Here is a 57,671-nt window from a genome sequence, read left to right on the forward strand (position 1 = left end):
TACCTTAACGCAAGTGAAGATGAGACGATATCGCTTACTTTAAACTCCAAAGAAGCCGTCCAAGGGATGGGAAAGGGTTCTTTGGAGGGAAGCGTGCTGTGCGCTGTCCCACTCTTCACTCGCATTCATGGCGATGTATTTGCGGTGATGGTCAGTGTTTCCTCGCTTGAGATGGAGCCGGAACAGTCACTTATGCTGACAGAAACTCATGCGTTATTGTTTCGTTCCTGCTTCTATCGGAAGTTGGAATACGTATTTGCCGATGATCTGGAGAAAGTCCACAACCAAGCTGAGCGTGAGGTGCACAGGCGTTCCATCATGTTTCAGTATGTAAAGCGGATGCATGTGCAGATTAATGTGGACAATGTGCTGGTGGAGGCTATCGACAGTGTTCTGGCACTGTATCCCAAGGCCAAAGTTGAATTGTTTATGTCTCAGGACCATGAGAGCGGACATCCGCTGGTGCGTCCCCTGCTGCTTCATCATTGGCAGAGAGAGGTTTATGTCCGCACATTTATGGAGGGTACCCTCACGATTGATGAACATAAGGAACCCGATTCGATCGTGGAAATCGGGATTCCCATGGGAGGCAAGCAGGGCGTTTATGGCGTGCTCCATGTGGAAGTGGACAAGTCTGAGCTGCCCGATATGGATCTGGAATTGCTCTCTATGATGGCCGATGCTGCGGGCACCGCGTTTGAGAATGCCAAATTGTACGAGCAGTCCAATCTGATGATTCATGAGCTCCGTATGATTAATGAACTGACACAGCGGTTGAACAAAAGCTTGCATTTGGCGGAGATATTTCAATTTGCCAACCATGAGCTGCTAAAGATTCTTGAGGCCGATTACTGCTGCATTTTGATTTATAACGAGGAGCTTGGCGGTCTTGAAGTGGTATCCTGCAACGCCGAATGGCTTGCCAAGGAGGTCTTTGAGAAGGATTATGGTTTGGGCGGCCTAGTCTACCATTCGAAGGAACCGCTCATCCTGTCAGACTATAACGAAGAACGTCCGGCGGAATCCCGGCTAATGGAGAGCACTCATTCCAGCTCGATGATTGCTACTCCGCTTACCGTAAACGGTGAGGTGCGGGGGGTTGTCCTTCTCACCCATGCGAAGCGGCATTATTTTTCGTATGACAGCTATCGGTTGCTTCAAGCTTTGACAAGCCATATTGGTCTGGCTATCGGCAATGCCTTCCTGCATGCGGAAGTGAGAAGAATGGCGAACCGGGATATGCTGACTGAACTGTATGCGAGACATTATCTTGATGAAATGATCCATGAATGTCAGACTCGTGATTTTTGCGGTTCTCTCATTGTTGTGGATATCGATGCATTCAAGCAGGTTAATGATACGTTCGGTCACCAGCGGGGGGACAAAATTCTGAAGCAGGTCAGCAGTATCGTGAAGACAACGATTCGCCATAGCGATATTCCGGCCCGCTGGGGAGGCGAGGAGCTTGCCGTGTATTTGCCGGGACTCGGCATTCAGCAGGCGATGCAGGTCGCCGAACGGATTCGCATTAGGGTTTCGGAAGAGACCGACCCGCGCGTAACGGTGTCCTGCGGAATTTCCGAATGGAACTGGACCAATGACAAGATCAGCGTGGAGTCCCTCTTTTATCGAGCGGATATGGCTCTTTACGAAGCGAAGAATGGCGGCCGCAACCGGATTGTCGTGGAGAGGGCCGAGGCTGAAATCGGATTAGATTAAATACCCTGCAGCTATTTAGTGGCTGCAGGGTTTTTTCTGTCATCTGCATAATGTCATGGACCGCGGATAGCCTAAGAGAAAGATCAATGAGGGGCTGATGATTATGAGAATAAGAAGATCACGGAGCGTCATCGGGATGGTTTTGTTTGTCTTTTGCTTAACCGGATGTGCCTGGCAAGATCAATTGTCTGCCGAAGAGTCGTTTAACCGCGCCCTGTCGGGGCTGTCTGGCGTTGATAATTTCTCTTTTCGGGGAGAAGCGGCGATTCGGAGCGGAGAAAACGGACCGTTTCAGCAAAGTTTGGCATTTGAAGGCAATCTGCAGCATCATACGGATCTGACACTATCCTCAAGGAATAAGGGCACAACCATACGTAATGATAAGGATAAGGTATATGCCGATTCGGTATATCAAGCGGATGGACTTACCGTGTCCCTGAAGCGCAAGGAGGGCAAGTGGAGCACACTCTCATCAGGACATGTCGAGGAAATGTGGATAACCCGCTTGAATCCGCTGGAATTACTAGAATATATAGGAAATTCAGAGAAGACGGTGACTCAGGAACTGGGGGCGGCAAGAGGAACCAAGGTGCTGCGCATCGAACTGTCACCCGAGGCGGCAGCCCAAATGGTATATGGATCGCTGGATGAGCAGATGAAGACGCTGGCGGAACGGATCGAACGCAAAGGGGATCCGCTGTACAGTGAAGATCCGAAGGTACGCAAACGACTGAAGGCCGTGTGGGAGCGGGACTATAATGAAATGAAGAGCATGTTGAGCAAGGCGGACACGGTTTCGGTTTCTCATGTAACGATTAACCAAAAAAAACAGCTTCCTACCAAACTGACTATGGAACGAACGTTGTTTTTTGTTGATGAACAAGGCAAAACCCGCACGGAAACGTTGCTGTCCGATGTTACATTTACTGGTTATTGAAGGGATTGCCATGAAAATTTTTTTAACGATGAACGCTGACTTAAGGCTGTTCGCATGCTACAATAATGAATAAATTTACCGCTGTTCAATTCATAACGTAGGGAACAGTCATCATAAGGAGGATATGACATATGCGTGATCCCAGAATTCAAAAATTGGCTCAAAATCTCGTGAACTATTCGGTAGATATGCAGCCGGGCGAAAATGTGCTCATCGAAATGATTGGATCGGAGCGCGATCTGCTGAATGCCATCATTGAGGAGGTTTCGAATCAAGGTGGCCGCCCGTTCGTGCAATTGACAGATCGCACGGTTCAACGTGCCATGCTGAAGAACGCAAATAAGGAGCAGCTTGAGCTGTGGGCTGAGCTGGATCTTGAGCGCATGAAGAAAATGGATTGTTACATCGGTATCCGCGCAGGCGAGAACGTCAACGATATGGCTGACGTGCCTGAGGAAAACATGAAGCTGTATAATGCACTTTATTCGCACCCCGTACATAGCGAAGAGCGCGTCAAGCGTACGAAGTGGGTGGTTCTCCGCTATCCGAACGCCAGCATGGCGCAGCTTGCCAACACCAGCACCGAGGCGTTTGAGGATTTCTACTTCGATGTGTGCAATCTGGATTACTCCAAAATGGACAGCGCCCAGGATCCTTTGGCCGAGCTGATGAGAAAGACCGACAAGGTTCGCATCGTAGGACCGGGAACGGATCTCAGCTTCTCGATCAAAAACATCGGTGCGGAGAAATGCTCCGGTCAGAAGAACATTCCGGATGGCGAGGTATATACAGCGCCTGTTCGTGATTCAGTTAACGGCACAATCTCTTACAATACACCGACTCTCTACAATGGCGTAACCTTCGAGAATATTAAATTCCGCTTTGAAAACGGAAAAATTGTTGAAGCAACCGGCAGCGACACCAAACGTTTGAACGAGATTTTGGATGCGGATGAAGGTGCAAGATATATCGGCGAATTTGCCATCGGCTTCAACCCATACATTTTGACACCGATGAAAGATATTCTGTTTGATGAGAAAATTGCCGGAAGCCTGCATTTTACGCCAGGTCAAGCATATGATGTAACAGACAACGGCAATCGTTCCTCGATTCACTGGGATCTCGTTTTGATCCAGCGTCCGGAGTACGGCGGCGGGGAAATCTACTTTGATGATCGCTTGATTCGCAAGGATGGTATATTTGTTATTCCAGAACTAGCAGCGTTAAATCCGGAAAATCTTAAATAGATTGGAAAAAATGTTGCATAAGAAAACGGATTCAATGTATCATGAAGGTGCAGTGATGAGCTTTATTCAGATCCTAAAGTTACGGAGGGATTCGTATGTCCAATAACAATCAATCTATCGTAGAAATTTCGCAAACCGCTAGCCAGTTCTCATCCTCCATCGTTTTGCAGGCAGAGAACAAGTACATTGATGTTAAGAGCATCTTGGGTCTGTTCACAACGCTTGTCAACAGCCAAAGCTATGAACTGCATGTTCATGGACCTGATGCTGATGCAGCTAAAAAAGCAATGATTGACGTATTCACCAAGCATGGTTTGAATGTATCCGTCGTGGCTGAATAACAGTCGCCCAAAACACCCCTCCATAGAATGGAAGGGTGTTTTTTCGTAGAGAAAGGGTCTATTTTGTTCAGGTCCTTGTATTGAGAAACGATTTCGACTAATATTAAAGATAGTAACTGTGCTGTGATTTTTGACATAGGGGGGAAGATCATGACTTCATCTGATTTACAGGAACAGCTGAATTTAAAAGCGATCAGTCTTCTTCATGAAGATGCAGATAAAATCCTAAAGCTTATTGAAGTACAGATGGAGAATCTGGCGACCCGTTATTGCCCTCTCTATGAGGAAGTGCTGGATACCCAAATGTACGGTTTTTCAAAAGAGGTTGATTTCGCGGTGCGGGCCGGGCTTCTTCCGGAAAGTACGGGAAAGCAGCTGATCAGCAAGCTTGAACGCAATCTGGCGGTCCTGTACGAAGCCATGAATCAATCCAAATAGCCTGTATTCGTACAGGCGCATACATAGAGAAACGCATGTCGCACTCAGGCGGCATGCGTTTTTTTCTTGTGAATTATCGCACACGATGTAGGCAGCTGTGAGGGCTTACCCTTCCTTACATTACATTTAGACGAGGAAGAACGAGACGCCTAGTATGACGTACACGGCGAGCAGCAGAAGGCCTTCATACCAGTTGGAGGCACCGTCTTGCGTAATGGATCTGGCAATGAATACGGCGACACCGATAGCAACCAGCTCCAGCGTGGTAAACACAAGATCCATCGTATCCCCAAGGAAGAAGCTGATGAACACGAGCACGGGAGCAACAAACAGGGCAATCTGCAGGCTGCTGCCAACGGCAATTTCAACGGCTGCGCCGATTTTGTTCTTCATGGCGAGCATAATGGCTGCACTGTGCTCGGCTGCGTTACCGATAATCGCTACAAGGAATGCCCCGATAAACAGCTCGCTAAGGCCATACTCGTGGCTGATAGGCTCAAGCACCCCCACAAGCCATTCACTGACAAACGCAACCATCACCGTAGCGACAACGAGGTACAGTATTGAGCGTTTCTTGGACCAGACGGGACCGTGCTCGTGCGGCAGCGCATCCTGATCGTTATCGTCGCTGACATCCGCCAAATAGTTCTTGTGGGTGATCATCGAGAACCCCAGCCATGCGATGTAGGCTACGATCAGAATTCCCGCCACAATGAGGCTGAGCGTCTTGGTCTCACTCTCCGTAATGGAGTGGGTATTCAGAAAGACAGCAGGGATAAACAGGGCGATAATCGCCAGCGTCATCAGGGATCCGTTCAGACCTGCCAGCGTCACGTTGTATTTTTGGATTTTAAATTTGAGGCCCCCGGCAAACAGGCTGAGTCCGAGGACGAGCAGCAGGTTGCCGATAATGGAGCCGGTGATGCTTGCTTTCACCATATCGTACAAGCCTTCCTTGATCAGCAGGATGGCAATGATCAGCTCCGCCGCGTTACCGAAGGTAGCGTTCAGGAATCCCCCGAGCCGTTGACCGGCGTAATGCGCAACGCTTTCGGTTGCTTTGCCAAGGAAACCGGCGACAAAAATAACTGAGATGGCAGACAGAATGAATTGGAGTGTGAAGTTCCAATTCGCAAAATGCCCCAGCGCACTAAGCAAAAAAGTGAAGATGAGCAGCGCGGGGTTTAGCCATTTTTTCATAACCGACACCTACCTTATGGTTTATGTATTGATGAGTTCTTGCGAGCGGAAACGACGATTCTCGTATCGCTTTTTACAATATACCCAAATTTTTCGGAAAATTATCCTTCTTTTCAGAAAGGAGCATTTGCTTTTTAGGCCCGTTACCATTTACAATAACGGATAATGAGGTGAAGGAGGAAATGGCATGACGGAACAACTTCAACTGGATAACGGTTTGATTCGAATATCGGATGATGTCGTCTCGAAAATTGCCGGATTAGCTGCCTTGGAAACCCCAGGTATTGCAGCAATGTCCGGTGGATTGTCCGAGGGCTGGGCTAAGCGACTGAGCGGCAAAAATGTGCAAAAGGGTGTTACCGTAGAAGTAGGTCAGCTGGAAGCGGCGATTGACCTGCGGATTATCGTGCTTTATGAGACACCCATACATGAAGTGTGCCGCATGCTTCAACAGAATGTCCGCGAAGCTGTCGAGAGCATGACAGGACTTCGTGTGGTTGAGGTCAATGTGAAGGTCGAAGGCGTAGCTTTTAAAGACGATGAAATCGACGATATTCAGCTTCGAGCTAAATAAGACGTACCATAGGGGATCCGTTCCCCGCTGATGATGAAAAAACGAGAAAAAAGACTACCCGATTTCCCGGTAGTCTTTTTTAATTACGGATTTAACCTGCTCCTCTTTCATCGGACGGTTGCTGTCCCTGGATATGCTAAGCACGATTCCCATGCTCAGCATCATAACCAGCAGCGAGGATCCGCCATAACTGATGAATGGGAGGGTAACGCCCGTTATCGGGATGGTATTGGTAACCCCACCGATATTGATGAAGGCCTGTATGGCGATTAGTCCCATGATGCCGACGCCGGTCAAGGTTCCGAACGGATCCGAGCAGCGAAGCGACACAATGATCCCTCGCAGGATAAAGTATAAGTAGAGCAGGAGGAATATCGCAGTTCCGATAAAACCGAATTCTTCACCGATGACCGAAAAGATAAAGTCATTGTAAGGATTCGGCAGGTAATGCAGCTTCTGCACACTCTCCCCGTAACCGGCTCCAGTGACACCGCCTTGGCCGATGGCGATCAGCGATTGCACCAAATTGTAGCCCGTGTCCGACTCATCGTGGAACGGGTCCATGAAAGCCTCGATCCGGCCCATCTTGTAGTTCTTGGAAGCCTGCTCCTGATCTCCGCTGGAGTTAAAGAGTGCACCGACGCCCAGAGTGAGTACCAGGCCAAGCGCGACAAGCGAGATACATCCCAGGATATGCTTGAGGCTGGCGCCGCCAGCATAGATCAGCAGCCCGCTCGTAGCCACGAGGATGAAGCAGGAACCTAAATCCGGCTGAAGCATGATAAGTCCCGCTACGACCCCTACAATAATGAGTACGGGGAAGAAACCGCCCTTCCATTGACGGATTCGTTCCCCTTTTTTGGTAATCAGCGCTGCCAGATAGACAATGGTCGCAATTTTGGCCAGTTCGGTCGGCTGGATGCCGAATTTCCCCAGGTTAAACCAGCTTGTGGCTCCGTTGGTTGCGGAACCGATGATCACCACAAGAATCAGCAGCATCAAGGTTAGAAAAAACACCGGTATGAATAGCTGCTTGTATTTCTTATAGTTGATGTTCATGGCAACAAACATAACCAACGTGCCGAGGACGGCAAACGCGACTTGCCGCTTCGTAAAATGCAGCGGATCGTTATTGAATTTTTCATTGAAAACGGCCAAGCTGGAGCTGGAACTGAACACCATGATCAGTCCGAATCCCACTAACAGCAAGGTAAGGATCAGCAGTTGAAAATCAGGCGTCCCTCTCTTCGGCTGAGGTTTGGTCGTATTCATAATGTTCGACCTTACGCTTCCAGAAGAGCTTTGAGCTCTTGAAGCTTCTTGGTAGCCACATTCATAACGGGCTGTGGAGCCATGGATTCATACTCAAGTCCGTGTGGGAACGTGGCTCTACCCAGGTATACCGCTTCGATTTTGAGGATGGCGTCCGGTTTTTCGAGCTTGCCTTCAACAGCGCGGGTGTTAATGCGCAGGAAGTATTCAGCCTGATTTTTTTTATCTTCGATTTTCAAGTCATATGTAGCGCGGTAGTATTCCCACTGCCAACGAATGAAGCCTACTTTCTCGGCACATTCATCAAGGTAAGCTAAATCGCTGTGCAATCCGTCCAAGCCTGTATTTTCGAAAATCATGTGGTTGTAACCCCCTTAATAGTCCTTGCAAAGTTCTTTAATATGATAGTATGTTTCAGGAACTTGTGCAAGCCTGTACCGCCCGTCACGCTTCAATTGAGACCTTTTATCCAGATGAGAATTTGATAACGACAGGCATTCTTCTTTTCTGCTAAAATAAAAGGAAGTGAAAACGCTGTGAAATGTACGCTTTCCATCCTGGTGGTTATATATTCATAGGACTTCAATTAAGCGAAGGGTGGATATGGCCGATGAATCGCGTCGTTTACCGCACGGATTATTATGTAGTGGAAGAGAACGGGCAGAAGGAAATTGTCGTGATCGACCGGATTCCGGAATCGGCAGCGGTTGTGGCCGTTCATCAAGGTTGTCTGCTCTTGGTATGCCAGCACCGGGAAGCGGTTGATAAGATCACCTGGGAGCTTCCCGGCGGAACGGTGAAACCGGGTGAGGAACGGAAGCTTGCCGTGAAGCGGGAGCTTGAGGAAGAGGCGGGCGTGCTGTGCAAGGACCTGTCCTACATGGGCAGTGCTTATCCGATGGCTTCTCTGGCCAACCGGAACATTCATTTTTATTTCACCGACGATTTGAAGGTGTCCGGCAGCCAAGAGTCGAATCAAGATGAGGACGAAGATGTTAGAGCTGTGTGGGTCCCGCTCAGGGATGTATACCGCAAGATCAAGGAAGGCGGCCGAATGGATGCCATGGTTGGGCACGGACTGCTGCTGAGCAAGCTTTACGGATTTCTTGCGATCGATTGAGCCGCATATAGCGGGGGAGGATGATGGAACTTGACGAAGGAAGCATTTTGGGAACAATGGTATCCACGGATGGTGGAGTGGCGTCGTCATTTACATATGCACCCGGAACTTTCGTTCCAGGAGAAGGAAACTTCGACATTTATAGCAACCCGGCTGCAGGAGCTTGGCCTTGCGGTCAAGACAGGTGTGGGCGGGCATGGCGTTATAGGAATTATAAAAGGAGATACACCTGGCAAGACCGTTGTGCTGCGTTCTGATATGGATGCGCTGCCGATTGAAGATGGCAAGAGCTGCGAGTACAAATCCCGGGTGCAAGGCGTGATGCACGCTTGCGGGCATGATGGGCATACCTCCATGCTGCTGGGGGCCGCTGCTTATTACAGCACGTATCCGGAAGAAATCCGGGGCGAAATTCGTTTTATGTTCCAGCCGGCGGAGGAAGTCTGTCCCGGCGGTGCGGTAGAGATGATCAAGGATGGAGCACTTGACGGAGCCGACGTTGTCTATGGTCTCCACTTATGGACGCCGTTTCCGGTAGGGACCGCAGCGAGCGCGCCGGGTCCGCTGATGGCTGCGGCGGATGAGTTTTTCATTGATATTACAGGGCGCGGGGGACATGGCGGTATGCCGCATGTGACAGCCGATGCCCTGGTAGCGGGGGCAGCGCTTGTTATGCAGCTCCAAACCATTGTAAGCCGCACGGTAGATCCACTGCAGCCTGCCGTGGTTACGGTAGGAACGATGCAGGCCGGAACGGCGCAAAACGTAATTGCTTCCTCTTGCCGGATCACGGGAACGGTGCGCACCTTTGACGAACCTACCCGGACATTGATCCGGGAGCGGATCGAACATATGACCCGGACGGTTTCGGAAACCTACGGCACGAAGGCAGCGGTCCGGTATCTCGTCGGTTATCCACCCTTGGTGAATGATGAGACCGAAACCGCGCGGTTCTTCCGTACGGCACCGAAAGTATTCGAAGCGGATCAGGTCAAGGTCTCGCCCAAACTGATGCCAGCGGAGGATTTTGCCTATTACTTGATGGAAATTCCAGGCTGCTTCATTTTTGTTGGAGCCGGTAACCCGGACAAGGGGGCAATCTATCCGCATCATCACCCGATGTTCGACTTTGATGAAGATGCTATGCGTTATGGGGCGAAGCTGCTGGTCGAGATGGTGTCGAGTTATCAGAACAGGGACTAGACTTTAAGAAAATCGCAATCATCGCGCATGAACGCTCGTCAATTGGAAATCCTATTGATCATAGGGGAAGTTCAGATCCATGGATATGGATGTGGGCTTCTTTTTTTTAACCTCCGCTATATGCGGTCTGTCTTCTGAGAAAGTACGTTGATAGACGATTTTCTAACCTGCCATGAAAAATAGAGAGCCAAATGTTACGAGGAGGGATTAGGATGCATAACAAGCCATGCATCGTCCAGCGGGATCGGACCATCTTGCTTGAGACCGCTCATGCGGAGGCTGAGGGCGCACGCGAACAACTGGCCCAGTATGCGGAATTGATCAAAAGTCCTACGTCTTTTCATACATATCGCCTGTCCCCGTTATCCTTATGGAATGCCGCTGCCGGAGGATTGACGGCTGAGGCGATTTGTTCGAGCCTCCAGTCGCTATCACGTTGGGATGTGCCGGCAGCCCTGCTGGAAGAGGTTGTCCAGCTCGTTGGGCGTTACGGACAGCTGTCGCTGCTCCCGCATCCCACACTGGATCGTTCATTGCTGCTACACAGCGATAGTGAAGCCCTGATGGAGGAGCTCAGCTCCAAGCGTTCCCTGATGGAAATCGGCGTTCGGTTGATCTCGGCAAACGAGGCAGAGGTGCCCTCAGACCGGCGTGGCCTATTAAAGCAGGAGTTGACCCGGCTTGGATATCCTGTGCTGGATCAGGCGGGATATCTGGACGGGCAATATCTGAACATCCTTTGGCGAGGAGAAACAACGGGTACAGAGAGAGACGAAGGTTTAAGCGGCGGCTCAAACGATCAGCAATTCAAGCTTCGCGACTATCAGCAGAAGGCTGCTGAGTCCTTTCGGGATATCGGCGGAGAAGGGGGGAACGGGGTGCTTGTCCTGCCCTGCGGTGCCGGGAAAACGGTGATTGGCATCGCCGCTATGCGCGATCTGCAGTGCGAGACCCTGATTCTAACCTCCAACACAACGTCTGTAAGGCAGTGGATCGACGAGCTGCTGCAGAAAACCTCACTCTCCGCGGAGGAGATCGGTGAATACTCCGGTCAGCGCAAAGAGGTGAGGCCGGTAACGGTCGCTACCTATCACATCTTGACCCACCGACAGGGCAAGGGCGATGAACAACAGCATATGAAGCTGTTTAATGAACGTCGCTGGGGCTTAATCATCTATGATGAGGTCCATCTCCTCCCCGCCCCGGTATTCCGTGCGACGGCCGATATTCAGGCGACTCGCAGGCTTGGTCTGACCGCCACCTTGGTTCGCGAGGATGGAAGGGAGCATGACGTGTTCTCGCTGATCGGCCCCAAACGATATGAAATGCCGTGGAAAAGGCTGGAGGAGCAGGGCTGGATTGCTTCGGTGGACTGTATGGAGATTAAGGTGCCGCTGCCGGATGAGATAAGAGAAGCCTGCAAGACGGTAGGCAAAAGGGAGCAGTATCGGCTGGCTGCCGAGAATCCCTCCAAGCTTCGTGTGATTCGGCAGCTCGTGGATCTCCACAAGGATGCACAGACGCTGATCATCGGGCAATACCTGGATCAGCTTCACGCCATTGCCGAGGAGCTGCAGGCCCCTCTCATTACGGGGCAAATGACACAGGATCAGCGCAATGAATGGTATAAGGCTTTCCGGGAAGGAGCCGTCCGTGTACTTGTCGTTTCGAAAGTGGCTAACTTCGCGGTTGATCTGCCCGATGCTTCCGTCGCGATCGAGGTTTCGGGCAGTTACGGCTCACGGCAGGAGGAGGCGCAGCGCCTTGGACGCTTGCTGCGGCCGAAGCAGGGGGAGAATCGGGCTTATTTCTATGCATTGGTGACGGAGGACAGCCGGGAGGAGATGTTTGCGATCCGGCGCCAGCTGTTCCTGATTGAGCAGGGATATGAATATCACGCGATTCAAGCGAAGCATCCGGCCTCCCTTGACCTCATAGCGATGCGGCATACGCATCGCTTGCCGATTCCTGACGGGAAGGAGGCCTCGTGGAGATGATGGAACAGCAGGACGTGGCGGAAGCCACAAGCTTAGAGCATCTTCTTGCCAAGGAGCGATCGGTCCTTCATCATATTTGGAACCGCTTTGCCGGGCAGAGCTTTGATGACGACAAGCTTCGCTTGCTTCGCGTTCAACGCCTGAGCGGTGTGGAAGTACAGCTCGCCTTCTTATCCTTGAGGCAGCAGCGATGGGTTCAAGCAGTCAAACAGGGCTGGGGCGAGAGGCTGTATTTCATTCCTTTTGATAAACTTCAGATTCTCCAGGAGGCTTTTGGCAATCTCGAGACGGATTCCGTTCCCGCTGCTGCCGTGAAGCTCCAGCAAGAGGGAAGAAGCGGCATAGCAGTTGATATGTTCAATGTGCTTGTCTATATGGCCAAGAACCAGATGGCTATAACCGCTACAGGGGTTCTACATAAGAAGTTTATTCAGAAGCTGGGGAGCATCGTGGGATTAACGCCATCCAATGTCGAGGGGCTTACTCTCCAATATGATCACGCTGATGTTTACCCACCGCATGTTGCGATCGTATTGGATCTGCTGTTTTCGTTTGAGCTGGTCGCCTTGGAGCAAAGGGAGCTTAGGCTAAACATGACCGCGTTGCGTCATTGGCTCGCACTCTCACGCGAAGCGATGGACCGATTGGTTCTTTTGCATATGATGGAACGTTATGTTCCGGGTTCGGCCGAGTATCAGCATTTCACATGGCAGATTTGCCACTCATCACGGATCGGCGGGATGTGGTATTATGCTCAGCACATGTTAGCAAAGGGCGAGGAACCACTGAACGGGGATCCTCTTAGGGGAAGGGAGTTGTCCGCGGGGGATGCGGCTTCATGGCTCCGTTTATTGACCGGTTGCGGTTACATCGATCTTGGGATGGATCACGATGGTCAATTCCTGTTCCGGTGGCGTATGGATCCCTGCTCCTTGTTGAGTGGAAGCAGTAAGGATGACACCGAATCTTCGGGGCTGTTTATTCAGCCGGATTTTGATATATTGATTCCGCCTGACGTGCCTTATATGGTCAAGTTTACGGCTGCCCTATGCACGGAGCGCATCTCGGATGACGTAATGACGGTTTATCGACTGACCAGAGATTCGGTAGCTCAGGCGGCGACTGCAGGAATGGGGCCGGAAGCGATCACGGCTTTTTTCACGGAACATGCAGCGGCAGGAATTCCAGAGAACGTGTACACGGCCCTACGTCAGTGGGGCAAGGAGATTGAACGCGCGGGAAGGAATGAGTCTTCTTTATGGTATTCCGTGGCAGCTCCAGAAGATGAAACGGAGATCGGGGCCAGTGATGAAGGAGATAACCGTTACGCTTTGCCGCGTTATCCAGGCTGCCCTTCTAGCGGATTGATTCGTTCTGCTCGCAGTGAGCTTGTTCTTGAATGGGACGACAGCCTTCCGGATAAAGCGTCAATCGTTCCGGATTTGAACCGGATTCCCATCATGTGGACACGGGATTGGCGTTCTTATCACGGTTCGACGGCCAAGCAAATGATGGAGCAGGCGCTTGAATTGTCAGCCAAATTAGAGATTGCGGTCGATGGAAGCCGGATGGAGTTTATTCCATTTCAGCTCGAGCGGCAGCCATGGAAAATTTCGGGAGCATTATATGATCCGGATTCCGATTCCGAAATGACGGGAACCGTGGTGCAGTTAGGCGAAGGGGAATGGAAGGAAATGCGGCTTGTGATTCCGTAAAAGCGTATGAATTCCCCCTTCTTAAGATACGAGCGTTATGCTATGATGAAAGAGTCCACAAAAATAAAGCGTGGGCCAAACTATTAGAAAAGCGGGATGAGTTCATGAGCGTATCGGAAATGAACACGGTCGATATGGCCGAGGTGCTCACCTATGCCTATGAAATAGGCGACATGATTAATGCTTCCGTCGAAGTGGCGGATTATCTATATTGGAAGCAGGCAGTTGAAGGTGATCCTACGATTCAGGCTTTGATCAGAAAGCTTGATTCCAAGAAAGAGCTATTTGAAGAGACTCAGCGGTTCGGTCACTTTCACCCGAATTACCATTCGGCCAAGGATGAAGTAGCCGCAGTGGAGGCGGAGCTTGAGGCTTACGAGCCTGTAGCCCGGTTTAAGCAGGCGGAGAAGAATCTGGACGATCTGCTGCATTCGATGTCGGAGAAGATTGCTTTTTCGGTTTCGGAGAGCATCAAGGTACCTGGCAACGATCCTCTTCCCAAGAAGGGGTGCGGCAGCGGCGGAGCTTGTTCGTGCGGATAATAAGCATAGACTAGAGATAGAGACGAAAGTGAGGCGAGGAGCTTAGGATGTTGGCTGAACGGACCGGTTTTATTATATGGGTCAGCGATGTAAAGGCAGCAAGAAATTTGGAGAAATACGGCAGCGTGCACTATATATCACGCCGCATGCATTATGTTGTCATGTATGTCAATGCTGACCGCGCCGAGGAAACAATGAAGAACATCCGGAGATTGTCCTACGTTCGTAAGATCGAGCGCTCCTTCCGGAATGAGATCAAGACGGAGTACAGCAGCAAAGGGCCGGATAAAGCGAAGTTTTACGGTCCTTAGCATGATGTGCCTGATCAAGACTCTAACGTTAACGCATAAGTTAGCATAAAGAGCGTAAAGCGGCCCCCACGGGGGCCGCTTTTTTTAAGATATTGGAAGGTATAAAATTGGAGCATGGGACTTCCTGATATCGCAAGGGAAATCCACTTTTTTATAAAGTTTTTTTGGATTGATGGCGATAGATTGGCATAAATCGGAATCTTGTTTGATAAAATAGTATAAGTAAGGTACAATTTACATTTTAATCAAGCCATCATTCCAGGCGACGTCAGCGCCTAACACACAGGATACAACTAGAGATATTTCTAAATTTTCGGTGATTGTTCACAAGAAGCGAGGTTTCAATCTTGTGAATGCCAGTGGAATGATGTAATATGTTGGGTATATATACATAGATACAAAGACCCATTTGGTGGAGAGTGATATTCCATGCGCGACAAAGGGACTGAGCGGTGGAGCACCTATGAGCCGTTTTATATTACGTTAAATGATAAAAAGGTAGCCGACATCATCATTACCAATCATGCGAAGAGCCGTTATACGGACCGGGTTCAGGGTAACGACACCTCCCATGAGGAAATCGGGACTTGGATGTGGGAGTGCCTGAAACAGGACCGGATCGTGCCGTATTACCGCAACGAACAGGATGTCTATCTGATTGACGACGACTTGGTGGTTGTGGCGGAGTTTTCGGAGCTGGAGCATGAACGTGATTTGATTGGCAACCCGCTGCACCGGATGATTATTGTAACTTTTTTGGGACGTATGTCAGAAACCATTGAGCTTCGAGACCTGAAGTCGTATTACTCATGGCTTCGCCATTCACGTCGTATGACACTGATTAAGAATAGCCGGAAACGTAAATAAAGAAATAGAGTCATCATATGGCATGCGAGCGTAAGCGCGGATGTCTTTTTTGTATGCTCCGCTCTGATCCGTTACAATGATAATAACAAAGAGAGGCAGCGAGAGGGGAACCGATGCTATGAACTTTCATCAGCTACATATTTTTTATACGGTAGCAGAGCGTGGGAGTTTTTCCGCTGCTGCCCAGGCGCTTCATATGAGCCAGCCCGCTGTGACGATGCAGGTACAATCGTTGGAGGTATATTTTGGGACAAAGCTCCTCATTCGTTCCACCAAGCGCATGGAATTGTCCGAGGCCGGGAGGACGCTGCTTCCTTTTGCCCGCAAGAGCCTGGAGCTGTCGCAGGAAACGGACGCAGCGATGGCGGCATTCTCAAATAAGCTTCAGGGAAGACTGCAACTGGGGGCTAGCCTGACTATCGGGGAGTACGTGCTGCCTCGATTGCTGGGGCCCTTCGGCCGGGAGTATCCCGATATATCTATCATGCTTAAAGTGATGAACACCACGCAGATTCTCGAGGAAATCGCTGGCCATCAATTGAATTTTGGGCTGATTGAGGCACCTGTCGAGCATCCGGATATGGTCCTGGATTCGGTTATGGAGGATGAACTGAAACTGATCGTTCCTTCCAGCCATCCTTTAGCGACAAGGGAAGATGCGATATATTTGGAGGAGGTGCTGAAGTATCCGTTTGTCCTTCGTGAGAAGGGGTCTGGCACCCGGAAGGTGATGGAGCATGTGCTGCTTATGCGGGGGTACGATCCCGAGAGCATCCGGACGGTGATGGAGCTTGGGAGTACGGGAGCGGTGAAATCGGCGGTAGAGGAAGGACTCGGCATTACGATGCTGTCGACCTCAACGGTCAAGCATGAAACGGCGCTCGGCTTAGTCAAAATGATCGATATTGCGGATGCCTCATTTAAACGGAACTTTTATTCCATTCAGTTGCGGTCAGCTCTGCTGCCGATGTCGGCGATGACGTTTTTGGCCTATTTAAGGGAACGCCAGCGAAACCAGCGATAAAGCACACCCGCACATACAACGAAAGGGGGATTGAATATCATGGATACATCGATGGATCGGACAGGCTGCGACCTTCATTCCCACACTCAGGCTTCGGACGGGATGAACACACCTTCGGAGAACGTGCAGCTTGCCTTCGATCGGGGACTTGGGGCGCTAGCTATAACGGATCATGACACCGTAGCTGGTGTCGAGGAGGCGCTGCAAGCCGGAGAAAGGCTGAACATGGTCGTGGTCCCTGGCGTAGAAATCAGCACCATGGCATGCGGGACGGATATTCACGTCCTAGGCTATTACATAGATTACCGGGACCCCGTATTTCTGAAGCGGCTGGCAGAGCTCCGTCGCACGAGGGAGAAGCGTAATGAGAAGATCATGAGCAAGCTAAGAGAGCTTGGCATCGAGCTTACGATGGAGGAAGTCATCGCCAGCTTGGGACGGCAGCTGGAACCCGATGAGAGCATCGGCCGCCCGCATATTGCGGATGCGCTGGTCCTGAAGGGCCATGCTCTCGATCTCAGGGATGCCTTCGACCGTTATCTCGCACAGGGCGCAGCTGCTTATGTGCCGCAGCCGCGGATTCATCCCAAGGAAGCCTGCGAATGGATACGGGAAGCCGGGGGTGTGCCGGTGCTTGCACACCCTGGACTCTACAGCGATGACGCGTTGGTGAGAGCGGTCATTGAAGAGGCTGCATTCAAAGGGATTGAAGTCTATCATTCGGACCATGGGGCAGCGGAGGAGAAACGCTACTTGGCCATGGCCGAAGATTACGGCTTGATCGTGACCGCCGGATCGGATTACCATGGTGAGAGGCAGGGCAAGGTATTCCATGGGGATATCGGAAGCCGCCAGGTATCTATCCAGGTGTTGGACCAACTTCAACAGGCGCAGGCAAGGAGCTGAGAACCCGACAATACTGCCGGTTTCGAGCGGATTAAGTTTGTGCGGCTCCGGCGGATTCGTATAGGAGAATCCTGGCATGAGAATAAGAAAAAACGGGCATCCCGGCTGGTCACACGACCTTTCGGGGTACCCGTTTTTTTAGTTAAATTAACGATATATCGATGTCTTAGATTATCTTAATTGCGATTGTTTTTTACCGAACTGGGCATCGCCTTGATCCGCTGCTCGTCCGGCGTGACAAACAGCGTTTTCTGATTGTCATAAATGACAAATCCGGGCTTGGCTCCATTCGGCTTGCGTACATGGCGAATGAGTGTGTAGTCGACGGGAACACTGCTCGATTCTTTCGCCTGACTGTAATAAGCAGCCAGCTGTGCCGCTTCCTGCAGCGTTGCATCCCCGTACTCGCTACTGCGGATAACCACGTGGGAGCCCGGGATATCCTTGGTGTGCAGCCATGTATCGTTAGAGGAAGCGAGACGGTTGGTAACGTACTCGTTTTGTAGGTTGTTTTTGCCTACATAAAGCTCGATGCCTTCGGATGAAGTATAGACATGCAGCGTCGGCTTGTCGTTTTTCTTCTTTTTCTTCGCTTTACGATTGCGGTCTCTTAAGTATCCCTGCTGGATCAGCTCTTCCCGGATTTCATCGATGTCGCTCAAGGAAGCATGCGACAGCTGCTGCAGAAGATTCTCGATATAGTTGATCTCTTCGCGGGTTTTGATTAATTGTTCGTCGATGACCGCGAGGCTGTTCTTGTACTTGTTATATTTTTTGAAATAGCGCTGTGCATTGTCCGACGGAGTCAGGAGCGGATCCAACGGGATGGTGACGGTCGCCTGCTCTTCATCATAGAAGTTAACCAGCTGGGCTTCACGGTCGCCCTTCTTAATCTGATGGAGCGAGGCGAAGAGAAGCTCGCCAAAGATACGATACCGGTCGGCATCCCCGGCTTCTTCCAAGTCCTTATTCAGATTATCCAGCTTCTTGATGTTCTTCGTCCGTTCATTCTGCAGGAATCGGAGGAGGTCGCTTACCTTCTGTTTAACTGTATCCCGCTGCGCCTTATCCCCGTAATAATCCTCCATGCATCGGCTGACCGACTCGTAGGTTGTGGTTTCGTCCACCAGCAAGGTCAGCGGAATGACGGAGAACACCGATTTCCCCTTGGCATTGACTCCTGTAACGGGCGTATATTGATGGTTACGAACTTGTTCCATGAGTTCATCAAAAACGCTCCACAGGCTGCCGCAATTTTTTTCCCCTTCAACCCCGCTAGCACTGCTTTCTCCTGCACGGTGGGCAATTTCCTGTGCCGCGAGCGGACTGAGGCCGCTGAACGCGCTGACCAACCATGGAACGGCCTGCTCCTCGTTCATCAGACAAGATTCCCGGAAGGCTTCCTGCAAGGTTTCGAGCGGATTCAGCTTGTGCTGCTCCGGCGGATTCGTATAGGCGAATCCCGGCATGACCACGCGATAGCTGCTGATGGCGGGTGTCACATGGTTGATGCCGTCCAGAATGGTGTCGCTTGCTGGGTCGAGCAGAATGATGTTACTGTGTCTGCCCATCAGTTCGACGATGATTTTCTTGGAGGAGATATCCCCAAGTTCGTCGCGCTGCCGGATCGTAATATGGATAATTCGTTCCATACCGACCTGCTGGATGTCCTCGATGATGCCGCTCTCGCAATGCTTGCGCAGAATCATGCAAAACATAGGGGCTTCGGCCGGATTCAGAAAGGTCTCCTGTGTCAGATGAACCCTGGGATACGTGGGGTTTGCGGATAGCAGCAGCTTGGCGTTTCCCTGCTGGGTGCGTATATGAAACACGATGTCCCGATCGTTCGGTTGATATATTTTATTGATCCGTGCGCCCCGGCATGATTGAAGCTCATGCACGATCGCACGTGTGACAATGCCGTCTAATGCCATCCTTCATTCTCCTATCTGTCTGTTACCCTTCCTATCGTACTTCTCTATGATGCCATATTTCCCTTAAAAACTTAAGGCCCCTTCTGTGATAATTCAGGACCTGTCCGAATACATTTACGTAGAAAGGGTGGAAAAGCTGTCATCCGCCGGAGGAAAACAACCGGGAGGGAAAGGAAGCATGGAACAAAAGCAATGGCATCAGATGGATACGGATGAATTGCAGCAAGCGCTGCATATGCATCCGGAGCAGGGCCTCACGGAAGAGGAAACCGGGGAGAGACGAAAAAAAAGCGGCTATAATGAGCTCTCCGAGGGCGTTAAAATTTCTCCATTTGTTCTGTTTCTGAATCAATTTAAGGATTTCATGACGTTGGTGCTCCTTGGAGCCACCCTGGTATCGGGTCTGCTGGGTGAGTATCTGGATGCCGTAACGATTGTAGCCATCATCCTGATCAACGGGATTCTTGGTTTCGTTCAGGAATTCAAGGCGGAACGCTCGCTTCGGGCCTTGAAGCAGCTGTCCGCACCAATGTCCAGGGTCATTCGGGACGGTAAAGTGGTACAGGTTGCGGCCAGAGAACTCGTCCCTGGCGATGTCGTGCTCGTCGAGAGCGGAGACCGCATTCCGGCCGATGTTCGCTGGCTTGAGATCAACAGCTGCAGCGTCGAGGAATCGGCCTTGACCGGCGAGTCCCTGCCGGTGAACAAACATGCCGAGCCGATCCGCGATGCGGATGTTCCCCTGGGTGACCGGAAGAACATCGGGTTCATGGGCACGATGGTGGTCCGCGGTACGGCGAAGGGTGTTGTCATCCGAACCGGAATGGATACGGAGATGGGCAAAATCGCCGATTTGATCCAGAACACGGAATCCCAGGAGACGCCGCTGCAGCATCGACTGGAGCAGCTGGGCAAAATCCTGATCGCCGTTTCACTGGGGCTTACGATTCTGGTCGTCGTAGCAGGCATTCTGCATGGACAGCCTGCCGCAGGCATGTTCCTTGCAGGAGTCAGTCTTGCGGTTGCGGCCATCCCTGAAGGGCTTCCGGCCATCGTCACGATTGCGCTCGCCCTCGGCGTGCAGCGCATGATTAAGCGCAAAGCGATTGTACGCAAGCTGCCATCCGTGGAAACGCTGGGCTGTGCATCCGTAATCTGTTCGGACAAAACCGGGACGCTCACGCAGAATAAAATGACCGTAACCCAAGTTTGGCTGGGAGGGCGCTCATTGGAAGTGACCGGGCACGGTTATGACCCGACGGGTCAGATCCTTCATAGAGGCAAACCGGTCGAGCTGCGGTCCGACCAGGGCCTGCGCAGATTATTGCAAATCAGCGGTCTGTGCAACAATGCCGAAATCTATGAGAACGTGCAGGAAGAAACGCGGAACAAGCGGAAGAGCAAGGAAGAGCCGACAGCTGCTTCCTGGGAATTAAAAGGGGACCCGACCGAAGGGGCGCTGTTGACGCTATCGTCCAAAATGGGATTGACAAAGGGAAGCCTGAACTCCATCTACCAGAGAGACAAAGAGTTTCCGTTTGATTCGGAGCGAAAGCTGATGTCCGTCATTGTCAGCCATCAGGGCGGACGCTTGCTCTGCACGAAAGGCGCGCCGGATGTGCTGCTAGATGCATGTGCTTATATTATGTGGGACGGAAACGTTGTTCCGCTTACCGCTACGCTCCGTCAGAAGGTGTTTGCCGCCAATGAAGGTATGGCCTCCGATGCGCTGCGCGTGCTTGGTTTGGCTTATCGGGATTTGCGTTCTTATGACAAGCCGGAAACGGAGCAAGAGGCCGAGAGCCAGCTTATCTTTGTCGGGCTGGCCGGGATGATCGATCCGCCGCGCCGTGAAGTGCGCGATGCGATTGCGACATGCCGCCGCGCGGGCATCAAGACCGTCATGATTACGGGCGACCACCGGACGACGGCGGAAGCGATCGCCGCCCAGCTTGGCATCCTGCCAAGGAACGGCCTGTCGTTATCAGGCCAGGAGTTATCCGGGATGGATGACAAAGAGCTGGATGCGAGGGTGGATCAGACCTTTGTTTACGCCCGTGTATCCCCTGAGCATAAGCTCCGCATCGTAAAGTCGCTTCAACGTAAGGGGCATGTGGTTGCGATGACGGGGGACGGCGTGAACGATGCTCCGGCCATCAAAGCGGCGGATATCGGAATTGCCATGGGGATTACTGGGACAGACGTAACGAAGGAAGCGTCTTCGCTTGTGCTCAGTGATGATAATTTCTCCACAATTGTTTCAGCGATTGAGGAGGGGCGCAACATCTATGAAAATATTCGCAAATTTATCCGCTATTTGCTGGCTTCCAATGTCGGCGAAATTCTGACGATGTTTTTCGCGATGATGATGGGTCTGCCGCTTCCGCTCGTTCCGATCCAGATTCTGTGGGTCAACCTCGTGACCGACGGACTGCCGGCTATGGCGCTCGGAGTGGATCAGCCGGAGAAGGATCTGATGGAGCACAAGCCGCGCGGAGCCAAGGAAAATATTTTTGCCAGACGTCTGGGTTGGAAAATCATCAGCCGCGGCATATTGATCGGCCTGTGTACACTTGGCGCATTTTGGATTACGCTGCGCATCGCGCCGAATGATCCGGGTCAGTTGGCCAAGGCACAGTCCGTTGCCTTTGCGACACTCGTCATGGCCCAACTGATTCATGTGTTTGACTGCCGCAGCTCGCGTTCGATTTTCCATCGCAATCCGCTTCAGAACAAAGCGCTGGTGCTTGCTGTGCTGTCCTCGGTATTGCTGATGCTTGGCGTCATGTACATCGAGGCGTTTCAGCCGATCTTTAAGACCGTTCCATTGAATTTGAAGGAATGGGCACTGACACTCGTGGCCGCCGGCATTCCTACCTTCCTGATGGGAGCGGGAAGCGTGTGGGGAGGCAGACGAAACCGCAACCGGAACCGCCGCAGCATGATGACGAAGAGTGCAAATATTTCGGCATAAATTGAATGGATAGCCCATCACCTCTGCGATATGCTAAGCACGAGCATAGCAATTGCAGAGGAGATGGGTTTTATGATGGAATTTACGAAAATGCATGGACTTGGCAACGACTTCGTTGTCGTATACGGCGAGCAAGAACTTCCATCCCATGCATCCGAATGGGCCGTGAAGCTGTGCAATCGCTTTTTCGGCATCGGTGCAGACGGACTTGTATATATTTTGCCTTCCACAAAGGCTAACTTTATGATGCGCATCATGAACTCAGATGGTTCCGAAGCGGAACAATGCGGCAACGCCATTCGTTGTGTAGCGAAGTATGTGTATGATCACGGCCATATTGATCGAGAGGAGATTACCATTGAAACCATCGGCGCCGGGGTACAGCAAGTACGCCTTACGGTGCAGGATGGTCAAGTGAGCAGCGTGCGGGTCGATATGGGTGAACCGGTCCTGAATGGACTGAGCGTGCCTACATTGATCGATCTCCATCCGGTGGTGAATCATCCAATTGAAGTGGACGGCCAGGATTTCCGCTTCACCGCGGTGTCCATGGGCAATCCGCACTGCGTCATTTATGTGGACGATGCCATTAACTTCGATCTCGGTGAATGGGGACCTAAGCTTGAGGTACATCCGCTGTTCCCGAGAAAGATTAACGTGGAGTTTGCGACGGTGAATTCACGGGGCCAAGTGGACATGCGGGTATGGGAGCGTGGTGCAGGACTGACCTTGGCCTGCGGCACCGGCGCCTGCGCAACTTTGGTATCCTCGGTACTGAACGGATTGACAGACCACAGCGCAACGATCTCTCTTAAAGGCGGGGACTTGTTTATCGAGTGGGATGAGTCCGACAATCATGTGTACATGACAGGGCCAGCCGAGGTCGTGTACGCAGGCACGATTGTCTTGTAGAGCATCCGCCAGCCGTTACAATCCTGCCCGCAAAAGTGAAAAAACAGTATGATCTAAAGTTTGTCCATTAGGGGTGGACACGTTAGGGAGGCCTTTTGAAGGCTTCCCTTTTGTCTCTTTATCTTTTGAGAGGTTTTATGATACATTAGTTGAAAATAAACGTCGGGTGGAGGAGAAACGCGATGAAACCGAATCTTCGGCAGGCATGGGAGAATCAGGTACTGGTCGGTGACGGCGCGATGGGTACTTATTTATATCAAAAAGGATTTCCTGTAGGCATATCATATGAAGAACTGAATTTAACCTCTCCGGAGGTCATCGGAAACGTTCATCGCCAGTATGCTGAGGCTGGTGCCCAGGTCATTGAGACGAACACGTTCTCTGCCAATTATGACAAGCTGTCCAAATACGGTTTGGAGGCGAAGGTAGGAGAGATTAACCGCGCAGGCGTGAGAATTGCGCGTGAAGCTGCCGGCGATCACGGATATGTAGTGGGTGCGGTAGGCTCCATTCGTGCAGGCAAAAGAAGCAACATTTCCACGAGCGAGCTCAAGCGTTACTTCGAAGAGCAGCTGTCGGTACTCATATCGGAAGGCGTTGACGGCATTCTGCTCGAAACGTTTTATGACGTGGACGAGATTCAATTGGCTTTGGCGCAGGCTCGGATGCTTAGCGATCTGCCGGTGATCTGCCAGTTTGCGGTAGAGGATATTGCCCGTACACTGGACGGCTTCACGATGCCGGATGCTTACCGCATCCTGAGTCAAGAAGGTGCGGACGTGATCGGCTTTAACTGCCGGACGGGTCCAAACGGTATCATGCGCGCACTTGAAACCCTGAACGGCATTATGAATCTTCCGGCTTCGGTCTACCCAAATGCGGGGATCGCTGATTATGTGGATGGGGAATACCTTTATGGTGCGAGTCCCGAGTATTTCGGCAAGACGGCTTTGGAGTTTGCGAAACGTGGTGCCCGGATTGTCGGCGGCTGCTGCGGAACGACACCGGAGCATATCGCCGAAATATCATCGGCGTTGTCCGATTACGTACCCGCGCCGCTTCCTGCCGTCGATGAGGCTGAAGTCAACCGGATCGTGATTCACGAGACAGCCCAAGAGCAATTTTACGAGCGCATCGGGGAGCCGACGATTGTTGATATCGTGAAGGAACGTCATACCGTTATCGTCGAGCTGGACCCTCCAAGGGATCTGGATATCACCAAGTTCATGAAGGGTGCGGAAGCTTTGAAAAAAGCGGGAGCCGATGCGCTGACCCTTGCAGATAACTCGCTGGCCGTAACCCGTATGAGCAACATGGCGCTCGGCCATCTAGTACAAGCACGCACGGGACTGCGGCCGCTGATCCACATCGCTTGCCGTGACCGAAACCTGATCGGCACGCAGTCGCACATGATGGGCTTTGATGCGCTTGGCATCGACCATGTGCTTGCGGTGACGGGGGATCCGGCACGCTTCGGGGATTTGCCGGATTCCAGCTCGGTGTACGACATGACCTCATTTGAAATCATCCGCATGATCAAACAGCTGAACGACGGCATTGCTTTTTCCGGAAAGCCGCTTAAGCAGAAGGCCAAATTCGTTGTCGGCGCAGCGTTCAATCCCAATGTAAGGCATCTGGACAAAGCGGTTGCCCGCTTGGAGAAGAAGATTGCGTCGGGTGCGGATTATGTGATGACACAGCCTGTGTACGATCCCGAGTTAATGGTTAGGCTGAGGGAAGCGACGGCACATCTGGATATTCCGATCTTTATCGGCATCATGCCGCTAGCAAGTGGACGGAACGCGGAATACCTGCATAATGAGGTACCGGGCATTCAACTGTCGGACGAAGTCCGCAGCCGCATGGCCGGGCTTGAAGGTGAAGCCGGCCGGGCGATGGGTGTCAAGATCGGCAAGGAGCTGCTGGATGTTGCAACAGAACATTTTAACGGCATATACTTAATGACGCCGTTTATGTTCTATGAAATGAGCGTACAATTAATGGAGTATGTCTGGGAGAAATCGGGCCGTCGATTGACCCCCTTGTTTCATTAATAATTATCAATTACAATAGTGTAATGGATGTGATTCCGATGTCATTGAGCATGACCGGATATGGGCAATCCGTTGTCGATTTTCAAGGTTACAGTATCTCTTTCGAAGTGAAGTCAGTCAATCATCGGTATTGTGAAATCGTCTTTCGTATGCCCCGTGAGTGGGCTTGCTTCGAGGATTCACTTCGACGGGCGGTACAGAGCCGAATTGGACGCGGGCGGATTGATGTTTATATTAACAAGGAAAACAACGGCGAGTCCCAGGGTGCTGTGCTGAACCACGCCATGGTTCAGGCGTATTTACAGGCAGCCGAGGATTTGAAGTCATATGGAATCAAGGGAGATCTGGCGGTGCGGGATATTTTGTCGCTGCCAGATGTTCTTGTTAGTCCGAGCGGACTTCCCATGGATGAAGCGCAGCAGAAGTTATGGAATGATGCGCTTCTTCAAGGTCTTGAACAAGCGCTGGAGGGTCTGATTCAGATGCGCAGCAGGGAAGGTTCTTTTCTCGTGAAGGATATCGGGCAGAGGTTAGACCGATTGCAGCTGCTTCACCGAGAGATGACCGAGATTGCTCCTGAAGTTCCGGAAGAGTACCGGAAGCGTCTGCGGCAGCGCATAGAATCTCTTGATGACGGGTCGCTTGCTGTTGATGAACATATATTCGGAATGGAAGTTGCCCTGTTTGCTGAACGTTCTAATGTGGACGAGGAATTGATTCGACTTCACAGTCATTTGGAACAATGCAGGGAGCTGCTTCATCAGAAAAGCCCTGTAGGCCGTAAACTGGATTTTCTGATTCAAGAAATGAACAGAGAAGTCAATACGATTGGATCGAAAGCCAATCATCTGACTCTGGTAAACCGTGTTGTCGAAATGAAAGCGGAACTGGAGAAGATTCGTGAACAAGCCGCTAATGTGGAATAACCACAGCTTCATCGGCAAGTAAGAGTCAAATGTATAGGGGGAGCAACCGCACAATGGCAATCAAACTTATTAATATTGGCTTCGGAAACATCGTATCGGCCAATCGGATCATCTCAATCGTGAGTCCTGAATCGGCTCCGATCAAGAGGATCATTCAAGAAGCACGGGACCGTCATATGCTGATTGATGCTACATATGGCCGAAGGACACGGGCTGTTATCATTACGGATAGCGATCACGTGATTTTATCGGCTGTGCAGCCAGAAACGGTGGCTCACCGTCTGTCCAGCAAAGATGACGACAACGACGAATAAGATGAGGAGTACTATGTCTAGAGGATTATTGATTGTATTGTCCGGTCCTTCCGGGGTGGGAAAAGGAACCGTCTGTACGGCACTTCGCAGCCTGGTTCCAGAGCTGGTGTATTCGGTGTCGGCTACGACACGTTCACCGCGGCTCGGCGAGGTACATGGTGTGAACTATTTTTTCAAAAGTCGGGAACAATTCATGGATATGATTGAGAACGACCAGCTTCTCGAATATGCGGAATACGTCGGGAACTATTATGGAACCCCACGTGATTTTGTGGAAGAAACTTTAGCCTCCGGCAAGGATATTATACTGGAGATCGAAGTACAGGGTGCGCTGAAGGTCAAGGAGAAGTTTCCAGAAGGTATCTTTGTGTTTCTGATGCCGCCGTCGCTGGATGAACTGAAAGATCGGATCCAGGGACGTGGGACAGAGAGTCAAGCTACCATCGACCACCGCATGTCCGTAGCGGTTGACGAAATCAATTTACTGCAGCATTATGATTATGCGGTAGTGAACGATGAAATCAATCTCGCTTGTGAGAGAATACAATCTATCATTATTGCCGAACATTGTAAGGTGAGAAAGTAACCTGTCTTTTCATAGACGGCGTTAACTTTCAAGTAAAAGAAGAAGAGGTGCTTCGACCGTGTTATATCCATCCATTGATGAAATGATGAATAAAGTAGACAGTAAATATTCTCTTGTGGTTGCGGCTTCCCGCCGTGCACGCCAATTGCGTGAAGGCGGAGTCAGCGAGTTGAAGAATCCGAAATCCCATAAGTTTGTCGGTGTCGCTCTGGAAGAAATCTATGGCGATTACGTGAAAATCGAGCGGGGACAGGACTAAGACCTTTTTTCAATATTTGAATATCATGCGTTAGCGCGCGAAAATGTGACAACCGAAAGGTTGTTATTTTTTTGAGAAGATATGAGAATGTTGCCTTTACACTATGGAAAGCGGGGGATTGTCATGTTGAACGGAAAAGTCATTGTGCTTGGCGTTACAGGTGGCATTGCCGCGTATAAAGCAGCGACTTTATGCAGCAGGCTTGTCCAGAGGGGAGCGGATGTGCATGTCATTATGACGGAATCCGCGAAGCAGTTCATTCCGGAATTAACGCTTCAAACGCTGACTAAAAACCCGGTTTATAGCGATACCTTTGATGAACGGGACCCATCGGTCGTCTCGCATATCCATTTGGCTGATTTGGCCGATTTGGTATTGATCGCTCCGGCCACAGCCAATGTCATCGGCAAGATGGCACATGGCCTGGCGGATGACATGCTGACCACGACGCTGCTCGCGACCACGGCTCCTGTCATGATCTCGCCGGCAATGAACGTGCATATGTACACGCACCCGGCCGTCATGGCGAATATGGAGACGCTGGTCTCCCGCGGGGTATCCATGATTGAACCCGGAGAAGGGCTTCTGGCTTGCGGATATGTCGGTAAGGGACGGATGGAAGAGCCCGATACGATTGTTGACGTGGTTGACCGGTTTTTCCGAGATCGTGCCGCACAACCTGTGGCGTTGAATGAGGAAATGGCGAGCAGCTCGACAGGCATATTGCATGGTAAAAAGGTAGTTGTCACGGCCGGCGGCACGATCGAACGCATTGATCCGGTCCGGTATATAACGAATGATTCTTCCGGAAAAATGGGGTTTGCGATCGCGAAAGTGGCCAAGCAACTGGGAGCGGATGTTCACCTCATTGCCGCTCATACCGATGAAGTCCCGCCAGAGGGAATCAAGACGGAAAAGGTGGAATCGGCTCAAGATATGTACGATGCGGTGCAACGCGTGTTCGATCATAGCGATATCGTGGTCAAGGCAGCAGCGGTTGCCGATTATCGGCCTGCTGAGGTAGCGACATCAAAGATCAAAAAGCGCGGGGAGACGATGACGCTGGATCTTGTCAAGACAACGGACATTCTGGAGAGCCTGGGACGCCAAAAAACCACCCAGTTCTTAATCGGATTTGCTGCTGAGACCGATACGGTGGAGCAGTTTGCAAGAGAAAAGCTGAAACGCAAAAATTGCGATCTGATCGTTGCTAACGATGTTACACAGGAAGGAGCAGGCTTCCGCACGGATACGAACAGCGTTCATATCTTTGATGCAGAAGGGCTGGTCCTGCAGCTTCCCGTGATGTCCAAGGAGGAAGTGGCCCAGAGGCTGTTAACGCTGGCGGCTGATCGGTTGTCCGGGAGGTCATCCTGATGGAAATGGCACGAGTGATTGTGGACGTGCCGTCCAAGGATACGGACCGGCCTTTTGATTATTTAATCCCTGAGGAGCTCCGCCCATGGGTCGAGGTAGGCAGCCGGGTCGGCGTGCCGTTCGGGCATCGTACGCTTCAGGGGTTCGTGGTCTCTCTGCATCCCCGGCCCGAGATGGATACGGCGAAAATGAAGCCGATTCAGGAAGTGCTCGATGTGATGCCGCCGCTTTCGCCTGAACTGATTGAGCTTGGAGAATGGATGAAGGAGCGGTATGCATGCCGCTATATATCGGTTCTGCAGTCGATGCTGCCAACGGCGCTGAAAGGGAAGGCTGAGCGGTACATTTCCATTGGCGATTCAGACACGTCTCCGACGGATGAAACCGACGGATTATTTGCGCTCCTGCCCGAGAGTGAGTCGGAACAGGAGATCATCCGCTTTGTCAGTCAGAGAGGCGAGGTTTCGCTCCAGCAGTTAACGCGGGCATTTCCGGATGGGGCTGCCACCATCAAAGCACTGATCGGCCGTGGACGGCTGAGTGAATATCAGCAAATCAAGGATAAACTGCAGAAAAAAACGGTGAAAGCGGTAGAGCTTGCCGTATCGAGCGAGGAAGCGCATCTGGCGCTTGCCTCATTTCCGGCCAAGGCCCAGCGCCAGAAGGAAGTGCTCCAGTATATATTGGAAATGGAAGCATTTCTGCCGATATCGCAGAAGGATCTGCTACAGGCGCTGGGCGTCACCGCAGGCACCGTGAAGGCGCTGGCGGACAAAGGGCTGATTACCCTTGAGGATATCGAAGTGTTCCGTGACCCCTATCGGGGGCGGCATTTTACGCCTAGCACCCCATTAGCGCTCACACCGGAGCAGCAAGCGGTGTACCGCAGCATCGTGCACAAGCTGGATGAACGCAAGCATGGCGTGTTTCTTCTCCACGGGGTAACAGGCAGCGGCAAGACCGAAATCTACCTGCAGACGATTCAGCGATGCCTCGAACAGGAGCGCCAGGCGATTGTGCTGGTGCCTGAAATATCGCTGACACCCCAAATGGTGGAACGATTCAAAGCCCGTTTTGGCGATCGCGTAGCTGTCATGCACAGCCGGCTTTCAGATGGGGAGCGTTACGATGAATGGCGGAAAATAAGGGAAGGCCGGGCGTCCGTTGTCGTGGGCGCACGATCGGCAGTGTTTGCGCCGTTTGACCGTCTGGGCTTGATCATTATGGATGAAGAGCATGAAGGTTCCTATAAGCAGGAAGAGACGCCGAAGTACCATGCCAGGGATGTTGCGATTCACCGTGCCCAACTGACCGGTGCAGCCGTCATTTTGGGTTCGGCAACGCCTTCGCTGGAGAGTTACCATGCGGCGAGATCGCAAGCTCAGGATGATTTTGCGCCTCATCTGCTGGAGATGCCGAGCCGTGCGCTGGGCAACAAGCTGCCTGAGGTCCAGGTCGTGGATATGCGAGAGGAGCTGCGAGAAGGAAATCGCTCGATGTTTAGCCGCTCCCTGCATGCCGCGATTTCGGCAAGGCTGGAACGCGGGGAACAGACGGTACTGCTGCTGAATCGGCGGGGCTACTCCACGTTTGTCATGTGCCGGAGCTGCGGATATGTGGCAGGCTGTCCGGAATGCGACATATCGCTAACCTATCATCAGAAATCGAATAATTTGCGCTGCCATTATTGCGGTTATGCCGCACAAGCGCCGGAGGTTTGCCCGGATTGCGGAAGTGAACATATACGCTATTTCGGTACGGGAACGCAGCGTGTCGAGGAAGAATTGGCCAAGCTGTTTCCCGGCATTCGCGTCATTCGGATGGACGTGGATACCACGACCGAGAAGGGTTCCCATGAGAAGCTGCTGAAGCAGTTTCGGGATAAAAAAGGGGACGTGCTGCTAGGTACCCAGATGGTCGCCAAAGGCCTGGATTTCCCCGATGTCACCTTGGTCGGCGTCATTACAGCCGATTCGGCGCTGAACCTGCCCGATTTCCGGGCGGCCGAGAAGACGTTTCAACTGCTGACGCAGGTTGCCGGAAGAGCAGGGCGCCATCATCTGCCGGGTGAAGTGGTTATCCAATCCTATACACCCGAGCATTATTCGATTATTCATGCAAGCAGCCATGATTATTTATCCTTTGTCAAGGACGAGCTGAAGCACCGCAAAGCGCTCCATTATCCGCCGTATTGCAGGCTGATCCTGGTGACGCTGTCGCATGAACAGCTGCCGCTGCTGGTAAGAATGGCGGAGAATTTTGCCGCGACCATCAAAAGCGAATCCGACCGCCGGGGATGGTTTGGGAGTCTGGACCGATTCGACGCTAGCGCGCTCGATATATTGGGCCCGGTAGCCTCCCCTATTCCGCGGTTGAAAAATAGATACAGATTTCAATGTATGATAAAATGGCGGGGAACGATGGATGCTGTCTCGCTGGTACGTTCGGTTGCCGAGAAGCTTCAGGATTCGGCGCGGGACAGCAAGCTCCAGATCAGTATTGACGTAGATCCGCAAATGTTAATGTAATTCAGCATATAATGATGAAAAGCACAAGGATGGTGTCATAGACATGGCGATTCGTATTATCGTTAAAGAACCGGATGAGGTTCTTCATAAAAAGGCAAAGGAAGTTACCAAAATTACGCCGAACGTTCAAAAGCTCCTGGACGATATGGCCGATACCATGTACGATGCGGAAGGCGTTGGATTAGCTGCACCGCAGGTCGGCATTCTGAAGCGTCTGATCGTGATTGATGCCGGTGACGAGCACGGTTTGATCAAAATGATCAATCCGGAGATCGTGGAGAGCGAAGGCGAGCAATTCGGACCGGAGGGCTGCCTGAGCATTCCGGGATGGAACGGGGATGTCCGCCGTGCGGAGAAAGTGACGGTTAAGGGGCTTGATCGTGAAGGCAAAGAGCTTATCATTACGGGTACCGGGCTGCTTGCGAGAGCGTTTCAGCATGAAATCGATCATCTGAACGGGGTGCTGTTTACGGAAATCGCTGATCGGGTGTATGAGTATGTTCCGGAACAGCCGAGAAAAGAGCTGGAGAATCGATGAATATTGTATTTATGGGCACCCCGGCCTTTGCAGTACCCAGCCTGGAAATGTTGATTGCAGAAGGTTATTCTATAGCTGCCGTCGTTACGCAGCCTGACCGTCCGCAAGGGCGTAAGAAAGTGCTGACCCCAACACCGGTTAAGGAAGCCGCTCTTCGTCACGGCATCCCGGTTCTGCAGCCTCAGAGGCTGCGGAATCCGGAAGCCGTGGCCGAGCTGGCCCGATATAAGCCTGATTTGATCGTCACGGCCGCCTATGGCCAAATCCTGCCAAAATCAGTGCTGGATATGCCGTCACTTGGCTGTCTTAATGTCCACGGCTCGCTGCTCCCCGCTTATCGGGGAGGAGCTCCGATTCAGCGCAGCATCATCAACGGAGAATCCGTAACAGGCATCACCCTGATGTATATGGCTGAGGGGCTCGACACGGGGGACATGATCGCACGGACCGAGGTTCCCATTGAAGATGACGATACGGCCGGAACGATGTTCGAGAAGCTGAGCCAAGCCGGTGCGGAGCTGCTGATGCGGGAGCTGCCGCGGCTCGTGAAGGGCAAGGTGGAGGCCGAGCCTCAGGATGAAACGAAGGCAACATATGCTCCGAACCTGACCCGGGATGACGAGAAGATCGACTGGAATCGCACTTCCCGCGAAATTTACAATCAAATTCGCGGTCTGGTTCCTTTCTCCGGTGGATTTACGCTGTGGAACGGGGAAGTGTTCAAAGTATGGGCAGCGGCTAAGCCGGACAGCGCTCAGAAGCCATCTGGCGATGCACAGCCCGGAACCGTGCTGGAGCTGCATGAGAAGGGGATCGTCGTGAAAACAGGCGACGGCGCGCTGACGCTGCTTACGGTTCAACCCAGCGGCAAGAAGGCAATGGATGCAGCGCAATTCGTGCGCGGGACGAGCCTGACGGCCGGGACGGTGTTGACGTGAGCGGGAACCGCAGCCCGAATGGGCGTCAGGACTCCCCGAGAGAGCTGGCGATGAATGTATTAACACAGGTTGAGCAGGAGGGGGCGTACAGCAATCTTCTGCTCAACACCGCCTTGCAGAAGTCCTCGCTTGCGAAGAGCGACGCTGGACTTGCTACAGAGCTGATCTATGGCACGATCTCGCGACTGAACACGCTCGATTATTTTTTGGACAAGTTTGTCAATAAAGGGGTACAGAAGCTGCAGCCGTGGGTAAGGGCACTGCTTCGCATCAGTCTGTATCAGGTCGTATATCTGGATCGGATTCCGGATCACGCGGTTGTCAGCGAGGCCGTTAATCTGGCGAAGCGCCGCGGGCATCAAGGGATTTCCGGTATGGTGAACGGGGTGCTTCGGAATATTTTGCGTCAGAAGGAAAGCTTGGCGATCCCTGAGAATATGCCGGCGGCCCAGCGCATTTCTCTGCTGCATTCCCATCCGCAGTGGCTGGTGGAGCGCTGGATATCCCAGTACGGGATCGAGACGACAGAGGCAATCTGTGCCGCGAACAATGAACCGCCGGCTGTCAGCGTTAGGGTGAACACCACGATGATCAGCCGGGAGGACATGCTGGCATTAATGAGCAGCCACGGCCTCGATGCCACCCCTTCGTCGCTTAGCCCCTATGGGATTGTCGTAAAAGGAGCGGGCAATATGGCCTTGACCGATTGGTATCGGGACGGGATGATCTCGATCCAGGATGAAAGCTCCATGCTGGTCGCCGAGGCTGTCAAGCCAGAGGCGGGAATGCGGGTGCTGGATTGCTGCGCAGCCCCGGGCGGGAAAAGTGCCCACATGGGCGAGCTGATGAAGGATGAAGGCAGCATTGTTGCCAACGACATCCATGCCCATAAAGGCAAGCTGATATCGGATCAGGCCAGCCGTTTGGGACTGGACAGCATTTCGATCGTGACTGGTGACGCGCTGGATTTGGTTGACCGCTTCGAGCCTGCGTCTTTTGACCGAATTTTGCTGGATGCTCCATGCTCGGGCCTTGGCGTAATCCGTCGCAAGCCTGATCTGAAGTGGGGCAAGTCACAGGAGGACATACATGAAATTGCGGCGCTTCAGCTAAGGCTGCTGGAGTCGGTCTCCACCTTGCTTCGTCCCGGAGGACTCTTGGTGTACAGCACGTGTACGATTGAGCCGCTGGAGAATGAAGGCGTTGTATCTGCTTTTCTGGAAGGCCATTCCGAGTTTGACATCCCGAAAGACGGTCTTGGAGCCTTAAGCCGGCTGGAAGAGAAATCGCTTCAGCGTGGAGGCGGGATTCAAATTCTGCCCCAGCACTATCATAGTGACGGCTTTTACATTGCAAGACTCGGCAGACGCCCCTCTTAGGGTGTCCGCCGCCATGACTATAGTCGTATCCCGCCAATGCCGGCGGGTTTTCCTCTTTTACCGTCTCTTTTATTTATGTTAGAATAGGAAGAATGAAAAAAGAGATGCATATGAATGTAATAGGGAGAGTTCGGAAGAATGCTGACTGGACTTCCTCTAAATTAGACAGGTGTGGTGAGAATGAAACCTTTTATATATGATTATTCACTGGAAGAGCTTCAAGCATGGGCTCAAGAGAATGGGGAACCGGCGTTTCGCGGAACCCAGATCTATGACTGGCTGTACGTAAAGCGGGTGAACGACTTTGCGGAAATGACGAATCTGTCCAAGGAGCTTCGGACGAAGCTGGAGCAGGAGTTCAGTTTTGTTACCCTGACGGAAATCACCAAGCTGGAGTCAAAGGACGGAACGGTCAAGTTTCTGTTCGGTCTGCATGATGACCATGCGATCGAGACCGTCATCATGAGGCACAATTACGGCAACAGCATCTGCGTTACAACGCAGGTAGGCTGCCGCATCGGATGTACGTTCTGTGCATCCACACTGGGTGGCTTGAAGCGGAATCTGACCTCCGGCGAGATTGTTGCCCAGGTGGTTCAGGCGCAGAAGATTCTCGATAAAACGGGAGAACGTGTCGGCAGCATCGTGATCATGGGCTCAGGCGAACCGTTTGAGAACTATGAAGCGACCATGAAGTTTCTGCGCACGATGATCCATGAAAAAGGCTTGAATATCGGCCAGCGCCACATTACCGTTTCGACGAGTGGCATTGTGCCTAACATCTATAAATTCACGGAAGAGGATACCCAGATTAATCTGGCCATCTCCATCCATGCACCGAACGATAAGCTGCGCTCCAAGTTAATGCCTGTTAACCGCCGGTTCCCGTTTGATGACGTGATAGAGTCGCTTCGTTATTACCAAGCAAAAACCGGACGGCGCATTACGTTTGAATACGCCTTGATCGGCGGCGTAAACGATCAGGTTGAGCATGCCGAAGAGCTTGCGGATGTCATTAAGGATATGAACTGCTTCGTCAATCTGATTCCGGTTAACCATGTGCCGGAACGGAAATATGTTCGCACATCGCGTAACGATATTTTCAAATTTCAACGTGCGTTAGCAGACAAGGGGGTCAATGTGACCATCCGTCGTGAACAAGGCCATGATATAGCTGCCGCTTGCGGTCAGCTGCGGGCCAAGCATATGGAGTTGGGGTGAGAAGATTTGATCAAGACGGTTCATGTAAGCCATGTGGGACGCGTTCGTCCTGTTAATGAAGATTCGGTATTTGTTAGCACACTGGAGCATGGCTATACCTTGGGTGTGGTTGCTGACGGTATGGGAGGTCACCTTGCGGGTGACACCGCCAGCAGGCTTGCGGTAGATACCGTAGCCGAGGATTTGTCTTCTTTGGAACAGGACATGTCCATGGAAAGTATTCGGGCTGCGCTTGGTGATGCCATATTGCATGCCAATGCCGTTATCTATCGTGAAGCCTCGGCTGATGAGCGGCTTCACAATATGGGCACGACGATTGTAGCGGTGCTGCTGCGAGGTTCCGAAGGTTATATCGGACATATCGGGGATAGCAGGGCTTACAAAGTCGTTCCCGGACAAGTGATTCGACTCACAGATGACCACACATTGGTCAATGAGCTTTTTAAGAGTGGTCAGATTACGGAAGATCAACTGGAAACCCATCCCCGGAAAAATGTATTAAGCCGGGCACTTGGAACGGATGTGGATGTGACGGTTGAGCTAACACCGGTTACGATCGGAGAAGGCGAAGTGCTGCTGCTCTGCAGTGACGGGCTCAGCAACCGGGTCAGCCGCGAGCTGATCGGTCAGATTTCCGGTTCACTTGACCTTCCTCTGGAAGAAAGAGCGGATCGCCTGCTTCAACTGGCACTTCTTGCTGGCGGTGAGGACAACATCACGGTCGCAATGTTTGAACATCAAGAAGAAGTTGTCGGGCAACGTATAAAGGGGTGGGATTCATGATCGGACATGAATTGGCTGGTCGTTATAAAATTATAGAACGCATCGGTGGCGGTGGCATGGCGCTGGTCTACAAGGCTCAGGATATTTTGCTGAACCGGAATGTAGCGATCAAAGTGCTGCGCCAGCAGTTTGTGCACGACGAGGAATTTATTCGCCGTTTCCGGCGTGAGGCACAATCAGCGGCTTCGTTGTCGCATTCCAACGTGGTCAGCATCTATGATGTGGGCCAAGAGGAAGAAGTGCATTACATCGTCATGGAATATATCGAAGGTCAGAATTTGAATGAAATTATAAAAGAACGGGCACCGCTGCAGGTGGAAGAAGCTGTACGGATTGCTATCCAGATCTGCGATGCACTGGGGCACGCCCATCATAACCAGATCATTCACCGGGATATTAAACCGCATAATATTCTGATTGGCCGGAATGGGAGGGTCAAAGTAACCGACTTTGGCATTGCCAGGGCGGTCACGTCGACAACCATTACGCAAACAGGCTCTGTTGTGGGCTCTGTGCATTATTTTTCGCCGGAGCACGCCAAGGGCGTTGTTACTGGCGAGAAATCGGATTTATACTCACTTGGTATTGTGTTATATCAAATGCTCACGGCCCGTCTTCCATTTTTGGGCGAGAGCCCGATTAGTGTAGCTCTGAAACATCTCCAGGAGGAGTTTGATGAACCTAGAGAAGTGAACCCGCTCATTCCTCAAAGCGTGGAGAACATCATCCTGAAGTCCATGCGCAAAAACCCGGAGGAGCGTTACCAGTCTGCGGAAGAAATGATGGACGATCTCGAGACGTGCTTGATGCCGATGCGACTCAACGAACCGAAGATGGAGTTCGAGGACGATGCCGATTCAACCCTGGTCATGCCGGCGCTCAAAACGATGCAGCGCAGCAGCCAGCATCACCATGACCCGGACGACGACTCGGATGACGAGGAGTTTGAGGAAAAGCCGACCGGTAAACCGAAGAAAAAATGGGTCAAGCCGACCATCATCATCGGTTCGGTGCTCCTGTTCCTCGGCATCATGGTAGGTGTCATCATGTATGTGAACAACATGCTGGAGGTACCTGAGGTTAAAGTGCCCCCAGTTGTAGGCATGACGGAAGAGGAAGCGATCCGCGAGCTTGAGGCCCAAGGTTTGACGGTGGATGAGGAAGTGATCCGGAAATATAAACCGGATGTCGAAGAAGGCATTGTGTTTGCCCAGGACAAGGAACCAGAGACCATGCTGAAGAAGGGTTCACCGGTTCAATTGTCGGTTGGGGATAAGGAGCCGCTTAAAGAAATGCCGGATCTCTCGGGTAAGACGTTTGATCAGGCAGTTGAGATACTGAAAAATATGGGTATTAAGGATAACGCTATTAAGCAGTCCTCTGAAAACAATGATAATGTACCTGTCGGTCAGATCTATGATCAGAGTCCTTCCGCGACCACCCAAATTGATCCTGAACAGGTGGAGGTCCGAGTCACGATCAGTAAAGGTAAGTTAACGGTCAATATGCCGAGCGTGATTGGAATGGATAAAGACAAAGCGGTCGCTACCATCGAATCCTTCGGCCTTACGGTTGGAGCGATAAAGGAGAAATCCAGCTTTGAAGTGAAGAAGGGCGAAGTAATGGAGCAATGGCCTTATGAGCCTAATGCGCAGGTACCGCCTAACTCCAAAATCACGCTGTTCGTCAGCTCCGGCTATCCTTCGGATGCGCTTGAGTATAATTACAGTGTACCGGTCTCACCAAGCATGGAGGGACAAGAAAGCAAAATTCGGGTCGTTTTCACCGATGCGCTGGGAGAAAACCAGGAAGCTGTGAACAAGGTCATTACAACCTCGGAAATGGTACCTGTTAAGCTGCTGCTGGCTCCCGACAAGCATGCAACGGTCATGATCTTCCGTGACGGTCGCCAAGTGGATACGTACAGCGTAAGTTACAGCGATGTCAAGAATGGCACCGTGCCGCAGCCGACCTTTGAACAACCGCCTGTTGAACCTGATGTACCTGTCGACACTAATCCGGATGAAGGAAGTGGCGAGGAAGGTTCGAATGAGGAAGATGATGCTGCTTACCATTGGGACAACGGGAACAATGGAAACGGCAAGGGCAAAGATAAAGATAAAGATAACCATTAGAAACAAGTTGTGAGCACACTAAATTTCAACAAGAAAGGTGAGGCCTATTATATGCTAGAGGGACTGATCGTGAAGGCACTAAGCGGATATTATTATGTCAAACCAATGCAGGATGGCAACATTATATCCGGGGAGGACCCAGCGGTTCAATGCAGAGCCCGCGGCATTTTCAAAAAGAAAGGTATCTCTCCGCTCGTTGGAGATCACGTGATGTATTCATTGACTGAAAATGGGGAAGGGACCGTGGACGAAATTCTTCCACGGTCTTCCCAATTAATTCGCCCGCCTGTCGCGAACGTCGACCTGGCGGTGCTGTTGTTTTCGGTCAAAGAACCGAATCTGAGCCTGCATTTGTTGGACAAGTTTCTGGTACATATTGAGCATGAGAGCCTTGAGGCATTGATCTGTCTGACGAAGCAGGATCTTGTGGACGCCTCCGACGGTGTACTGGAGCAGGTGAAGCGCCAGTATGAAGAGATTGGTTATGAAGTGCTGATTACCAGCTCTCTGCAAGGGATCGGGACCGAAGAGGTGAAGAAACGCCTGGCCGGTCGAATCAGTGTCTTCTCCGGTCAATCCGGTGTCGGGAAATCCTCCCTGCTGAATGCGTTGATGCCAGGCCTCTCGCTGGAGACGAGTGAAATTAGTCTGCGTCTTGGCCGCGGTCGACATACGACACGCCATGTGGAGCTGATTGAACTTGATAACGGAGGGTATGTAGCCGATACACCCGGCTTTAGCCAGCTGGATTTTCTAGAGCTGGGTGTCGAGGAGTTATCGACCTGTTTCAGAGAATTTGCTCCTTATGCTGCGGAATGTAAATTCAGAGGCTGCAGTCATCTGCAGGAGCCGGGCTGCCGGGTGATCCAAGCCAAAGAGGATGGAATCATCCTGGCTAGCCGTTATGAGCATTATGTGGAGTTTTATACAGAGATGAAAGACAAGAAACGGAGGTACTGAATGATGATTAAAATTGCGCCATCCATATTGTCAGCGGATTTTGCGAAGCTGGGACAAGAAATTAAGGAAGCCGAGGCTGGCGGAGCCGACTGGATTCATGTGGACGTCATGGACGGACACTTTGTACCTAATATTACGCTGGGACCGCCGATCGTCCAAGCCATCAGACCCCATACGAACCTGCTGCTTGACGTACACTTGATGATTGAACAGCCTGAGCTGTATATTGCGGACTTTGTCAAGGCTGGAGCCGATCTGATCACCGTTCATGCCGAGACCTGCCCGCATCTTCATCGAGTCATCCATCTGATCAAAGAGTTAGGCGTGAAGGCCGGCGTCGCGATCAATCCGGCTACGCCAGCCCATGTCCTTCAGGAAGTGCTGCCTGACTTGGATTTGGTGCTGGTGATGACCGTGAACCCGGGGTTTGGCGGACAGGCATTTATCGAGCGGACTGTAAACAAGATCTCACAGCTGCGTGAATGGATTTCAAACTCCGACTACCCGAATATCCATATTGAAGTGGATGGCGGCATTACAGCGGAGACAGCGCCGCTTGTGGTGGAAGCGGGAGCGGATGTCCTGGTTGCGGGCAGCGCCGTATTCGGCAAGCCGGATCGCGCGGCAGCCATTGCAGTAATCCGTGACAGTGTATCATCTTGACCAGAACGTGAGCAACGGGATGCATAGGGCGCGGGGTTCCCGCATAAATATGGTTACATGAGCTGGGTTCTCATGTAGCCTTTTTTGTCTGTGTTCACATCTATGGGCTTGGTGCATAACATAATCTAGGAAGGCATGAGAATGATGGGGAGGGTGAGACATGAAATTCTATACGTTCAAGCTGCCGAAGTTTTTGGGAGGTTTTGTGAAGGCCATCTTAAATACGTTTCACAAGAGCTGACAGCTTGTCCCGGCGTAACAAAACCTCCGCCTGGGACTGACGCCGCCTAGCCGGTTCTGGGGAAAGAGGCAAGAACACTCCGATAGAGCGCGCATGGAGGACATACCGCATCAGTGTGCGGAGGTTTTTCTTGCGGTATAAGAAAGCCATAATGTGCGGGAGTTCTCCTTCGCTTTCTTATATCAAAAGAAGAGTGTCTAGCGACGTACTTATCAAGGACAGACTGCGTTCGACCGGAAGTTTTTCTTGCGATATAAGAAAGCGGAAGTTTTGCTCTTTCATTTTTCTTATATCTAAATAAAAAAAGCACCTGCTAACTGCTTAGGGTGCTTTTTGTTTAGAAGGAGAATATGTATCTAAACGCAAGAAAAACTTCCTTGTCCCGGATCGCCCACAAATGGTGCCTGGAGATTAAGAAGTTTTTCTTCATATAACACAAGATGATTATACGCGAGTCACTTTACCGGATTTCAAAGCGCGAGTGCTGACGTATACACGTTTTGGCTTGCCATCCACCAAAATGCGAACCTTTTGAACGTTGACACCCCAAGAACGCTTGTTGTGATTGTTAGCGTGAGAAACATGGTTACCACTGCTTGGTTTCTTGCCAGTTACATAACATTTGCGAGCCATTTATTACACCTCCTTGTTCCTAACCCTGCATGAAACAATACTTAAATATAATATCACAGTAAAAATTGCTCCGTCAACTGTCTTAAAAACATTTATTTCTCTTTGCCATTATAGTACAATGTTGATTAGTCCATAATATTTCCGAAGAAATAGTTCGTGGGCTTGTCGGCATGGCTCTCAAAAGGCTTGGGAACCGCCGGAAAGCGTAGAGGACGAGAGGATAGCCCATCATAGATTTATAATCCATTAATCATGGTAAGTCTTTTATTTACTGCTTGGGCATTTCGTCAGCTATAAGCTATGAAATAGATATGAAATTTACAACAAGAAGTGTTATGGGTATCAAGCCAGGAAGGGGAATTCTCATTGAGTAAGCGTTCTTTGAATGGAACAGAATTTACCGCGATGGTCCTAGCCGGAGCGGAGCAGCTGCAGCAGCATGCAGAACACGTCAATTCCCTGAATGTATTCCCGGTGCCGGACGGCGACACGGGGACCAACATGAATTTGACGATGACTGCAGGTGTGGCAGAACTGAAGAGTAAGTACTCGGAGTCCGTCGGGCATAGTGCCGGTGTGCTGTCCAAGGGGCTTCTGATGGGAGCCAGAGGGAACTCGGGGGTTATTCTGTCCCAGCTGTTCCGTGGTTTCAGCCGATATGCTGCACCTTATACAGAACTAAATTCTCATCAATTCGCCGCAGCACTGCAGACAGGCGTAGAAGCTGCGTATAAAGCTGTCGTGAAGCCTGTTGAAGGTACCATCCTTACCGTAGCTAAAGAAGCGGCCAAGCATGCGGTCTATTTCTCCCGCCGCAACAACGATATCGTGGAATTGATGGAGCAGGTGTTGGCCAAAGCCAAAGAAACACTGTCCCAGACGCCGGATATGCTTCCTGTTCTGAAGCAGGTTGGCGTCGTGGACTCGGGTGGCCAGGGCCTGGTTTACATTTATGAAGGTTTCTTGCAGGCGCTAAGAAAAGACGCTCCGTCCGGTTCGTTTGCTGTTGCCGAAGGACAAGCTGAACAGAGCAACACGGCATCGGCCTTTCAAGCAGTCCCTGACTTCTCGGCGGTTCAAGCTCCGGCTTCTGCCCAGTCCAGACTGTCCACAGAGGATATTGAATTTTTATATGACATGGAATTCTTTATTAATCGGCAGCTCGGAGAAGGAACGAACGCAGACTTTGATGAAGATAAGTTCCGGAAAGCGCTTGCAGTGAATGGTGATTCCATCATTGTCATCGCCGATGACGAGACCATCAAAGTTCATGTGCATTCCAAGGCTCCGGGCGAAGTGTTGAATTTGGCGCTAATGTATGGAGAGATCACTCAGATTCATATATTGAATATGCGCGAGCAGCACCGTGATTTGCTGACAACGGGAATGGATATCGCACCGATGCCTGAGTTATTTGCGGATATTCCGGCAGAGACCGTGACACCGGAAGCTCCGGCTGTTCCTCCGGCAGACGAGATCGCACCGTACGGTTTCATTGCGGTATCGTCAGGGGAAGGGATATCCGACATATTCAAAAGCCTGGGCGTTGACGTCGTTCTCTCCGGAGGACAGACGATGAACCCGAGCACCGAGGATTTTGTCAATGCGATTACTTCGATCTCGGCGCAGCAGATTTACATCCTGCCGAATAACTCCAACATCGTGCTGGCTGCCCAGCAGGCGAGAGAGCTTCTCGAAGGCGAGCGCAGCGTAACGGTTATTCCGAGCAAGACGATTCCGCAGGGGATCGCGGCAGCATTTGCTTTCGAGGAAGACGAGAATGCGGATACGAATACCGACAATATGCTGAATGCGATCACTCGTGTGCAATCGGGGCAGGTAACCTATGCCGTTCGGGACACAACGATCGATGATCTCGAGATCAAGGCTGGCCAGTTCATCGGTATTCGCAATTCCAATATCGTTGCAGCAAACGCGGATCTGATTACGACCTCCCAGGATTTGCTGAGTAAAATGCTGGAATCCGGGGATGAAATCGTGACTCTGCTAACCGGCGCGGACGCAACCGAGGAATCGACTAACGCACTCACGGAGTGGCTTGGTGAGCAGTACCCTAACGCAGAGGTTGAGGTACACTACGGCGGGCAGCCGATCTATTCCTATCTGTTCTCAGTGGAGTCTTGATATACAACGCTTTGACATTATGCAGGGTACATTTATAGGAGGGGTTCCGGTGAATAAGACCGTTATTGTGACAGACAGCACAGCGGATATTCCGGCAGACCTGGCGAAGCAACACAACATTCATATTGTGCCGCTGAAACTCATGTTCGGGGAAGATTCGTATTTGGACGGAGTCGAAATCACGCCGGGAGAGTTCTACAAAAGGCTGGTTGAGTCGCCACAGCTTCCGACGACCTCTCAGCCTTCACCCGCAGATTTTGCGGCTGCGTATGAGTCCATCTTGGAACAGCACCCAGGCTGCTCCATTGTGTCGATTCACATCTCATCCGGCATGAGCGGGACGTATCAGTCCGCGTTGCTTGCCACCTCTCTCATCGAAGGAGAAGCGGATATAACCGTGTGGGATTCCAAATCGGCCTCCTATGGTTTCGGATTATTCGTGGTCCATGCAGCGAAGCTCGCACAAGAAGGAGCCGCTGTTTCTGATATTATTTCGTCACTCGAAGACCTTCGTTCCAAGCGCCGTCTCTACTTCTTGGTAGACACGCTGGAATATTTGCAGAAGGGCGGACGGATCGGTAAGGCTTCGGCTGTGCTGGGCACGCTGCTTAACATTAAGCCGATCTTGTCCATTGATGGCGAAGGAATCATATTTCCGGTAGACAAGGTCCGCGGTCGCAAGAAAGCGACGGCGAAAATGATTGAACTGTTTCAACAGGATCTAACCGGTGTGAAAAATATTAAAGTGGCTGTGGGTCATACAGCTGACCCTGCTCAGGTTGAGGATTTTTTGCAGCAGCTGTCCGCTGTGTTTACGATTGAGGAAACCGTATATTCCGAGATCGGTCCGGTTGTCGGTACGCACGTTGGACCGGGAACCATTGCAGCATATATATGGCCTGCTTAAGTGAGGTAGATGATATGAGTCTCAAACTCGATCAAATATCCGTCAGACAGATCAACGGCGTGAGCGCCCTGAAAGAGGGGGAGCTTCACGCCTTTGGCGTCTCTACGGTCAAGGATCTTTTGGAGTATTACCCCTTCCGGTATGAGGATTACCGGCTCCGTTCCCTAAGTGAAGTCAAGGACGGGGACAAAATCACCATTCAAGCCAAGATAGCCAGCGTACCAGTACTGCAGCGCTATGGGCGTAAATCCCGTCTCACCTGCAAAATGCTGGCCGAAAACTGGATGTTCACCGCAACCTGGTTTAACCGGCATTTTCTGAAGGACCAGCTTACGGCTGGCCGGGAGATCGTGCTGACAGGCAAGTGGGATCAGCGCAGAATGCAGCTTACGGTGTCCGAATCCGAATTCCCGGATAAGGGAGCCTTCCGCAGCGGGACGCTGCAGCCGGTGTATTCCATCGGCGGTAAGATCACGCAATCGTGGATCCGAAAAACAATGGGACAGGCATTGGAGCAATACGGGGAGATGATCCCCGAGATTTTACCGCAATCCCTGCTTAGGAAATATGATCTGATGCCCCGTAAAGCGGCAATCATGACGATCCATCAGCCTGTCGACTCCCGGGAAGGTCAGGAAGGGCGGCGCCGGATGGTGTATGAAGAGCTCTTCTTGTTTCAGTTGAAAATGCAGGCGTTCCGGGCGCTGAACCGGAGTCGAATGGACGGTGTTGTACATACGGCTGACAATGCAACGATCCGGGAGTTCGTGCGCAGCTTCCCTTTTGAGCTCACGGATGCGCAGAAGAAGGTGGAGCTGGAGATTTTGCATGATATGCGCTCCCCTTACTGCATGAACCGTTTGCTTCAAGGGGATGTCGGCTCGGGGAAAACGATTGTTGCCGCCGTCGCTCTGTTTACAACAGTGCGCTCAGGCTTTCAAGGGGCCTTGATGGTGCCGACAGAGATTCTCGCCGAACAGCATATGCGTTCGCTGCAGAAGCTGTTTGAACCCTTTGGCATTACCGTTGGCCTGTTGACAGGCAGTGTCACGGGTAAGAAGCGCAAAGACCTGCTGGCTTCCTTACAGATGGGGTTGACGGACGTTGTCGTGGGCACCCATGCTCTCATTCAGGATGATGTATACTTCCGGGAGCTGGGACTCGTCGTGACGGATGAACAGCACCGTTTTGGCGTGAATCAGCGAAGCGTACTCCGCCGTAAAGGCTATAACCCGGATGTGCTCACGATGACGGCGACGCCGATTCCACGAACGCTGGCGATTACCGCCTTCGGGGATATGGATGTATCCACGCTGTCGGAGCGTCCGAAAGGCCGTATTCCCATTACGACCTATTGGGTCAAACATGAACTCATGGACCGTGTGCTCGGATTTATTTCCCGGGAAGTAAATCAAGGACGTCAGGCATATCTGATTGCTCCTTTGATTGAAGAATCGGACAAGCTGGACGTACAGAATGCGATTGATTTGCATGTCCAGATGCAGCAGGCCTTTCCTACGTATGCTGTGGGGCTGCTGCACGGCCGTATGACGCCTGCCGAGAAGGATGAGGTCATGCGTCAATTCTACAGCAATGAGGTCCAACTGCTGATTTCCACGACGGTTGTTGAGGTTGGCGTCGATGTGCCGAATGCCACGCTGATGATCATTATGGACGCCGATCGCTTCGGTCTGTCCCAGCTGCACCAGCTTCGGGGCCGTGTAGGCCGCGGGCAGCATGCATCCTACTGCGTCCTTGTGGCCGATCCGAAATCGGAAGTGGGCCAGGAGCGGATGCAGGTGATGACCGAAACCGAGGACGGCTTCGAGGTATCCCGGAGGGATTTGGAGCTTCGGGGCCCTGGCGACTTTTTCGGTACGAAGCAGAGCGGACTACCGGAGTTCCGACTGGCCGACATGGTCGCCGACTTCAAAGTAGTGGAAGAGGCTAGGGGCGATGCAGCGGCCCTTGTCAGCGACAGTTCCTTCTGGACGTCTCCTGAATATGAGCCATTGCGCGACTTTCTTCAGCAGGAGAAGATCTTCCAGGGCGATATCATGGACTAATAACATGAATCTGTTAGCACAATGGACAGACCTTCGTCATATACTCAAAAAAGGTAGCAGCATTTATGACTGGAGGTGCTTCAACATTGAGTTATCAGCAGTACGGGATTAGTCCGCAGCTGGTAGAACGAATCAAGCGAAAAATGAAAAACCCGGCAGTCAAGGAAAGAATCAAAGGGCTGACTCAGGGTTTAACCAAGGCAGATCTTCAAAATAGCGCAAAAGTGCATCAAATGATCCGGACGGCCAGCGGCATCTTGAATGAAAAGCTGAGCTCCACGCAGGAGCAGCAAATGGTTCAGTTTGTGCTTGCACAGCGCATCGATCCGAACAACACCTTCCATTTGATCAAGCTGTGGGGGATGTTTCGATAACAATTGGATGACATCAAGGAATTACTTTGCATAGAAGAAGCCCCTCTCGGGAGTGTTTTTTCCTTATGAGCAGGGGCTTTTGATTTCGCGTATGCAGGGATGCAACATTCCTGGCGGACTCCCGTAAAAGGAATCCCTTAGTTTGTGGTCAACGGATTTAGCTGCCTGTAATAGAACGGATGCAATCTTCCGTGTCATTTTTAACGGAATTTACGGTTGTGCTAACCGGAATGGCTTGCATGTCCTCCGCGGGGTAAGGCCTCAGAAGCTTTTTGAGGGATTGCAGGAGGGAGGGGCTACCTTCATGGGTATGGGAAGACGTCTGCCGTTCAAGCCATAGCGCTTCGTCTGCGGGCCTCAGAATGACCGGCATCCGGTTATGGATCGGAGCCATGAGTTGATTGGGTTCGGTTGTAATGACGGTGCAGGTGCTAAGCTTATCTCCGCTTGGGGTAATCCAGGTATCATACAGACCTGCCATGCTGAATACTTCGCCGTTCTTCAAGCTGATGCGATAGGGCTGCTTGCCATTGCCGTTTTTTTGCCATTCGTAAAAACCGTCTGCAGGAATTAGGCATCTTTTCCGATAAAAGGGCATCCTATAGGCAGGCTTGGCTTCCAGCGTTTCACTACGCGCATTGATCATTTTGGCTCCGGCCGAGGCATCCTTGGCCCAGGATGGGACAAGCCCCCATTGCAGCTGACCGATCCGATTGGTGCTGCCGTCGTTGATAATAGCCGTGACCATCTGTGTAGGCGCGATGTTGTACCGGGGAATATGAAAGGGAGAGACCGATTCGGGATCGATGAGATACCTGGTTATCAGTTCTTCCCAAGTGACCGTGAGTGTAAAGCGTCCGCACATCGTTTCAAGCCTCCTGTCATTTGCTGTCGCTAAGATTTGAATATAGCGTCTAATTAAGACTTTTATCGAGTTCAGAAATAAATTGCTAGTACATTTGTGTTTGAGTATATCAAATATAACGTAACTAACCAAAAGGGCTTAGCGCATAGCCAGGCCAAGCATCATGAATGGAGGATTTTTTGTGTTTGATTTAAAAGCTAACGGTACCTCGGTTAAGACAGAAGTTGTTGCCGGGGCCACGACGTTTTTCACGATGGCGTATGTGACTGTTGTGAATCCGCTGATTCTGTCGCAAGCGGGTGTGCCTTTTGAGCAGAGCTTCACGGCTACTATTATTGCCGCTGTGATTGGTACACTGCTGATGGGGCTCGTAGCCCGTTATCCGATCGCTGTAGCACCGGGGATGGGCTTGAATGCCTACTTCACCTATTCCGTCGTTCAGGGACATGCCGGACTTGGGTATATTGAAGCTTTCTCAGCCGTTTTTATAGCCGGTATTCTGTTTCTGGTATTATCGATGACATCCCTGCGGCGCAGGCTGATTGAGATGATCCCGGCCAATTTGAAGCATGCGATCACGGTCGGAATCGGCTTGTTTATTGCTTTTATCGGATTGCGGATGAGCGGCATCATTACAGCGCATCCGGACAATCTGGTAGCGCTCGGTGATCTGCACCAGCCATCGGTTGTGCTCGCCTTGGTAGGACTTGCGGTTACGCTTGTGCTGCTGTCGCGCGATGTGAAGGGTGCCTTGTTTATCGGAATGATTATTACCGGGATTATCGCTTATTTTGCCGATATGCTGTCTTTTACGAACGGGATTATGTCGCTTCCCACGCTGCCGGAAGGCATTCTGGTATGGAACCCGATTACCGCTGCCTCGGATGTGATCAGTCATGGACTCTATGCCGTTGTGTTTTCGTTCCTCCTGGTGACACTGTTTGATACCACAGGTACGGTAGTTGGTGTGGCAGAACAGGCAGGGCTTATGAAGGATAACAAGCTGCCTCGTGCGGATCGTGCCATGTTCTCCGATTCGGTGGCAACTGTGGCAGGATCTATGGTCGGTACAAGCCCGACCACCGCTTATGTTGAATCTGCAGCCGGTGTTGGCGCAGGCGGTCGGACAGGATTAACGGCGGTCGTCGTTGCCGCATTGTTTGTGGTTGCTGCCTTCTTCAGCCCGCTGATCGGCGCGGTTTCCGGATTATCCGCCATCACCGCACCTTCGCTCATCGTAGTGGGTTGCCTGATGCTAAGCAACGTTCAGCACATCCGGTGGAATGATTTTGATGAAGCGTTCCCCGCGTTTCTCGTGATCTTGACCATGCCGCTTACGTCCAGCATCGCGACTGGGATCGCGCTCGGTTTTATCTCATATCCGCTGATGAAAATCGTGAAGGGCAAGTGGAAGGCGGTTCACCCGCTGATGTATATTTTTGCTGTGCTGTTCGTACTGCAGCTTGTCTTTGTCCCGCATTGATTCAGGAGCATTAGAAGCATGCCAAAACCCCTGCCAAGGTCTAAGCAGACCCGGCAGGGGATTTTTGGCATGCCGATAAACCCTCGTATGAGCTTGAACATTGTTTGTGACGGATCGAGAAAATGCTGCAACGGCTCCTGATTGTTAATTCTCGTCCGGTTAAAGGGACATGCCTTCTTATGGCCGTGCAGATGCACAGAGCTTAGCGAGTTCGGCTCCATACGTCCGCGTACCTCGTGACGAGGCCGTGCTCGTCAACCTCCAGATCCGCTTGATAGGCCCCATGGTTACTCTCATAACGGTAGGTGTACTCGCCCGTACGCGTGTATTGTTGGGGAAGCGGGGCGATGGTTAGACTCGGGAACTGAATCCAGACTGCCGTCATGGACGCACTCTCCCCAGGCTCCAGCTTCAAGCGCCGGATCGGCAGCGTGTTGGTGGATGGGGTAATCCCGAGATCAATGTCGTTCATTCCGGCAAATGCCGTGAGCTCGGTATCGCCGCTCCACCAGCAGCCGTCGTCATCCCGCTCCAGGTGAAGGGACCGTTCCTCCGTGCCGCTTGTGAGCTTAATCTTTACCCTCCGGGTCTGCCAGCTGCTGGTGGTTTCAACCTCATAGGAGCAGTGGAGCTGCCGGCCTTCCAGGCTGGCTACGACCGTTCCGGTGAGCGTAAATCCTTCATGATGCTGATAGAGCCGTCCATGCTCCAGGGAAGGAAGATCGTGCCTGTTCCATAGCAGCGATTGCAGAAGCTGACCAGGGCTTGTGGTCTTTTGTCCGAGGGGCTGCATGTCTGCTTCAGCATGGATATAGTCGTTCAAAGTGAGATCACGTCCTTTGTCAAACAAGAGTATGAATAGATGGTACACCTCTATATTATATAACGAACATATGTTTGTTATAAAGCGATAAATACCGTGTGTGATAACCGAAGATAAATCGGGGACTTCCACACAAGATGCTTATTCCATATATGGACGCAAAATCGTTTGTGAAGTAATATGTAAAGATCATATACTAATCCGGCAGTATTTTTCATCAAGAGTAGGGGTGCAGCGGTCATAAACATGCCTAAACAACGCATCAAAATAAGTCTAGCCATGCTCATGCCTGCGCTGGTTTCCTTATCCATTCTCATGACGATGTCCATTATGATCTACATTCAGTATAAAAATGAGAAACGATCCCTATACAACAATACCATGTCGCTTAATTTATCCTCCGCACAAAAAATGGCGGTTACCATTGAAGCGCTTTTCTCAGGGATGCGCCAAAGTCTTCGCGCCTCTGCCAACAACCCGGCAATTGAGGCTAGTGCGACATCCGATGAGAAGGAGTTGCAGGTCATTTTTGATCTTATGCTTCAGAGCAGCCCTTACTTCAACTCCGTATTTTGGGCCGATCAAACGGGTACCATTCGCGTGGTTTCTCCTGTGGGAAACAATTTGAATCCGGCCCGATTAAAAACGGTGGGGACCACGGAGGCGCTAAAGGAGAGAAAGTCCTACATATCGGCACCGTATAGAAGCCCTACCGGCCGCTGGATTGTTCTTGCGAGTGAGCCGATTTTTGACAGCTCCGGCAAGTATCACGGGATGATTGCCGGCACGATCTACCTGGAAGAAAACAATATATTGCATCGGATTTTCGGAAGCGGCGCGGGGAATATCGAAGACTCATACTCGTATATCGTTGATTCCGGCGGGAAGCTGCTCTATCATCTGGATAAAAGCCGGGTAGGGGAGGACGTAAGCTCTAATAGCGTGGTGCAGCGGCTCATGAGCGGCGAGAGTGGTATGAAACGTGTCATGAATACGCAAGGTGAAGATTACTTAACAGGGTACGCCAGTGTTTCGATGAATGGCTGGGGGATTGTCATGCAGACATCGGTTAGTTCCATTCTGGCCGATGTCAATCGCAACTTGCAGGACCAGCTGAGAAGTATGCTTTTTCCGATCGTGATCATGCTCGTCATTGCCGCATATATGGCTGCAAGAATTGCCGCTCCATTTACCCAGCTGTATAAATTAACAAAAGCGGTAGCAGCCGGCCAAACGGTGTCATCCGAGGAGTTCCGGCCGCATTGGAATCGGGAAGCTGATCAATTGAACCAGATTATGGGGGCAGCTGCCGAAACGCTTGCCAAACAGGCCTATTCGTTACAGCAGGAAGCCAGCACGGATCCATAGACAGGGCTGACCAATCGCAGAGAACTGGAACGCTGCCTTGACTCGTGGGATATGCTTGGGGATCCGTATGCTGTTTTAATGCTGGACATCGACCATTTTAAGAACGTTAACGATACATATGGCCACCAAACCGGCGACCAAGTCCTGAAACTGGTAGCAGTGGTCATGAGCGATTGTGTTCCTGAGGGTGCAGTCTGCTCCCGTTTTGGCGGGGAGGAGTTTGTCATTCTTCTTCGCAAGCATCGTATGGATGAAGCCTACCAAATGGCTGAGCGGATACGCAACGCGATTCTGATGTCCAAAACCCCGTACTCCCTAACACTTACCGTATTGATCGGCGTATCCTTATATCCTGAACATGGCAAAAGCCGCGAAGGTGTATTCCTGGCAGCGGATATGGCGTTATACCAGGCGAAGGCCGAAGGCCGTAACCGGACGATTGCGGCAGAGATATCGGCGTAATAGTATAAGGCATTGGTATGGTAAAGTTCCCTGTTGGATGAAGCTGCCGATGAGATGACTCCTGAATTCATCCAGGGGTCATCATGTGAATAAGGGTTGAAGGAAGCCCAGCCGACCAATGGGCCGCATCATTGATGCTTGACGTGTCAATGATGGCTTGCTACAATCAACACATCAAAATAATTTGATGGAAAGTTGTGGTGACAACATGAGGGTCTCTATTATACAAGATGACGTATTAAGCCTGTATGAACAGAAATTTAAAGCGTTATCCGATAAGAATCGCTTAAGAATCATCTATGAATTGAACCAGCGAGGGAAAGTGTGTGTATGTGACCTCACCGCCTTGCTGGATCTTCCTCAATCGAAACTGTCTTACCATCTAAAAATGTTGCTGGATGCAAATATTATATTGATGGAACGCATCGGAAAATGGAACTATTATGAGCTTAACGATGAAGAGGTTAAGGGACTGTTATCCGAGAAGCTGTGCTGCGTTTTTTATCCGAATTCAAAAACATAATTTTTTAACTAATTCATCAAGAAAAGTTGATGATTATAAATGTTTCTATTAGGAGGGCTTATGTATGAAAAACATTGAATTTAAGGTGGCTTCAACTTCCTGCTGTACACCCCAAGTGCCGACAATTGCTGAGGATAAAGTGAAGGAAGAGTATGTTCGGTATAACGGCACCCATCCAGTCGCTATTATCGGTGGCGGACCCATTGGCTTGGCAGCAGCAGCTCATTTGGCCGAAAGAGGGCAACAATTCATTCTATTTGAAGCCGGACCTAGTATAGGTCAAAACATCCTGCAATGGGGACATGTACGACTTTTTTCACCATGGCAATATAACATTGATAAAGCAGCTGAGCGTCTTTTACTTAAGCATGGATGGCAGCTACCCGTCCTAAAGGAATTACCTTTTGGTCAAGAGATTGTTCATCAATATTTAGAGCCTTTAGCGAAATTGCCTGAACTGAATCCCTATATTATGTTGAATGCTAGAGTGGTTTCCATATCGAAAAAGAATGCTGATAAAATGAAATCTCCTAATCGTGCAGCTGCCCCGTTTGTACTTTATGTTGAAAGAAACGGCAATACCGAACGTTTTCAAGCCCGGGCAGTGATTGATGCCTCCGGAACGTGGGCACATTCGAATCCGCTGCATGCTGATGGGATATGGACTCGTGAAGAGCGTGATCTGAAAGATCGTATCTATTACGGCATTCCAGATTTATCTGCAGCAGAACAAAGGCAGAAGTACGCAGGGAAGCGTATCGCAGTAGTAGGAGGCGGTCACTCGGCAATAAATACATTACTGGATTTAGTGAACCTCAAAAAAAGCGATGCAAACACAGAGATTCTCTGGTTGATGAGAAAGGAAAACGTGGAGGAAGCGTACGGCGGGGAAGAGAACGATCAACTCGAGGCTCGTGGAGCCTTGGGAAGCCAGATTCATCAATGGATTGATGCTGAACAAATCCAAGTGGTTACTCCATATATGATCGAGGGGCTCTACCATAAGGATGGGAAAATAAACATCATAGGGACAATTCATGGTGAGGACAAGGAAATGCAAGGAATCGATGAAATAATCGTTAATACTGGAAGCCGGCCTGATTTTTCATTTCTAAGTGAGATCAGACTTAGCATTGATCCTGCAACCGAGAGTGTCGAGGCGCTAGCTCCACTAATTGATCCCAATGTTCACAGTTGCGGTACCGTGAGACCTCATGGCGAGAAAGAACTTCGTCATGTAGAGAAGAACTTTTATCTTGTTGGGATGAAGAGTTATGGCCGGGCTCCTACTTTCCTCATGGCAACAGGGTATGAGCAGGTGAGATCCATTGCCGCATATTTGGATGGCGATATGGAAGCTGCTATAAAAGTTGAATTAGAGCTGCCGGAGACGGGTGTATGTGGTATTAGCAGTGCCCCGAATGCCAACGATTGCTGCATGCCCACTGACTCATCTACTTCGAGATGCAACTAATATATATGAAGGGGGAATGAAAAACGGGTTCTCCCTGATATATCAATGAGTTGAGCTCTATCCACTTGTAATCAGGATCATTTCCCATTAACATATAAGCATTAGGTTATATGGGGATGATATCGCAAGATGTATTTTTTAGTAAAGGGATGAATCTGAATGGAGCATATGAACGAAATGGCCGAGAAACTCAAATTGCTTGGGGATAAAACAAGGCTTACCATGTTAACGCTCCTTAAGGAAAGAGAATGGTGCGTTTGCGAGTTCGTGGAAATTTTCGACATGTCACAGCCCGCAATCAGCCAGCACTTAAGAAAGCTTAAGTCTCAAGGCATCGTAAATGAGGCCAGACGAGGTCAATGGGTTTATTATTCATTGCATGTTGAGGATAAACCGTATCTTCAAGCAGTGTTGAATGAGATGCCAAGCGCTCAAGAAGTATTGTCATCGTTAAATAAGAAAATAAACTGTTCCTGCGATTAACCGGTAACCTGCCAGAAATATGCATAAGGTTCAAGGAGCTGAGAAAATCAATGTTCATTATATAAGAATATAATTATATATTGATTATGAGGGAAGTTTGACTGTATTCAAGTTCAACACGTCATTGGAGGGTTTGTACATTGGTTTCTGTTGTTTTAGCTAGCATCATTTTTTTAATTACATTGGTCTTTGTCATTTGGCAGCCTAAAAATCTGTCCATTGGATGGTCCGCTTGCGGAGGTGCTGTGCTGGCACTACTCGTTGGCGTCGTCGACTTTCAGGATGTGTGGGATGTCACCCAAATCGTATGGAATGCTACGCTTGCCTTTGTCGCGATTATTATTATTTCGCTGATCTTGGATAAAATCGGTTTATTCGAATGGGCTGCATTACATATGGCGAATGCCGCTCAAGGCAACGGTATCCGGATGTTTGTATATGTATCCGTACTTGGAGCTGTTGTCTCCGCATTTTTTGCAAATGACGGTGCCGCTCTGATCTTAACGCCGATTGTGCTTGCCATGGTGCGGGCGCTCCATTTCGACGAGAAGAAGGTATTCCCGTTTATCATCGCAAGCGGCTTTATTGCGGACACGACTTCACTCCCGCTTGTGGTCAGCAATCTGGTGAATATCGTCTCGGCCGATTTCTTTGGAATTTCGTTTACCGAATACGCAAGTCGTATGATTGTTCCCAATTTGTTCGCGTTAGTATCCAGTATCCTTGTGTTGTATTTGTTTTTCCGCAGAAGCATCCCGCGTAAGTTTGATGGGACCGAGCTTAAGAAACCGTCAACGGCAATACAAGACCCTGCCATGTTCCGTTTATCCTGGATCGTATTGAGTATGCTGCTGATCGGATACTTTGTGTGTGAATTTGTGGGGATTCCGGTTTCGATCGTGGCGGGAGTTATCGCGATTCTCTTTCTGCTGATGGCGAGAAAAAGTCCGGCAGTGCAAACCAAGGAAGTGCTCAAGGGTGCACCATGGGCGATCGTATTTTTCTCGATTGGCATGTATGTCGTGGTCTATGGCTTGCGTAATGCAGGTCTTACTGATCTTCTGGCTAGCGTCATACAGAGCATAGCGGATCAAGGTCTGTTTGCCGCAACCATGGGTATGGGCTTCATTGCTGCGATCATTTCTTCCATCATGAACAATATGCCGACAGTGATGATTGATGCGTTAGCGATCGATGCGACAAACACTACAGCTGCCATTCGAGAGGCGTTAATCTATGCGAATGTCATTGGTTCAGACTTAGGTCCCAAAATCACACCGATTGGTTCGCTGGCAACCCTGCTATGGCTGCATGTCCTTTCGACCAAAGGGGTGAAGATCAGCTGGGGGACTTACTTTAAGACAGGGATTATATTGACTATCCCGACATTGTTTATAACCCTCTTAGGTTTATATATTTGGTTAACCGTACTGTAATTCAAGCAATAAGGGAGAAAGGGAGAGGACCAATATGACGAAAAAGACGATGTACTTCTTGTGCACAGGCAACTCCTGTCGCAGCCAAATGGCCGAGGGATGGGCCAAAAAACATTTAGGTGATGATTGGCACGCCTACAGTGCCGGCATTGAAGCTCATGGCCTAAACCCGAATGCCGTCAAAGCGATGATTGAGGTTGGTATTGATATATCGAAACAAACTTCCGATATCATTGATCCGGAATTGTTAAATCAATCCGACCTGGTGGTTACCTTGTGCGGCGATGCAGCCGATCGTTGCCCGATGACGCCTCCGCATGTTCACCGAGAGCATTGGGGCTTTGACGATCCAGCCAAGGCACAGGGGACTGACGAAGAAAAATGGGCTGTTTTCCAGCGCGTTCGTGATCAAATCGGCGAGCGCATTCAACAATTCGCTGAAACCGGCGAATAATACGATAACATTATGCCGGGGTCCGAACCATAAAAGAATCCTTAAGAAGATATCGAAAACCTGCATCCCAATATACCAAGAACGCCCTTAACCGGGGCGTTCTTTTTTTGTCAACAACGTGAAGCGGATGGTCGGAAACTGAGCTCTAATGGAGGGTCACGGATCATGTGTAATTCTTTATCCTGTGCAATGGGATAGGTCTTGAACCTTGAACCTGTTCCAACATTAAATTCAGACACAAGAGGTGGATGATATTGTTCGTAGTATCCTTAAAGCACCGTTTGCTGGTATGGTCCTCATTTATCGGTATGTTCTTAGTATTGCTGGCTGGGGCGCTTGTAACTAAGACCGGTTCCGGCCTTGGGTGTGGCGATGATTGGCCGCTTTGCAACGGGAAATTCATCCCGGCTTATACACTGGAATCCATGATTGAATATTCGCACCGGATGATAACCGGCGTGGTCGGAATTCTGGTGCTTGCCACTTATATCGTGATCCGGAAACATTACCGGGGCCATAGGGAGGCGAGTTATTATGCTGGCGGTACCTTATTGTTCACCGTGATTCAAGCTCTAATGGGGGCCGCGGCTGTCATGTGGCCGCAGCAGCCGGCGGTCATGGCGCTTCATTTTGGAATCTCCTTGTTTGCGGTGGCCAGCAGTATGCTGCTCGTGGTATGGATGCGTGGACTCCATGGAGCACAGGATTATCGTACTAACGTTACGGTTCCGCCATCTATCCGCTTCTTGGGCTGGGGAATCTGGCTGTATAGCTGCGGAGTGGTATACCTCGGTGCCTATATCCGGCATACGGAGTCGGAGGCCGGCTGTATGGGCTGGCCGCTATGCAATGGCCAGGTCATACCGTATCTGGGCGGGGCTTCTGGCATTGTCTTTCTTCATCGGGTCGCTGCTGCGGTTTTACTCATATTGCTGATTCTTCTGCTCTTAGCTGTAAAAAATTATGAGACAAGGGTGCGTTCAACAGGTCTGACAACGCTGGCAGTCGGTCTCGATCTCGTGGTGCTGGCGCAGATTTTAAGCGGAGCGTGGCTGACACTCGCTATGAACAACAATAATGTCTATATTTTTGCAAGCCTTGTTCACAATGTGTTGGCGACCTTGCTCTTTGGCATGCTCTCGGTTTTTGCTATTCGTACGTGGAAGAGAAGATGAACGTATGTAACGTCAATTCTCCCATTTGTATGTGAAATTTGTTACAGAACCTTGAACTTGGCCTGTATTTTTAGTGAACGAACGGCTGGTGACACCGACTGTCTTGTCAACTAAAGTAAGTCAGGACAAGTGAGCAGAGATTGGAGCTGAATGTAATGAAACGACCCAAAGCACTTCGATTCATGGGGTTAGCGGTTCTGCTGACCATCATGCTGCTGGCCATGACCGGATGCAGCGAGAACATCATTATTCTGAATCCGAAAGGGCCCATTGCCGAGCAGCAGCGTGATTTGATGGTCATTTCGACCTTGCTGTGCAGCATTGTAATCGTTCCAGTGTTGATTCTGACTGCGATCATCGTGTGGCGGTATCGGGACAAAAAAGGAAGAAAAGCAGCGTATACTCCGGAGTGGGAGCATAGCACGAAGCTGGAACTGATTTGGTGGGGAATTCCCATCTTGATCATATTGACGCTGGCAATTATCACGGTCAAAGCAACGTATGCACTGGAACCGTCGAAGCCCATTGCCTCCAGTGAGAAAGCGCTGACCGTACAGGTAACCTCCTTGAACTGGAAATGGCTGTTTCAGTATCCCGAACAAGGCATAGCCTCGGTCAATGAATTGAAGATTCCGGAGGATGTGCCTGTCCGCTTCGAAATTACGGCCGATTCGCCAATGAACTCGTTCTGGATTCCGCAACTTGGCGGCCAGATGTACGCTATGTCGGGGATGGCGATGACACTGTATTTGCAAGCCGATGAGGCCGGCGATTACTGGGGCTCCGGAGCCAACTTTACGGGCACGGACTTTGCCAAGATGTATTTTGATGTGGAGGCTACGTCCAAGGAGGAGTTTGATGCATG

General features: G+C 50.9%; 54 protein-coding genes (2 of these 54 only partly in view). 47 read left to right on the forward strand and 7 right to left on the reverse strand.

Features of this window, described 5'->3' with window-relative positions; translation table 11 throughout:
- From MHH48_RS10340 to MHH48_RS10360, 5 genes are all read left to right on the forward strand, one after another.
- A protein-coding gene (locus tag MHH48_RS10340; protein ID WP_076320711.1) for a sensor domain-containing diguanylate cyclase crosses the window boundary here: on the forward strand, positions 1 to 1,719 show its 3' portion. It extends 273 nt beyond the left edge of the window; only the last 1,719 of its 1,992 coding nucleotides appear in the window; the start codon falls outside the window, past its left edge; it ends in the stop codon at positions 1,717 to 1,719.
- Between the two features lie 103 nt (positions 1,720 to 1,822).
- Positions 1,823 to 2,656: a hypothetical protein gene (locus MHH48_RS10345; RefSeq protein ID WP_083659562.1), complete on the forward strand. Its 834-nt coding sequence runs from the start codon at positions 1,823 to 1,825 to the stop codon at positions 2,654 to 2,656.
- 131 nt (positions 2,657 to 2,787) lie between these two features.
- On the forward strand, positions 2,788 to 3,903 hold the full coding sequence (locus MHH48_RS10350) for an aminopeptidase (RefSeq protein WP_076320713.1): 1,116 nt from the start codon (positions 2,788 to 2,790) through the stop codon (positions 3,901 to 3,903).
- A gap of 95 nt (positions 3,904 to 3,998) precedes the next feature.
- Positions 3,999 to 4,244: an HPr family phosphocarrier protein gene (locus MHH48_RS10355; protein WP_071223684.1), complete on the forward strand. Its 246-nt coding sequence runs from the start codon at positions 3,999 to 4,001 to the stop codon at positions 4,242 to 4,244.
- A gap of 150 nt (positions 4,245 to 4,394) precedes the next feature.
- Positions 4,395 to 4,682 (forward strand): YlaN family protein, encoded by a 288-nt coding sequence (locus tag MHH48_RS10360; RefSeq protein ID WP_009589686.1) that lies wholly within the window; start codon positions 4,395 to 4,397, stop codon positions 4,680 to 4,682.
- A gap of 126 nt (positions 4,683 to 4,808) precedes the next feature.
- Here the strand turns inward: MHH48_RS10360 and cax are convergent, their stop codons facing one another.
- A complete protein-coding gene (cax, locus tag MHH48_RS10365) occupies positions 4,809 to 5,882 on the reverse strand; it encodes a calcium/proton exchanger (RefSeq protein WP_076320714.1) in 1,074 nt (357 codons plus the stop codon).
- 187 nt (positions 5,883 to 6,069) lie between these two features.
- On the opposite strand from cax, the gene MHH48_RS10370 reads away from it, so the two are divergent.
- Complete coding sequence (locus MHH48_RS10370; protein ID WP_009589611.1) at positions 6,070 to 6,456, forward strand: Asp23/Gls24 family envelope stress response protein; 387 nt, start codon at positions 6,070 to 6,072, stop codon at positions 6,454 to 6,456.
- Positions 6,457 to 6,510: 54 nt separating this feature from the next.
- Here MHH48_RS10370 and ftsW read toward each other — a convergent pair whose 3' ends face one another.
- The gene (gene ftsW / locus MHH48_RS10375; protein WP_076320715.1) at positions 6,511 to 7,728 is read right to left on the reverse strand and encodes a putative lipid II flippase FtsW; all 1,218 of its coding nucleotides are present in this window, start codon (positions 7,726 to 7,728) and stop codon (positions 6,511 to 6,513) included.
- An 11-nt stretch (positions 7,729 to 7,739) separates the two neighbouring features.
- Positions 7,740 to 8,087 (reverse strand): YugN family protein, encoded by a 348-nt coding sequence (locus MHH48_RS10380; protein WP_076320716.1) that lies wholly within the window; start codon positions 8,085 to 8,087, stop codon positions 7,740 to 7,742.
- A gap of 251 nt (positions 8,088 to 8,338) precedes the next feature.
- On the opposite strand from MHH48_RS10380, the gene MHH48_RS10385 reads away from it, so the two are divergent.
- The 9 genes from MHH48_RS10385 to MHH48_RS10425 all read left to right on the forward strand — a co-directional run bounded on the left by MHH48_RS10385 (position 8,339) and on the right by MHH48_RS10425 (position 17,413).
- Positions 8,339 to 8,848 carry an NUDIX hydrolase gene (locus tag MHH48_RS10385; protein WP_076320717.1) on the forward strand — a complete coding sequence of 170 codons (510 nt, stop codon included), beginning with the start codon at positions 8,339 to 8,341 and terminating at the stop codon, positions 8,846 to 8,848.
- A gap of 30 nt (positions 8,849 to 8,878) precedes the next feature.
- On the forward strand, positions 8,879 to 10,051 hold the full coding sequence (locus MHH48_RS10390) for a M20 family metallopeptidase (RefSeq protein WP_076320718.1): 1,173 nt from the start codon (positions 8,879 to 8,881) through the stop codon (positions 10,049 to 10,051).
- Positions 10,052 to 10,263: 212 nt separating this feature from the next.
- Positions 10,264 to 12,048 (forward strand): DNA repair helicase XPB, encoded by a 1,785-nt coding sequence (locus MHH48_RS10395; RefSeq protein WP_076320719.1) that lies wholly within the window; start codon positions 10,264 to 10,266, stop codon positions 12,046 to 12,048.
- Positions 12,045 to 13,763, forward strand: a complete 1,719-nt coding sequence (locus MHH48_RS10400; RefSeq protein ID WP_076320720.1) for a helicase-associated domain-containing protein — start codon at positions 12,045 to 12,047, stop codon at positions 13,761 to 13,763. Before MHH48_RS10395 ends, MHH48_RS10400 begins: the two co-directional genes overlap by 4 nt.
- A gap of 104 nt (positions 13,764 to 13,867) precedes the next feature.
- The gene (locus tag MHH48_RS10405) at positions 13,868 to 14,305 is read left to right on the forward strand and encodes a YlbF family regulator (RefSeq protein ID WP_076321304.1); all 438 of its coding nucleotides are present in this window, start codon (positions 13,868 to 13,870) and stop codon (positions 14,303 to 14,305) included.
- 47 nt (positions 14,306 to 14,352) lie between these two features.
- The gene (locus MHH48_RS10410) at positions 14,353 to 14,616 is read left to right on the forward strand and encodes a YlbG family protein (RefSeq protein WP_076320721.1); all 264 of its coding nucleotides are present in this window, start codon (positions 14,353 to 14,355) and stop codon (positions 14,614 to 14,616) included.
- 429 nt (positions 14,617 to 15,045) lie between these two features.
- On the forward strand, positions 15,046 to 15,483 hold the full coding sequence (locus MHH48_RS10415; RefSeq protein WP_076320722.1) for a hypothetical protein: 438 nt from the start codon (positions 15,046 to 15,048) through the stop codon (positions 15,481 to 15,483).
- 118 nt (positions 15,484 to 15,601) lie between these two features.
- The gene (locus MHH48_RS10420) at positions 15,602 to 16,507 is read left to right on the forward strand and encodes a selenium metabolism-associated LysR family transcriptional regulator (RefSeq protein WP_076320723.1); all 906 of its coding nucleotides are present in this window, start codon (positions 15,602 to 15,604) and stop codon (positions 16,505 to 16,507) included.
- A gap of 39 nt (positions 16,508 to 16,546) precedes the next feature.
- Positions 16,547 to 17,413 carry a PHP domain-containing protein gene (locus tag MHH48_RS10425; RefSeq protein ID WP_076320724.1) on the forward strand — a complete coding sequence of 289 codons (867 nt, stop codon included), beginning with the start codon at positions 16,547 to 16,549 and terminating at the stop codon, positions 17,411 to 17,413.
- 176 nt (positions 17,414 to 17,589) lie between these two features.
- Here the strand turns inward: MHH48_RS10425 and MHH48_RS10430 are convergent, their stop codons facing one another.
- Positions 17,590 to 19,347 (reverse strand): NFACT RNA binding domain-containing protein, encoded by a 1,758-nt coding sequence (locus MHH48_RS10430; RefSeq protein WP_076320725.1) that lies wholly within the window; start codon positions 19,345 to 19,347, stop codon positions 17,590 to 17,592.
- Between the two features lie 178 nt (positions 19,348 to 19,525).
- Here MHH48_RS10430 and MHH48_RS10435 point away from each other — a divergent pair, with 178 nt between their 5' ends.
- The 18 genes from MHH48_RS10435 (at position 19,526) to spoVM (ending at position 40,135) form a co-directional block, all read left to right on the forward strand.
- Positions 19,526 to 22,321, forward strand: coding sequence for a calcium-translocating P-type ATPase, SERCA-type (locus MHH48_RS10435; RefSeq protein WP_076321305.1), 2,796 nt, complete (start codon positions 19,526 to 19,528; stop codon positions 22,319 to 22,321).
- 75 nt (positions 22,322 to 22,396) lie between these two features.
- Positions 22,397 to 23,233: a diaminopimelate epimerase gene (dapF, locus tag MHH48_RS10440; protein WP_076321306.1), complete on the forward strand. Its 837-nt coding sequence runs from the start codon at positions 22,397 to 22,399 to the stop codon at positions 23,231 to 23,233.
- 182 nt (positions 23,234 to 23,415) lie between these two features.
- On the forward strand, positions 23,416 to 25,287 hold the full coding sequence (locus MHH48_RS10445; protein ID WP_076320726.1) for a bifunctional homocysteine S-methyltransferase/methylenetetrahydrofolate reductase: 1,872 nt from the start codon (positions 23,416 to 23,418) through the stop codon (positions 25,285 to 25,287).
- 38 nt (positions 25,288 to 25,325) lie between these two features.
- Positions 25,326 to 26,213, forward strand: coding sequence for a YicC/YloC family endoribonuclease (locus MHH48_RS10450; RefSeq protein ID WP_076320727.1), 888 nt, complete (start codon positions 25,326 to 25,328; stop codon positions 26,211 to 26,213).
- Between the two features lie 53 nt (positions 26,214 to 26,266).
- Positions 26,267 to 26,527, forward strand: coding sequence for a DUF370 domain-containing protein (locus tag MHH48_RS10455; RefSeq protein WP_006209218.1), 261 nt, complete (start codon positions 26,267 to 26,269; stop codon positions 26,525 to 26,527).
- A 13-nt stretch (positions 26,528 to 26,540) separates the two neighbouring features.
- The gene (gmk, locus tag MHH48_RS10460) at positions 26,541 to 27,113 is read left to right on the forward strand and encodes a guanylate kinase (protein ID WP_076320728.1); all 573 of its coding nucleotides are present in this window, start codon (positions 26,541 to 26,543) and stop codon (positions 27,111 to 27,113) included.
- Between the two features lie 58 nt (positions 27,114 to 27,171).
- Positions 27,172 to 27,372: a DNA-directed RNA polymerase subunit omega gene (gene rpoZ, locus MHH48_RS10465; protein WP_076320729.1), complete on the forward strand. Its 201-nt coding sequence runs from the start codon at positions 27,172 to 27,174 to the stop codon at positions 27,370 to 27,372.
- 123 nt (positions 27,373 to 27,495) lie between these two features.
- Positions 27,496 to 28,749, forward strand: a complete 1,254-nt coding sequence (gene coaBC / locus MHH48_RS10470; protein ID WP_076321307.1) for a bifunctional phosphopantothenoylcysteine decarboxylase/phosphopantothenate--cysteine ligase CoaBC — start codon at positions 27,496 to 27,498, stop codon at positions 28,747 to 28,749.
- Positions 28,749 to 31,277 (forward strand): primosomal protein N', encoded by a 2,529-nt coding sequence (priA, locus tag MHH48_RS10475; protein WP_076320730.1) that lies wholly within the window; start codon positions 28,749 to 28,751, stop codon positions 31,275 to 31,277. The genes coaBC and priA overlap by 1 nt, the downstream gene beginning before the upstream one ends.
- A 43-nt stretch (positions 31,278 to 31,320) precedes the next feature.
- A complete protein-coding gene (gene def / locus MHH48_RS10480) occupies positions 31,321 to 31,815 on the forward strand; it encodes a peptide deformylase (RefSeq protein WP_076320731.1) in 495 nt (164 codons plus the stop codon).
- The gene (gene fmt / locus MHH48_RS10485; RefSeq protein ID WP_076320732.1) at positions 31,812 to 32,753 is read left to right on the forward strand and encodes a methionyl-tRNA formyltransferase; all 942 of its coding nucleotides are present in this window, start codon (positions 31,812 to 31,814) and stop codon (positions 32,751 to 32,753) included. The genes def and fmt overlap by 4 nt, the downstream gene beginning before the upstream one ends.
- Positions 32,754 to 32,803: 50 nt before the next feature.
- A complete protein-coding gene (gene rsmB, locus MHH48_RS10490; protein WP_340390700.1) occupies positions 32,804 to 34,132 on the forward strand; it encodes a 16S rRNA (cytosine(967)-C(5))-methyltransferase RsmB in 1,329 nt (442 codons plus the stop codon).
- A 180-nt stretch (positions 34,133 to 34,312) separates the two neighbouring features.
- On the forward strand, positions 34,313 to 35,353 hold the full coding sequence (gene rlmN, locus MHH48_RS10495) for a 23S rRNA (adenine(2503)-C(2))-methyltransferase RlmN (protein WP_076320734.1): 1,041 nt from the start codon (positions 34,313 to 34,315) through the stop codon (positions 35,351 to 35,353).
- Positions 35,354 to 35,359: 6 nt separating this feature from the next.
- Positions 35,360 to 36,136 (forward strand): Stp1/IreP family PP2C-type Ser/Thr phosphatase, encoded by a 777-nt coding sequence (locus MHH48_RS10500; RefSeq protein WP_076320735.1) that lies wholly within the window; start codon positions 35,360 to 35,362, stop codon positions 36,134 to 36,136.
- Entirely contained in the window at positions 36,133 to 38,271 is a 2,139-nt protein-coding gene (gene pknB, locus MHH48_RS10505) for a Stk1 family PASTA domain-containing Ser/Thr kinase (RefSeq protein WP_076320736.1), read from the forward strand. The genes MHH48_RS10500 and pknB overlap by 4 nt, the downstream gene beginning before the upstream one ends.
- A gap of 51 nt (positions 38,272 to 38,322) precedes the next feature.
- Positions 38,323 to 39,231 carry a ribosome small subunit-dependent GTPase A gene (gene rsgA / locus MHH48_RS10510; RefSeq protein WP_076320737.1) on the forward strand — a complete coding sequence of 303 codons (909 nt, stop codon included), beginning with the start codon at positions 38,323 to 38,325 and terminating at the stop codon, positions 39,229 to 39,231.
- A gap of 3 nt (positions 39,232 to 39,234) precedes the next feature.
- Complete coding sequence (gene rpe, locus MHH48_RS10515) at positions 39,235 to 39,894, forward strand: ribulose-phosphate 3-epimerase (RefSeq protein ID WP_076321308.1); 660 nt, start codon at positions 39,235 to 39,237, stop codon at positions 39,892 to 39,894.
- A 160-nt stretch (positions 39,895 to 40,054) separates the two neighbouring features.
- Positions 40,055 to 40,135, forward strand: coding sequence for a stage V sporulation protein SpoVM (gene spoVM / locus MHH48_RS10520; RefSeq protein ID WP_034273235.1), 81 nt, complete (start codon positions 40,055 to 40,057; stop codon positions 40,133 to 40,135).
- Positions 40,136 to 40,579: 444 nt separating this feature from the next.
- On the opposite strand, the gene rpmB is transcribed toward spoVM, so the two are convergent.
- On the reverse strand, positions 40,580 to 40,768 hold the full coding sequence (gene rpmB / locus MHH48_RS10525) for a 50S ribosomal protein L28 (RefSeq protein WP_006209230.1): 189 nt from the start codon (positions 40,766 to 40,768) through the stop codon (positions 40,580 to 40,582).
- A 366-nt stretch (positions 40,769 to 41,134) separates the two neighbouring features.
- Between rpmB and MHH48_RS10530 the strand changes: the two genes are divergently transcribed.
- The 4 genes from MHH48_RS10530 to MHH48_RS10545 all read left to right on the forward strand — a co-directional run bounded on the left by MHH48_RS10530 (position 41,135) and on the right by MHH48_RS10545 (position 46,260).
- On the forward strand, positions 41,135 to 42,913 hold the full coding sequence (locus MHH48_RS10530) for a DAK2 domain-containing protein (RefSeq protein WP_076320738.1): 1,779 nt from the start codon (positions 41,135 to 41,137) through the stop codon (positions 42,911 to 42,913).
- 49 nt (positions 42,914 to 42,962) lie between these two features.
- On the forward strand, positions 42,963 to 43,820 hold the full coding sequence (locus MHH48_RS10535; protein WP_076320739.1) for a DegV family protein: 858 nt from the start codon (positions 42,963 to 42,965) through the stop codon (positions 43,818 to 43,820).
- A gap of 14 nt (positions 43,821 to 43,834) precedes the next feature.
- Positions 43,835 to 45,886, forward strand: coding sequence for an ATP-dependent DNA helicase RecG (recG, locus tag MHH48_RS10540; protein WP_076320740.1), 2,052 nt, complete (start codon positions 43,835 to 43,837; stop codon positions 45,884 to 45,886).
- A gap of 86 nt (positions 45,887 to 45,972) precedes the next feature.
- Positions 45,973 to 46,260, forward strand: coding sequence for a stage VI sporulation protein F (locus tag MHH48_RS10545; RefSeq protein ID WP_076320741.1), 288 nt, complete (start codon positions 45,973 to 45,975; stop codon positions 46,258 to 46,260).
- 157 nt (positions 46,261 to 46,417) lie between these two features.
- On the opposite strand, the gene MHH48_RS10550 is transcribed toward MHH48_RS10545, so the two are convergent.
- Positions 46,418 to 47,125 (reverse strand): SOS response-associated peptidase, encoded by a 708-nt coding sequence (locus MHH48_RS10550; RefSeq protein ID WP_076320742.1) that lies wholly within the window; start codon positions 47,123 to 47,125, stop codon positions 46,418 to 46,420.
- Positions 47,126 to 47,306: 181 nt separating this feature from the next.
- Between MHH48_RS10550 and MHH48_RS10555 the strand changes: the two genes are divergently transcribed.
- Positions 47,307 to 48,608, forward strand: a complete 1,302-nt coding sequence (locus tag MHH48_RS10555) for an NCS2 family permease (protein ID WP_076320743.1) — start codon at positions 47,307 to 47,309, stop codon at positions 48,606 to 48,608.
- Positions 48,609 to 48,810: 202 nt separating this feature from the next.
- On the opposite strand, the gene MHH48_RS10560 is transcribed toward MHH48_RS10555, so the two are convergent.
- Entirely contained in the window at positions 48,811 to 49,431 is a 621-nt protein-coding gene (locus MHH48_RS10560; RefSeq protein ID WP_076320744.1) for a putative glycolipid-binding domain-containing protein, read from the reverse strand.
- Between the two features lie 246 nt (positions 49,432 to 49,677).
- On the opposite strand from MHH48_RS10560, the gene MHH48_RS10565 reads away from it, so the two are divergent.
- The 9 genes from MHH48_RS10565 to cyoA form a co-directional block, all read left to right on the forward strand.
- Positions 49,678 to 50,799 carry a cache domain-containing protein gene (locus MHH48_RS10565; RefSeq protein WP_256720391.1) on the forward strand — a complete coding sequence of 374 codons (1,122 nt, stop codon included), beginning with the start codon at positions 49,678 to 49,680 and terminating at the stop codon, positions 50,797 to 50,799.
- 51 nt (positions 50,800 to 50,850) lie between these two features.
- A complete protein-coding gene (locus tag MHH48_RS10570) occupies positions 50,851 to 51,261 on the forward strand; it encodes a GGDEF domain-containing protein (RefSeq protein ID WP_340390671.1) in 411 nt (136 codons plus the stop codon).
- A gap of 208 nt (positions 51,262 to 51,469) precedes the next feature.
- A complete protein-coding gene (locus tag MHH48_RS10575; RefSeq protein WP_076320745.1) occupies positions 51,470 to 51,784 on the forward strand; it encodes a metalloregulator ArsR/SmtB family transcription factor in 315 nt (104 codons plus the stop codon).
- Positions 51,785 to 51,848: 64 nt separating this feature from the next.
- Positions 51,849 to 53,258, forward strand: a complete 1,410-nt coding sequence (locus MHH48_RS10580) for an FAD-dependent oxidoreductase (RefSeq protein WP_076320746.1) — start codon at positions 51,849 to 51,851, stop codon at positions 53,256 to 53,258.
- Between the two features lie 159 nt (positions 53,259 to 53,417).
- Positions 53,418 to 53,741 carry a metalloregulator ArsR/SmtB family transcription factor gene (locus MHH48_RS10585; protein WP_076320747.1) on the forward strand — a complete coding sequence of 108 codons (324 nt, stop codon included), beginning with the start codon at positions 53,418 to 53,420 and terminating at the stop codon, positions 53,739 to 53,741.
- 140 nt (positions 53,742 to 53,881) lie between these two features.
- Positions 53,882 to 55,177: an arsenic transporter gene (locus tag MHH48_RS10590; RefSeq protein WP_076320748.1), complete on the forward strand. Its 1,296-nt coding sequence runs from the start codon at positions 53,882 to 53,884 to the stop codon at positions 55,175 to 55,177.
- A gap of 34 nt (positions 55,178 to 55,211) precedes the next feature.
- Positions 55,212 to 55,631 (forward strand): arsenate reductase (thioredoxin), encoded by a 420-nt coding sequence (gene arsC / locus MHH48_RS10595; RefSeq protein WP_076320749.1) that lies wholly within the window; start codon positions 55,212 to 55,214, stop codon positions 55,629 to 55,631.
- 248 nt (positions 55,632 to 55,879) lie between these two features.
- Complete coding sequence (locus tag MHH48_RS10600) at positions 55,880 to 56,806, forward strand: COX15/CtaA family protein (RefSeq protein WP_076320750.1); 927 nt, start codon at positions 55,880 to 55,882, stop codon at positions 56,804 to 56,806.
- A 155-nt stretch (positions 56,807 to 56,961) separates the two neighbouring features.
- Positions 56,962 to 57,671, forward strand: the 5' portion of a protein-coding gene (cyoA, locus tag MHH48_RS10605; protein ID WP_076320751.1) for a ubiquinol oxidase subunit II. Its footprint extends 211 nt past the window's final position; the window shows 710 of its 921 coding nt (coding positions 1–710); its start codon is at positions 56,962 to 56,964; the stop codon falls past the right edge of the window.

The sequence above is a fragment of the Paenibacillus sp. FSL F4-0100 genome, from assembly GCF_037993005.1.
Classification (GTDB): domain Bacteria; phylum Bacillota; class Bacilli; order Paenibacillales; family Paenibacillaceae; genus Paenibacillus_AQ.

Bases quoted from the DNA above. Each gene is read 5' to 3' on its own strand.
- MHH48_RS10345 (WP_083659562.1), top strand. From the start codon at position 1,823: ATGAGAATAAGAAGATCACGGAGCGTCATCGGGATGGTTTTGTTTGTC.
- MHH48_RS10350 (WP_076320713.1), top strand. From the start codon at position 2,788: ATGCGTGATCCCAGAATTCAAAAATTGGCTCAAAATCTCGTGAACTAT.
- MHH48_RS10355 (WP_071223684.1), top strand. From the start codon at position 3,999: ATGTCCAATAACAATCAATCTATCGTAGAAATTTCGCAAACCGCTAGC.
- MHH48_RS10360 (WP_009589686.1), top strand. From the start codon at position 4,395: ATGACTTCATCTGATTTACAGGAACAGCTGAATTTAAAAGCGATCAGT.
- cax (WP_076320714.1), bottom strand. From the start codon at position 5,882: ATGAAAAAATGGCTAAACCCCGCGCTGCTCATCTTCACTTTTTTGCTT.
- MHH48_RS10370 (WP_009589611.1), top strand. From the start codon at position 6,070: ATGACGGAACAACTTCAACTGGATAACGGTTTGATTCGAATATCGGAT.
- ftsW (WP_076320715.1), bottom strand. From the start codon at position 7,728: ATGAATACGACCAAACCTCAGCCGAAGAGAGGGACGCCTGATTTTCAA.
- MHH48_RS10380 (WP_076320716.1), bottom strand. From the start codon at position 8,087: ATGATTTTCGAAAATACAGGCTTGGACGGATTGCACAGCGATTTAGCT.
- MHH48_RS10385 (WP_076320717.1), top strand. From the start codon at position 8,339: ATGAATCGCGTCGTTTACCGCACGGATTATTATGTAGTGGAAGAGAAC.
- MHH48_RS10395 (WP_076320719.1), top strand. From the start codon at position 10,264: ATGCATAACAAGCCATGCATCGTCCAGCGGGATCGGACCATCTTGCTT.
- MHH48_RS10400 (WP_076320720.1), top strand. From the start codon at position 12,045: ATGATGGAACAGCAGGACGTGGCGGAAGCCACAAGCTTAGAGCATCTT.
- MHH48_RS10405 (WP_076321304.1), top strand. From the start codon at position 13,868: ATGAGCGTATCGGAAATGAACACGGTCGATATGGCCGAGGTGCTCACC.
- MHH48_RS10410 (WP_076320721.1), top strand. From the start codon at position 14,353: ATGTTGGCTGAACGGACCGGTTTTATTATATGGGTCAGCGATGTAAAG.
- MHH48_RS10415 (WP_076320722.1), top strand. From the start codon at position 15,046: ATGCGCGACAAAGGGACTGAGCGGTGGAGCACCTATGAGCCGTTTTAT.
- MHH48_RS10420 (WP_076320723.1), top strand. From the start codon at position 15,602: ATGAACTTTCATCAGCTACATATTTTTTATACGGTAGCAGAGCGTGGG.
- MHH48_RS10425 (WP_076320724.1), top strand. From the start codon at position 16,547: ATGGATACATCGATGGATCGGACAGGCTGCGACCTTCATTCCCACACT.
- MHH48_RS10430 (WP_076320725.1), bottom strand. From the start codon at position 19,347: ATGGCATTAGACGGCATTGTCACACGTGCGATCGTGCATGAGCTTCAA.
- MHH48_RS10435 (WP_076321305.1), top strand. From the start codon at position 19,526: ATGGAACAAAAGCAATGGCATCAGATGGATACGGATGAATTGCAGCAA.
- dapF (WP_076321306.1), top strand. From the start codon at position 22,397: ATGGAATTTACGAAAATGCATGGACTTGGCAACGACTTCGTTGTCGTA.
- MHH48_RS10445 (WP_076320726.1), top strand. From the start codon at position 23,416: ATGAAACCGAATCTTCGGCAGGCATGGGAGAATCAGGTACTGGTCGGT.
- MHH48_RS10450 (WP_076320727.1), top strand. From the start codon at position 25,326: ATGTCATTGAGCATGACCGGATATGGGCAATCCGTTGTCGATTTTCAA.
- MHH48_RS10455 (WP_006209218.1), top strand. From the start codon at position 26,267: ATGGCAATCAAACTTATTAATATTGGCTTCGGAAACATCGTATCGGCC.
- gmk (WP_076320728.1), top strand. From the start codon at position 26,541: ATGTCTAGAGGATTATTGATTGTATTGTCCGGTCCTTCCGGGGTGGGA.
- coaBC (WP_076321307.1), top strand. From the start codon at position 27,496: ATGTTGAACGGAAAAGTCATTGTGCTTGGCGTTACAGGTGGCATTGCC.
- priA (WP_076320730.1), top strand. From the start codon at position 28,749: ATGGAAATGGCACGAGTGATTGTGGACGTGCCGTCCAAGGATACGGAC.
- def (WP_076320731.1), top strand. From the start codon at position 31,321: ATGGCGATTCGTATTATCGTTAAAGAACCGGATGAGGTTCTTCATAAA.
- fmt (WP_076320732.1), top strand. From the start codon at position 31,812: ATGAATATTGTATTTATGGGCACCCCGGCCTTTGCAGTACCCAGCCTG.
- rsmB (WP_340390700.1), top strand. From the start codon at position 32,804: ATGAATGTATTAACACAGGTTGAGCAGGAGGGGGCGTACAGCAATCTT.
- rlmN (WP_076320734.1), top strand. From the start codon at position 34,313: ATGAAACCTTTTATATATGATTATTCACTGGAAGAGCTTCAAGCATGG.
- pknB (WP_076320736.1), top strand. From the start codon at position 36,133: ATGATCGGACATGAATTGGCTGGTCGTTATAAAATTATAGAACGCATC.
- rsgA (WP_076320737.1), top strand. From the start codon at position 38,323: ATGCTAGAGGGACTGATCGTGAAGGCACTAAGCGGATATTATTATGTC.
- rpe (WP_076321308.1), top strand. From the start codon at position 39,235: ATGATTAAAATTGCGCCATCCATATTGTCAGCGGATTTTGCGAAGCTG.
- spoVM (WP_034273235.1), top strand. From the start codon at position 40,055: ATGAAATTCTATACGTTCAAGCTGCCGAAGTTTTTGGGAGGTTTTGTG.
- rpmB (WP_006209230.1), bottom strand. From the start codon at position 40,768: ATGGCTCGCAAATGTTATGTAACTGGCAAGAAACCAAGCAGTGGTAAC.
- recG (WP_076320740.1), top strand. From the start codon at position 43,835: ATGAGTCTCAAACTCGATCAAATATCCGTCAGACAGATCAACGGCGTG.
- MHH48_RS10550 (WP_076320742.1), bottom strand. From the start codon at position 47,125: ATGTGCGGACGCTTTACACTCACGGTCACTTGGGAAGAACTGATAACC.
- MHH48_RS10565 (WP_256720391.1), top strand. From the start codon at position 49,678: ATGCCTAAACAACGCATCAAAATAAGTCTAGCCATGCTCATGCCTGCG.
- MHH48_RS10570 (WP_340390671.1), top strand. From the start codon at position 50,851: ATGCTTGGGGATCCGTATGCTGTTTTAATGCTGGACATCGACCATTTT.
- MHH48_RS10575 (WP_076320745.1), top strand. From the start codon at position 51,470: ATGAGGGTCTCTATTATACAAGATGACGTATTAAGCCTGTATGAACAG.
- MHH48_RS10580 (WP_076320746.1), top strand. From the start codon at position 51,849: ATGAAAAACATTGAATTTAAGGTGGCTTCAACTTCCTGCTGTACACCC.
- MHH48_RS10585 (WP_076320747.1), top strand. From the start codon at position 53,418: ATGGAGCATATGAACGAAATGGCCGAGAAACTCAAATTGCTTGGGGAT.
- arsC (WP_076320749.1), top strand. From the start codon at position 55,212: ATGACGAAAAAGACGATGTACTTCTTGTGCACAGGCAACTCCTGTCGC.
- MHH48_RS10600 (WP_076320750.1), top strand. From the start codon at position 55,880: ATGATATTGTTCGTAGTATCCTTAAAGCACCGTTTGCTGGTATGGTCC.